At 49.0% G+C, this 57,671-nt stretch carries 44 protein-coding genes and 1 pseudogene (2 of these 45 cut by a window edge); 10 read left to right on the plus strand and 35 right to left on the minus strand.

Features of this window, described 5'->3' with window-relative positions; genetic code table 11:
* The 15 genes from spoIIAB to NYE42_RS12100 all read right to left on the minus strand — a co-directional run.
* Window positions 1–23, minus strand: partial view of an anti-sigma F factor gene (gene spoIIAB, locus NYE42_RS12030; RefSeq protein ID WP_003153347.1) — the start only. The gene continues 418 nt to the left of window position 1, outside the view; 23 of the gene's 441 nt are visible here — the first part of the coding sequence; it begins with the start codon at window positions 21–23; the stop codon falls past the left edge of the window.
* Window positions 20–373, minus strand: a complete 354-nt coding sequence (gene spoIIAA / locus NYE42_RS12035) for an anti-sigma F factor antagonist (protein WP_007409411.1) — start codon at window positions 371–373, stop codon at window positions 20–22. The genes spoIIAB and spoIIAA overlap by 4 nt, the downstream gene beginning before the upstream one ends.
* A gap of 95 nt (window positions 374–468) precedes the next feature.
* A complete protein-coding gene (locus NYE42_RS12040) occupies window positions 469–1,638 on the minus strand; it encodes a D-alanyl-D-alanine carboxypeptidase family protein (protein WP_007409410.1) in 1,170 nt (389 codons plus the stop codon).
* 137 nt (window positions 1,639–1,775) lie between these two features.
* Window positions 1,776–2,594: a purine-nucleoside phosphorylase gene (locus NYE42_RS12045; protein ID WP_007409407.1), complete on the minus strand. Its 819-nt coding sequence runs from the start codon at window positions 2,592–2,594 to the stop codon at window positions 1,776–1,778.
* A 12-nt stretch (window positions 2,595–2,606) separates the two neighbouring features.
* Window positions 2,607–3,791, minus strand: a complete 1,185-nt coding sequence (gene deoB, locus NYE42_RS12050) for a phosphopentomutase (protein WP_015417748.1) — start codon at window positions 3,789–3,791, stop codon at window positions 2,607–2,609.
* 166 nt (window positions 3,792–3,957) lie between these two features.
* Window positions 3,958–4,848 carry a site-specific tyrosine recombinase XerD gene (gene xerD, locus NYE42_RS12055; RefSeq protein ID WP_007612347.1) on the minus strand — a complete coding sequence of 297 codons (891 nt, stop codon included), beginning with the start codon at window positions 4,846–4,848 and terminating at the stop codon, window positions 3,958–3,960.
* 7 nt (window positions 4,849–4,855) lie between these two features.
* Window positions 4,856–5,083 (minus strand): YqzK family protein, encoded by a 228-nt coding sequence (locus NYE42_RS12060; protein ID WP_003153331.1) that lies wholly within the window; start codon window positions 5,081–5,083, stop codon window positions 4,856–4,858.
* A gap of 115 nt (window positions 5,084–5,198) precedes the next feature.
* Window positions 5,199–5,648, minus strand: coding sequence for a ferric iron uptake transcriptional regulator (fur, locus tag NYE42_RS12065; protein ID WP_003153330.1), 450 nt, complete (start codon window positions 5,646–5,648; stop codon window positions 5,199–5,201).
* 112 nt (window positions 5,649–5,760) lie between these two features.
* Window positions 5,761–6,405, minus strand: a complete 645-nt coding sequence (gene spoIIM, locus NYE42_RS12070) for a stage II sporulation protein M (RefSeq protein ID WP_003153328.1) — start codon at window positions 6,403–6,405, stop codon at window positions 5,761–5,763.
* A 33-nt stretch (window positions 6,406–6,438) separates the two neighbouring features.
* Window positions 6,439–6,708 carry a hypothetical protein gene (locus NYE42_RS12075; RefSeq protein WP_032862885.1) on the minus strand — a complete coding sequence of 90 codons (270 nt, stop codon included), beginning with the start codon at window positions 6,706–6,708 and terminating at the stop codon, window positions 6,439–6,441.
* Between the two features lie 56 nt (window positions 6,709–6,764).
* Window positions 6,765–7,055 (minus strand): hypothetical protein, encoded by a 291-nt coding sequence (locus tag NYE42_RS12080; RefSeq protein WP_003153325.1) that lies wholly within the window; start codon window positions 7,053–7,055, stop codon window positions 6,765–6,767.
* Between the two features lie 112 nt (window positions 7,056–7,167).
* Complete coding sequence (locus NYE42_RS12085; RefSeq protein WP_007409402.1) at window positions 7,168–8,481, minus strand: NAD-dependent malic enzyme; 1,314 nt, start codon at window positions 8,479–8,481, stop codon at window positions 7,168–7,170.
* Window positions 8,482–8,493: 12 nt separating this feature from the next.
* Window positions 8,494–9,900 carry a Na+/H+ antiporter NhaC gene (gene nhaC / locus NYE42_RS12090; RefSeq protein ID WP_020956027.1) on the minus strand — a complete coding sequence of 469 codons (1,407 nt, stop codon included), beginning with the start codon at window positions 9,898–9,900 and terminating at the stop codon, window positions 8,494–8,496.
* Between the two features lie 141 nt (window positions 9,901–10,041).
* A complete protein-coding gene (gene aspA / locus NYE42_RS12095; protein ID WP_003153322.1) occupies window positions 10,042–11,469 on the minus strand; it encodes an aspartate ammonia-lyase in 1,428 nt (475 codons plus the stop codon).
* 37 nt (window positions 11,470–11,506) lie between these two features.
* The gene (locus NYE42_RS12100; protein WP_003153321.1) at window positions 11,507–12,496 is read right to left on the minus strand and encodes a type I asparaginase; all 990 of its coding nucleotides are present in this window, start codon (window positions 12,494–12,496) and stop codon (window positions 11,507–11,509) included.
* A gap of 176 nt (window positions 12,497–12,672) precedes the next feature.
* Here NYE42_RS12100 and NYE42_RS12105 point away from each other — a divergent pair, with 176 nt between their 5' ends.
* Window positions 12,673–13,026, plus strand: a complete 354-nt coding sequence (locus NYE42_RS12105; protein WP_007409399.1) for a helix-turn-helix transcriptional regulator — start codon at window positions 12,673–12,675, stop codon at window positions 13,024–13,026.
* 10 nt (window positions 13,027–13,036) lie between these two features.
* Here NYE42_RS12105 and NYE42_RS12110 read toward each other — a convergent pair whose 3' ends face one another.
* Together NYE42_RS12110 and NYE42_RS12115 are read right to left on the minus strand one after the other, a co-directional pair.
* A complete protein-coding gene (locus NYE42_RS12110) occupies window positions 13,037–14,200 on the minus strand; it encodes a TIGR00375 family protein (protein ID WP_042635319.1) in 1,164 nt (387 codons plus the stop codon).
* On the minus strand, window positions 14,200–14,754 hold the full coding sequence (locus NYE42_RS12115; protein WP_038464042.1) for an NUDIX hydrolase: 555 nt from the start codon (window positions 14,752–14,754) through the stop codon (window positions 14,200–14,202). The genes NYE42_RS12110 and NYE42_RS12115 overlap by 1 nt, the downstream gene beginning before the upstream one ends.
* A gap of 78 nt (window positions 14,755–14,832) precedes the next feature.
* Here NYE42_RS12115 and mciZ point away from each other — a divergent pair, with 78 nt between their 5' ends.
* Entirely contained in the window at window positions 14,833–14,955 is a 123-nt protein-coding gene (mciZ, locus tag NYE42_RS12120; protein WP_003153315.1) for a Z-ring formation inhibitor MciZ, read from the plus strand.
* 62 nt (window positions 14,956–15,017) lie between these two features.
* Window positions 15,018–15,938: an aldo/keto reductase gene (locus NYE42_RS12125; RefSeq protein ID WP_032870114.1), complete on the plus strand. Its 921-nt coding sequence runs from the start codon at window positions 15,018–15,020 to the stop codon at window positions 15,936–15,938.
* A 32-nt stretch (window positions 15,939–15,970) separates the two neighbouring features.
* Here NYE42_RS12125 and NYE42_RS12130 read toward each other — a convergent pair whose 3' ends face one another.
* Window positions 15,971–16,195, minus strand: a complete 225-nt coding sequence (locus NYE42_RS12130) for a YqkE family protein (RefSeq protein ID WP_007409396.1) — start codon at window positions 16,193–16,195, stop codon at window positions 15,971–15,973.
* A 122-nt stretch (window positions 16,196–16,317) separates the two neighbouring features.
* Here NYE42_RS12130 and NYE42_RS12135 point away from each other — a divergent pair, with 122 nt between their 5' ends.
* Window positions 16,318–17,232: an alpha/beta hydrolase gene (locus tag NYE42_RS12135; RefSeq protein ID WP_327942256.1), complete on the plus strand. Its 915-nt coding sequence runs from the start codon at window positions 16,318–16,320 to the stop codon at window positions 17,230–17,232.
* Between the two features lie 39 nt (window positions 17,233–17,271).
* On the opposite strand, the gene NYE42_RS12140 is transcribed toward NYE42_RS12135, so the two are convergent.
* From NYE42_RS12140 to NYE42_RS12160, 5 genes and pseudogenes are all read right to left on the minus strand, one after another.
* Window positions 17,272–17,511 (minus strand): DUF2552 family protein, encoded by a 240-nt coding sequence (locus tag NYE42_RS12140; RefSeq protein WP_003153307.1) that lies wholly within the window; start codon window positions 17,509–17,511, stop codon window positions 17,272–17,274.
* Window positions 17,486–17,848 (minus strand): iron-sulfur cluster biosynthesis family protein, encoded by a 363-nt coding sequence (locus tag NYE42_RS12145; RefSeq protein ID WP_014305346.1) that lies wholly within the window; start codon window positions 17,846–17,848, stop codon window positions 17,486–17,488. Before NYE42_RS12145 ends, NYE42_RS12140 begins: the two co-directional genes overlap by 26 nt.
* Window positions 17,849–17,922: 74 nt before the next feature.
* A pseudogene (locus NYE42_RS12150) lies at window positions 17,923–18,888 on the minus strand (GNAT family N-acetyltransferase); the annotation flags it as partial.
* Window positions 18,885–19,229, minus strand: coding sequence for an antibiotic biosynthesis monooxygenase (locus NYE42_RS12155; RefSeq protein ID WP_199022022.1), 345 nt, complete (start codon window positions 19,227–19,229; stop codon window positions 18,885–18,887). The gene NYE42_RS12155 and the pseudogene NYE42_RS12150, both read right to left, overlap by 4 nt.
* A 12-nt stretch (window positions 19,230–19,241) precedes the next feature.
* Window positions 19,242–19,712, minus strand: a complete 471-nt coding sequence (locus NYE42_RS12160; RefSeq protein ID WP_012117908.1) for a GNAT family N-acetyltransferase — start codon at window positions 19,710–19,712, stop codon at window positions 19,242–19,244.
* A gap of 215 nt (window positions 19,713–19,927) precedes the next feature.
* On the opposite strand from NYE42_RS12160, the gene NYE42_RS12165 reads away from it, so the two are divergent.
* From NYE42_RS12165 to NYE42_RS12185, 5 genes are all read left to right on the plus strand, one after another.
* Window positions 19,928–21,154 carry a DNA polymerase IV gene (locus NYE42_RS12165; protein ID WP_042635323.1) on the plus strand — a complete coding sequence of 409 codons (1,227 nt, stop codon included), beginning with the start codon at window positions 19,928–19,930 and terminating at the stop codon, window positions 21,152–21,154.
* Window positions 21,155–21,169: 15 nt separating this feature from the next.
* Window positions 21,170–21,514: a YolD-like family protein gene (locus NYE42_RS12170; RefSeq protein WP_007409390.1), complete on the plus strand. Its 345-nt coding sequence runs from the start codon at window positions 21,170–21,172 to the stop codon at window positions 21,512–21,514.
* Between the two features lie 101 nt (window positions 21,515–21,615).
* On the plus strand, window positions 21,616–21,822 hold the full coding sequence (locus tag NYE42_RS12175) for a YqzH family protein (protein WP_003153294.1): 207 nt from the start codon (window positions 21,616–21,618) through the stop codon (window positions 21,820–21,822).
* Between the two features lie 73 nt (window positions 21,823–21,895).
* On the plus strand, window positions 21,896–22,966 hold the full coding sequence (locus NYE42_RS12180) for an AI-2E family transporter (RefSeq protein WP_335390366.1): 1,071 nt from the start codon (window positions 21,896–21,898) through the stop codon (window positions 22,964–22,966).
* 91 nt (window positions 22,967–23,057) lie between these two features.
* Complete coding sequence (locus NYE42_RS12185; protein ID WP_094032266.1) at window positions 23,058–23,225, plus strand: DUF4083 domain-containing protein; 168 nt, start codon at window positions 23,058–23,060, stop codon at window positions 23,223–23,225.
* A gap of 1 nt (window position 23,226) precedes the next feature.
* On the opposite strand, the gene NYE42_RS12190 is transcribed toward NYE42_RS12185, so the two are convergent.
* The 5 genes from NYE42_RS12190 to NYE42_RS12210 form a co-directional block, all read right to left on the minus strand.
* Window positions 23,227–23,616: a VOC family protein gene (locus NYE42_RS12190; RefSeq protein WP_029973629.1), complete on the minus strand. Its 390-nt coding sequence runs from the start codon at window positions 23,614–23,616 to the stop codon at window positions 23,227–23,229.
* A gap of 24 nt (window positions 23,617–23,640) precedes the next feature.
* Window positions 23,641–24,600 (minus strand): type I pantothenate kinase, encoded by a 960-nt coding sequence (gene coaA, locus NYE42_RS12195; RefSeq protein WP_144664567.1) that lies wholly within the window; start codon window positions 24,598–24,600, stop codon window positions 23,641–23,643.
* A 75-nt stretch (window positions 24,601–24,675) separates the two neighbouring features.
* Window positions 24,676–26,025, minus strand: coding sequence for a D-serine ammonia-lyase (dsdA, locus tag NYE42_RS12200; protein ID WP_039254614.1), 1,350 nt, complete (start codon window positions 26,023–26,025; stop codon window positions 24,676–24,678).
* A gap of 15 nt (window positions 26,026–26,040) precedes the next feature.
* Entirely contained in the window at window positions 26,041–26,817 is a 777-nt protein-coding gene (locus tag NYE42_RS12205; protein WP_031378961.1) for an SDR family oxidoreductase, read from the minus strand.
* A gap of 5 nt (window positions 26,818–26,822) precedes the next feature.
* Window positions 26,823–27,782, minus strand: coding sequence for an MBL fold metallo-hydrolase (locus NYE42_RS12210; RefSeq protein WP_277506540.1), 960 nt, complete (start codon window positions 27,780–27,782; stop codon window positions 26,823–26,825).
* Window positions 27,783–28,178: 396 nt separating this feature from the next.
* On the opposite strand from NYE42_RS12210, the gene proC reads away from it, so the two are divergent.
* Entirely contained in the window at window positions 28,179–29,018 is an 840-nt protein-coding gene (proC, locus tag NYE42_RS12215) for a pyrroline-5-carboxylate reductase (RefSeq protein ID WP_144464508.1), read from the plus strand.
* A 36-nt stretch (window positions 29,019–29,054) separates the two neighbouring features.
* Here the strand turns inward: proC and NYE42_RS12220 are convergent, their stop codons facing one another.
* From NYE42_RS12220 to NYE42_RS12250, 7 genes are all read right to left on the minus strand, one after another.
* Window positions 29,055–29,801 carry a polyketide synthase gene (locus NYE42_RS12220; protein ID WP_015240152.1) on the minus strand — a complete coding sequence of 249 codons (747 nt, stop codon included), beginning with the start codon at window positions 29,799–29,801 and terminating at the stop codon, window positions 29,055–29,057.
* 59 nt (window positions 29,802–29,860) lie between these two features.
* Window positions 29,861–31,108, minus strand: a complete 1,248-nt coding sequence (locus NYE42_RS12225; protein ID WP_352426486.1) for a hydroxymethylglutaryl-CoA synthase family protein — start codon at window positions 31,106–31,108, stop codon at window positions 29,861–29,863.
* 57 nt (window positions 31,109–31,165) lie between these two features.
* The gene (locus NYE42_RS12230; RefSeq protein ID WP_352426487.1) at window positions 31,166–32,320 is read right to left on the minus strand and encodes a cytochrome P450; all 1,155 of its coding nucleotides are present in this window, start codon (window positions 32,318–32,320) and stop codon (window positions 31,166–31,168) included.
* An 81-nt stretch (window positions 32,321–32,401) separates the two neighbouring features.
* Window positions 32,402–38,617, minus strand: coding sequence for a beta-ketoacyl synthase N-terminal-like domain-containing protein (locus NYE42_RS12235; protein WP_352426488.1), 6,216 nt, complete (start codon window positions 38,615–38,617; stop codon window positions 32,402–32,404).
* The gene (locus NYE42_RS12240) at window positions 38,614–44,763 is read right to left on the minus strand and encodes a type I polyketide synthase (RefSeq protein WP_352426489.1); all 6,150 of its coding nucleotides are present in this window, start codon (window positions 44,761–44,763) and stop codon (window positions 38,614–38,616) included. The genes NYE42_RS12235 and NYE42_RS12240 overlap by 4 nt, the downstream gene beginning before the upstream one ends.
* 22 nt (window positions 44,764–44,785) lie before the next feature.
* Entirely contained in the window at window positions 44,786–52,507 is a 7,722-nt protein-coding gene (locus tag NYE42_RS12245; protein ID WP_352426490.1) for an SDR family NAD(P)-dependent oxidoreductase, read from the minus strand.
* 4 nt (window positions 52,508–52,511) lie between these two features.
* Window positions 52,512–57,671, minus strand: the 3' portion of a protein-coding gene (locus NYE42_RS12250; protein WP_352426491.1) for an SDR family NAD(P)-dependent oxidoreductase. It continues 10,455 nt past the right edge of the window; 5,160 of the gene's 15,615 nt are visible here — the last part of the coding sequence; its start codon lies off the right edge, out of view — the gene reads right to left on this strand; it ends in the stop codon at window positions 52,512–52,514.

Genomic DNA, 57,671 nt, shown 5'->3' on the forward strand with positions numbered 1-57,671 from the left:
TCAAGATGCATCTCGTTTTTCATGATGCCACCCCCAACGTTAAAAGCGCTTTTTGTTCTGATTGTTCGAACCTGATGATTTTAAACAGGCCGGACATGTCAAACAGACGTCTCACTGCTGGTGAAATCGCGCACACGACCATTTCTCCGCCGAGCTGTTTAATTTGTTTATAACGCCCTAAAATCACACCGAGGCCGGAGCTGTCCATGAAGGTAAGATCTTCAAGGTTCAGCACAATGTGACGGATGCCGTCAGCCTCCAGCGATTCAGTAACCTTTTGTTTTAATGATTCTGCCGTATGATGGTCGAGTTCACCTGTTAATCGAATACAAAGCACGGATTCTTTGACATGAAAGTCAATTCCAAGGCTCATGCTCATTCCTCCTTGATATGATCGGATAATGAGTGTTTCGATTTTCGGGAAAGCAATTCCTTCACTATGACAAAACTAGTGCCCGTTCGCCACGATTATTTAAATTTAGTCCAATCTCCCATCGTCCGCTTCAGAAAAGTGAGAAAACCCGCTTTTTCCATGTCGTCTTTTGCCGTGACCGGGCTTTCAACGAGCACCTTTCCGTCTTTTTTCAGAACGAGGCTGCCGAGCACCTCTCCTTTTTTAACCGGAGCCGTTACATTGCCGTTGATTTTCACTTCTTTTTTTACTTTGTCCATGTTCTCTCCCTTTTTTGCCAGAAGAGAAATCGGCTCAGATGTGGTCAGCTTGATCAGTTTCTGTTTTCCTTTTTTCACTTTTACCGTTCCGACGATTTGATCCCGTTTGTACAGCGGGTGTGTTTTGAACTGGCTGAAGGCGTAATCAAGCATTTTGGTCACTTGGGCATTTCTTTCTTTCGGAGTGCTGGCTCCGAAAACAACAGCAATGACCCTCATATTTCCTTTTTTAGCGGTGGCGGTTAAACAATACTTCGCTTCGCCTGTAAAGCCCGTCTTCACGCCGTCTACACCCGGATAAAATTTGATCAGCCGGTTTGTATTGACGAGCCAGAACTTTTTGTCTGTATTTTCTCTTAAATAATCCTCATACGTTCCCGTAAATTGAGTGATTTTATCATACTTTAATAATTCCTTCGCCATTTTCGCCATGTCATAAGCAGAGCTGTAATGGTCTTTTTCAGGCAGTCCCGTCGGGTTTTTGAAGGAGGTATCTTTCAATCCCAATTCTTTTGCTTTTTTGTTCATCCGGCTGACGAAATCCTCTTCTGAACCGGCAATATACTCCGCCATTGCGACGGATGCGTCATTTCCGGAAGCTATCGCAATTCCTTTGAGCATTTCTTTTACCGTCATTTCTTCTCCGGGTTCAAGGAAAATCTGTGATCCGCCCATGGACGCGGCATGTTCACTCGTCCTGACTTTATCGCTCATCTTTATTTTCCCTTTGTCAAGCGCTTCCATGATTAAAAGCATGGTCATAATTTTTGTCATGCTTGCCGGCGCCAGACGCTCCCGGCTGTTCTTGTTATAAAGAATGCTTCCCGTATCGCGTTCAATCAGCACGGCGCTTTTGGCTTCATGAGCGAGCTCCGATGTATGTTTTCCGTCCGGCTTTGCAAAAGCGGACGGTGCTGATGCCGTTAATAAAATGCCAATCAACAAAGTGGATATAAGACGTTTCATCTCCAAAGCCCTCCATTTCATAATCCTTTTTATTTTTTCCAAATCCGGTGGTTTTATACGCCTCATCTGGAAAATGTTTCGTGTTGAGGGCACAAAAAAAACAGCTGCTTCCGAAGAAACAGCTGACTGATGCTGACTTATTTTTGAGATCGTGCGACTACGGCTTTTACAAGCTTCAAAAAACCGCCTTTTACTTTTTCCGTCATTTCCATTACTTCTTCATGGGATAACGGCTGGTCAAGAATACCTGCCGCCGCGTTGGAAATGCATGAGATGCCGAGCACGCGCATCCCCGCGTGGTTGGCGACGATGACTTCCGGCACGGTCGACATGCCGACAGCGTCAGAACCCATCGTTCTTAAAAACCGAACCTCAGCAGGCGTTTCGTAAGACGGCCCCGTAACAGCTGTATACACCCCTTTTTGGACAGGAATGCCCAGCTCATCGGCCGTTTTTTCAGCCAAGCCTGACAGCTCTTTGTCATAGGCTTCTGACATGTCCGGGAATCTCGGTCCGAATTCAGCTTCGTTCGGCCCGATTAACGGGTTGGTGCCCGTAAAGTTGATGTGGTCTGTAATAATCATCAGATCGCCGGCCCGGAATTCAGTGTTGATACCGCCGGCTGCGTTCGTCACGACGAGAGATTCAACGCCGAGCGCCTTCATCACGCGGACGGGAAATGTGACCTGATCCATTGAGTAGCCTTCATAGTAATGAAAGCGGCCCTGCATCGCGATGACCTGCACACCTTCAAGCGTTCCCATCACAAGCTGGCCGGCATGGCCTTCTACCGTTGAGACCGGAAAATCAGGGATCGTTTCATATGTAAGCTTGACAGCTCCTTCAATTTCATCGGCCAATACGCCGAGCCCTGACCCTAAAATCAGACCGATCTTTGGTGTTTCTTTCACGTGTTCTTTAATAAATGCAGCAGCACGTTCGATCTTTTGTTTCAAAAAAAGTCCCCCCTACTGTAATCTTGATAAAAAGCTTTTTCCGTATTCCGGCTTTTCCGTTTTGAAATTATCCGCAATGGTTGCGCCGATATCGGCAAATGTATCCGCAAGCGGCAGCTGTTCAGTGTGTTTGTGCTTTTTGCTGTACACAAGAAGCGGCACATACTCCCGCGTGTGATCCGTGCCGTGATGGACAGGATCATTGCCGTGATCCGCAGTGATGATAAGCAGATCGTCTTCTTTCATTTTCTCAAACACTTCCGGAAGCCTTGCGTCGAATTCCTCGAGCGCTTTTCCGTACCCTTCCGGATCGCGGCGGTGTCCGTACAGCGCGTCAAAATCAACGAGATTGGCAAAGCTCAGGCCCGTAAACTCTTCACCGAGCGTTTCAATCACTTTGTCCATGCCGTCCATATTAGATACCGTGCGGCGGGAAGATGTAATGCCTTCTCCGTCATAAATATCAGAAATTTTGCCGATGGAAATGACGTCTAATCCGCTGTCTTTCATTCCGTTCATTACGGTGCGGCCGAACGGTTTGAGCGCATAATCATGACGGTTCGGCGTGCGTTTGAAGCTGCCCGGTTCTCCGACGAACGGTCTTGCGATAATCCGGCCGACCATGTACTTCGGATCAAGCGTCAGTTCTCTGGCCGTTTCACAGATGCTGTACAGTTCGTCCAGCGGAACGACATCTTCGTGAGCCGCAATCTGCAGTACGGAATCTGCTGATGTATAAACGATCAGCGCACCCGTTTCCATATGTTCTTTTCCGAGCTCGTCCAGAATCGCCGTGCCTGAAGCCGGCTTATTTCCGATGATTTTCCGTCCTGAACGCCGCTCAAGTTCCTGAAGAAGTTCATCCGGAAATCCTTCCGGGAACACTTTAAACGGTTTTTCAATGTAGAGGCCCATAATCTCCCAGTGCCCCGTCATCGTATCTTTCCCGTTTGACGCCTCCTGCATTTTTCCGTAGTACGCAAGAGGGTGCTCCGTTTTTTCCACGCCCTTAATGTCTCCGATCAGTCCGAGACCGAGCTGCGCCATATGGGGCATATGTAAGCCGTTCATGTGCTCTGCGATGTGTCCGAGCGTATTTGCGCCTATATCATTAAAATCGGCGGCGTCCGGCGCTTCACCGATTCCGACAGAATCCATTACGATCAAAAATACCCGGTTATATTTGTATTCAGACATCATAAAAACCTCCTTTTCTTCCATCTGTCCATTGTAGCTTACAGAGGTCAGACAACTCAAGTATAAACCGTTTACATTCTTGTTGACAATGCCGATTCAAATAATTAGAACCTTCTCTGTATTCCGCCAATGGCAAAAAAAGCCGCGGCCCCTCTGGCAGCGGCTCCTAAGCGCGCGGATGATACTGTTTGTACACGTCCTTCAGCCTTGTTTTCGTCACATGCGTATAAATTTGCGTCGTGGAAATATCGGCATGTCCGAGCATCTCCTGCACGGCGCGCAGATCCGCCCCGTTTTCGAGCAGGTGCGTTGCAAAGGAGTGCCGGAGCGTGTGCGGTGTCAGCTCTTTTTTAATCCCCGCTTCAAGTGCGATTTTTTTCAGGTTTTTCCAGAATCCCTGACGGCTGATCTGCCTGCCGTGATGATTCAGAAAAAGCGCTTCGGTTACGTTTTTCTTTAATAATTTCCCTCTAGCTTTTTCGATATATGCTTCGATCGCATGGGAGGCGGCTTCACCGATCGGCACAATCCGCTCTTTCCGCCCTTTTCCGAAGCAGCGGACGAATCCCATCGTCAAATGGACGTCGGATAATTTCAGCTCGATCATCTCGCTGACCCTGATGCCGGTTGCGTACAGCAGTTCAAGCATGGCTTTATCCCTGAGGCCGAACGGACTGTCAAGCTTAGGCGTGTCCAATAACCGCTCAACTTCGTGAAGCGCCAATACTTTCGGAAGCGTCCGCTCTGTTTTTTGTGTTTCAATATGTACCGAAGGATCTTTATCCGCGGCTTTTTCCCTTAACAGAAATTGATGAAAAGACCGGATCGACGCTAAATGCCTCGCAGACGTCTTGCCGGATTTCCCGGAGTCCTTTATATGCTTTAAATATTGAATAATATGAAGACGGGTCACATCATTCCATGAAGTGATCTGAAGGCTTTCAGTTAAGAAGAGAGAATAACTTTTCAGATCACGCTCATAGGACATCATCGTATTTTGGGACAGCCCTCTTTCAACCCTCACATAATGGATGAAATCCTTAATTTGATCCTTCACTCTTGATCTACTCCCCGTTTTGGTAAAAAAAGATCAATCGGCCGAACCAGCCGTCTTTCTCCTCATGTTCCGTTTTGGCCACTTTGACGGCGGAGCCTTCCGGTTTATCGTACCGATGATAGTTTTCATACTCTGAATTCACCCATATCATAGCATAATAGAACAGCGCGGTAAAACCTGTGAACAGAATAAACACTTTGATCGTATCCGCGGCTGTTTTTAAGAATCTGCCCATCTTTCGATCGACCCTTTCTTTTGGCGGCTGTTAGTACACCTTATGCCAATTTCAAAGGCTTTTATACATAAAAACAGCAAAAAACCCTTTCCTGGCAGAAAAGGTTCGTAGGCTTTTACTCTGTTTCATCCCCGCGGCAGCGGTGGCAGATTCCGTGAAAAGTCAATCTATGATCTTTAATTTTAAATTTCCAATCACGTTCAATCACTTCTTCAACGTCTTCAAGCAGATCTTCTTCAATTTCATCGACGGCTCCGCACTCCATGCACACCAAATGGTGATGAAAGTGAGCCGCGCCTTCTTTGCGAAGGTCGTAGCGGGATACGCCGTCCCCGAAGTTAATTTTATCAACGACTTTTAATTCTGTTAATAATTCTAATGTACGGTATACTGTAGCGAGACCAATTTCAGGAGATTTCTCTTTTACGAGGAGGTATACATCTTCTGCGCTTAAATGGTCTTCTTCGTTTTCAAGCAGCACTCTTACCGTTGCTTCCCGCTGTGGCGTAAGCTTGTAGCTTGACGAGTGCAGCTGCTTTTTAATTCGATCAATACGGTTTTCCATGTCTTTCCCTCCTACGCCGCATTCCATGACTCATTATAACAAAATACGCGCAGAGTTCCAACTATAATTATTATAAACTGATAAATAAAAGTATTATTTTGTGATAATCATTCTAAAATATGCGTGATGACAGCTTTTCCATAAACAGCGGAGACACGTACGCCTCGAGCAGCGAAGCGATGACCGAGAAGAAAACGATGAGAATCAGCACGAAGGCGTAGCGTCCGAACCATTGGATCGGCGCGTCATGAAGGCTGCGTTTGACAAACAGCTGCCGGATCAGTTTCAGTGAAAAAGCGATAGAGCATGTCCCCATGATAAGATACGCCGGAATGAGAACGACGTTTTGCGGCAGAACCGAAATAAATGACAGGAAAAACCCGTTCATCCCCATTTGATTCACTAAAAAACCGACCGTGAAGCCGACGACGATTCCTTTTAAAAACACCATAATGAAAATAACCGGAAGACCGATCACGGAAATACCGAGGATCCACATCAGCCCCAAATATTTTACATCATGAAAGACGGCCTGCCAAAACATTTCTGAAGCGCCGGCATGTTTTCCGTCAGACAGCTGTCCGAAAAACTTGCTTAAATAGTAATACAAATCTTCTTTCTGCGTGATGGTCATGCTGTTGACGATGATCGCCCCGAAAATGACTCCCATCAAAAACAAGACGAACACAAATATATAAAGTGACAGATGATCCTTTACATGGCGAAAAAACAGTTCTTTGTACGATTGTTTTCTCATACCGCTTTCCTCCCGCTAATCTATTGACTTGATTTAGTAGATTGTATGAAAGAAAAGAGAAAACATGACAGAGAAATCATAGAAAGGCGCGAGATTCGGGCATAAAAAAAGAACCCCGTCATCACTCCGGTGATCATAGGGGTTCCTTTTTTTATGCTTTATTCTTTCAAGCCTGTCTTTTTTGGTTTTCGTCACTCTTTCATGGGTGCTGAAAGACGGCGCCGTCCCCCTTGACAGGACTGCGTCACGCATTCCGTTTCTTTTGAGATGCTCCCGCATTTTTTTCGTTTTGCTCTTCGCCATGTGCCAATCGCTCCTTTTTCCCTTTTCTTTATCATAACAAAAAAATCCAGATGTGTTCATGAATACGGCTCATGTTTCGACCGGTAAGCGCGCAGAGACGTTTTGGCAGATGAATAGCTCCCCATTGCGGCGTATCCGTAAAAAAACCCCATGAAAATCCCCGCATACACGTGTTCATGATGACCGAAAACGATAGACACAACATTTCCGGCAGCAAGGGCAATCGTGGGAACGAATATGCCCGGAACCCGGCAGAACACTTTGATCAGCTGTGTGACGCATAAGACGACCGGCACGCCGATCACAGCATCCCAAATATTTGTATGGATCAGCGGAAAATAATCCACATCGACACCTCTTTATTCCGTCTTTTGCTATCTGTTAGCCTGCCTAAGAATTCCGCTTCCTATTCATGATAAAAAAACAGCACCGGCACATGTCCGGTACTGTAAGAGTTGTTTATTTTCCTGCCGCAGCCCGTTCTACGGCTGCTGATACGGCTTGATGCACGTCCGCATCCAAAGGCTGAGGCACGAGATCGCCGTGTTTCGTGCAAGAGGCGATGGCTTCTGCGGCCGCCACAAGCATTTCATGGTCGATTTTCTTGCTTTTGGCGTTCAGCGCGCCGCGGAAAATCCCCGGGAAGCCGAGAACATTATTGACCGAACGGCCGTCAGCTGCATAAGCGGCTCCGGCTTGTAATGCCTCTTCCGGTTCAATCTCCGGTTTCGGATTAGATAAAGCCAGAATGACGTGTCCTTTTCTGACATCCTCTTTTTTAATGAGACCCGGAACTCCTGTGGTGCTGATCACAATGTCACACGTGTCCATTAATTCTTTGATGCTTCCAAGCGGCTGACCTCCGTACTGAGCGAGGCGGTTCATTGCGTCTTCTGACTTGTCCGTTCCGCAGACCGCTTTGACTCCGTATGCCATAAACATGCGGCAGATGGCGACGCCTGCCGCGCCGAGACCGATCTGACCGACCTTCGCTTCTTTTAAATCAAGACCGGCGCTTTTACAAGCGGAAATGGCGGCGGCGAGCGTGACGACCGCCGTGCCGTGCTGGTCATCGTGCATAACCGGAATGTCCAGTTCTTCTTTCAGGCGGTCTTCAATGTCAAAGCAGTGGGGCGAACCGATATCTTCAAGCAGAATTCCGCTGAACCCCGGAGAAATATGTTTTACCGTGCGAATGATTTCTTCCGGATCAGAGGTATCGAGCAAAATCGGAATTCCGCTGATACCCGCCAGCTGGTCAAAAAGCGCGGCTTTCCCTTCCATTACGGGCATTCCGGCGACAGAGCCGATATTGCCGAGGCCGAGAATCGCCGTTCCGTCGGTGACAATGGCGACAGAATTGCTGATTGTCGTATAGATGGACGCTTTTTCAGGCTCGTTTTCAATCAGTCGGCACACATCGGCGACACCCGGCGTATAAACACGGCCAAGCTCAGCCAATGTCCGGATCGGCATTTTGCTTTTCATCTGAATTTTGCCGCCTTCATGAGCAGAGAGCACTTCATCTGAGACTGTATGAAGCCGGATGCCTTCACCGAGAGCTTCAATGGCTTGAATGATTTCCTGCAGCTGCTCTTCATTTTCGGCCTGCACCGTGATGTTGCGCATTGTGTAGTTCGGGCCGACTTTAACGGTTTCAACTTCCCCGATATCTCCGCCCATCACTCCGATGGCGGTTGCCACTTTTCCGAGATTTCCGGGAACAGTCGGCGTTTCAATCATTAACGTCCGAATCATATGCTTTGTAATCATGAAATGAACCTCCTAACCCAATTTTTGAGATTGCAAGGATTTTTCTTTCGTGTACCAAATGAATTTCCCCGTGTACCCGTACAATATTGCCAGTCCGATAGATACAAAACTGAGCCACATGAACGGCAGATAAGAAAATGTGGATACGCCGAGAATGCCGGCCATATAGATGCCGTTATCAGACCACGGCACCATCCCTGAAGTAAGCGTGCCGCCCACCTCTGCGTTCCGGGATAAAACTCTTCTGTCAAGTTTCAGTTTATCATAACTGTTCTCCATGATTTTCGGCGTCAGGATCAATGACACGTACATCGCACAGCCGAAAATGTTTCCTAAAAGGGCGACGATCAATGTCGAAAGCGTCACATTTCCCGGTGTGGTCAGCTTTTTCTCAAAAGTTGAGACAATCACTTTTAATACGCCGAGCTTCTCGAGAATTCCTCCAAAACCGAGACCGAACAGGATAACGACTAACGTATCCAGCATACCGGTAATGCCTCCGCGGTTTAACAGGCCGTTTAAAAATTCGACGTCCGTTTTAATAGAAAAACCATTATAAGCAGTCGCGATGGCACTGGCAAAATTCATTCCCTGAAAGACGGAAGCCCAGATTGCGCCAAGCAAAGCACCGATGATAATAACGGGCATAGACGGCTTTTTCAAAATCAGAAGGACAACGACGACAACAGCCGGAATGAGCATCCATATATGAATGTCAAATGTTTTCTGCAATGAAGATTTTAAAAATTCCACTTTGTCGAGATCAATATTTTTTCCGCCGTATATAAATCCCGTTACGGTAAACAGAATGGCCGTAATAATATAGGACGGAATTGACAGATACATCATCGCTCTGACGTGTGACAGCACATCCACCTTAGAAAGCGTGGAGGCAAGCACCGTACTGTCAGACAGCGGCGAAAGCTTGTCTCCGAAGTAAGCCCCGGACAAAACGGCTCCCGCTACGATCGGAAGCGGTATACCCATTCCCTCTCCGATGGCAATCATGGCGATCCCTGCGGTTCCCACGGTTCCCCACGACGTTCCGGTCGCAACGGACATAACGGAACAAATAACCAGTGTAGCCAGAAGGAAAATATGAGGATTAATAAACTCTAAACCATAATAAATTAACGTCGGCACAACGCCGCCGGCAATCCATGTCCCGATGAGCGCACCGACCGAAACGAGAATCAATACCGCTTCAAGACCGTTTGATATCCCGGTGACAATCGAAGCCTGCAAGTCTTTATATGAATATCCCAGCCTGACTCCGAGAATAATAGCGAAAAACCAGGATATTAATAGAGCTAGCTGGATCGGCAGGTCTAAAAACACTGTGAACGATAAGACAAGTGCTAAAAACCCGAATAATAAGATAATAATTTCCAATAAATTTGGCAATCTGACCTCTTTCACAAGAAAATCCCCCTAGAAGAAAAAAGCTAAAACGCTTTCATCAAATGATATAACAAATTATACTATACTGCCTCATCCCTTTGTATGGCAACCGCCTATTCACTAAAAAACGTGAAAAGGCGGCTGTTGTTGCTTTAAAATTTATTTTTCTAATAGATCTTTTCCGGCAATCCCCGGTTTTGTCATTTCATACGGATTCAAAATGATATCCAATTCTTCTTCTGTCAGTACATCATTTTGAAGGCAAAGATCTCTTACAGATTGCCCCGTCATGATTGCTTCACGGGCAATTCGCGCAGCCGCTTCATACCCAAGGTGCGGATTGACCGCTGTAATGACGCCGACGCTTTTTTCCACGTATTGCTTCAGACGTTTTTCGTTGGCTTCAATTCCCGCCAGACAATGATCGGTAAATGAACGGAACCCGTTATTCATGATGCTGATGGATTGAAGCAGGTTAAATACGAGTACCGGCTCCATTACGTTAAGCTCCAGCTGGCCCGCTTCTGAAGCGAGGCAGATCGTATTGTCATTCCCGATGACCTGGAAGGCGATTTGGTTGATCAGCTCTGCCATTACAGGGTTGACTTTCCCAGGCATAATAGATGATCCCGGCTGACGGGCGGGCAATGAAATTTCCGCAAGTCCCGCGCGCGGACCTGAAGCCATTAAGCGCAGATCGTTGGCGATTTTAGACATGTTCATCATGCATACTTTCAACGCGGCTGAAACTTCCGTATACGCATCAGTGTTTTGTGTGGCGTCAACCAAATGGCCGGCGCCGACAAGCGGCAGTCCGCTGATGTCAGCCAGGTGCTTCACAACCTGTTCTATGTAGCGCGGATCGGCGTTAAGTCCCGTACCTACGGCCGTTGCCCCCATGTTTACTTCATACAGATGCTGGCGGGATTGTTTAATTCGCTTTATGTCACGCTCAAGCACGCGGCTGTATGCTTCAAATTCCTGTCCGAGACGGATCGGCACAGCGTCCTGAAGGTGTGTGCGCCCCATTTTAATGACAGAATCAAATTGTTTCGCTTTATCTTTAAAGACACTGAGCATATGCGCCATCGTATCAAGGAGCTTATCCAAAAGTTTCAAGGTTGAAATATGGATTGCCGTCGGGAACACGTCGTTCGTCGATTGTGACATGTTGACGTGTGTGTTCGGGCTGAGGTGAATGTATTCACCTTTTTTATGCCCCATGATTTCAAGAGCCCTGTTGCCGATTACTTCGTTGGCATTCATGTTCATGGACGTTCCGGCTCCCCCTTGGATCGGATCGACGATAAATTGGTCATGCCATTTTCCCTCAAGTATTTCATCTGCGGCCTGTACAATCGCATTTCCGATTCCTTCATACAGCCGTTTTACATCCATGTTGGCAAGCGCCGCCGCTTTTTTGACGATGGCGAGCGCATTAATCATTTCTTCATGGATGCGGTATCCGGTAATCGGAAAGTTTTCTTTCGCGCGCAGCGTTTGTATTCCGTAATACACATCAGCTTCAATTTGTTTTTCTCCGAGGAAATCTTTTTCCTGACGATATTCTTTTTGCGCGTTTGTCATGCTAAAACCCTACTTTCTCTTTGTGGTAGTCATGTTTTTACAGTACAACGTCGTCTGCGATCGGTGTCTCCATAATGTTTTTGACTTCAGCCAAGTTGTGAGACTGGCCGAGCGCCCACATTAATTTCGGCACGATGGCTTCCGTGTTCATATTTCTGGAGCGGATAATGAGATCTTGATTGACTCTTCGGCCGACTTCATAGACGCTCATGTCCTCTCCTTCTTCAAGACATTGTGTCGTAATGACGACGACAATGCCGCTTTCAATCATTTCATTGACTTTGGCGAGAATGTCTCTTCCTTCAAACGGCACGCCGCCGCTGCCGTAGCTTTCAATGACGATTCCTTTGTACATGCCCTTTAATGCGTCAAACATTTCCGGTTTCAGCCCCGGGTGTAGCTTGAGCAGGCACACGTCCGTGCAAAGTGAAGTATTGACCGTAAAAGCATCGTCTTTTGGCATGTGCACTTGTTTGTTGTATTCAATTCCGTTTTCGGTAATAAACGCGATATACGGATAGTTAATGCTCTCAAATGCATCATAGCTTTTCGTTCTTAATTTAATGGCGCGTGTGCCTTGAATGACTCTGCCGTCAAATACGACGTATACGCCGCCCACCCCTTCACATGCGAAGCGGATCGCGTCCGTGATATTTTTTTTGGCATCGGTTTTTTGAAATGTAATCGGGATTTGCGAACCCGTAATGACGATCGGTTTATCAGCATGCTGAAGCATATAAGACAGTGCCGCTGATGTATAAGCCATTGTGTCTGTCCCGTGCGTAATGACGAACCCGTCATATGCGTCATATTTTTCTTTGACAGCATTTGCGATTTCGGCCCAGTATTCAGGCTGCATATTTGTGCTGTCGATGTTCATTAACGAATGGGTTTCCATCGTGTAATCGTTATCAAGTTTTGATACGTAGGTTAACAATTCGTCTGCTTTCACCCCGGGTGCAAGCCCGTTTTCTCCTTCGACTGAGGCGATTGTTCCTCCGGTTGTTAACAGCAATAATTTTTTCATACCCTGCACCTCTTCATCCATTTCTCAAGATGTGTTAAGCATTCGCTTTTCGCATACTTTTAATCAAATTATAGACAGACGAATGAAATTAATCAAGTGATTATTATTCAATTCGCGTACACTTTTGCATATCGATATGATATAATTTGCTCAAGTGAAAAGGAGCGGTTTTGAATATGAATTTAGATCGTTTAACTGAACTGAGAAAAAAGAAAAATTGGTCTCTTCAATATACGGCTGACCGTCTCGGCATCGCCAAAAGCACGTACGCCGGGTATGAATCAGGATACCGGCGTCCGTCATTCGAGGCGCTGGGCACGCTTGCCGATCTGTTTGACACGACGTGCGACGATTTACTCGGGCGCACTGAAAAAAAGGCGGAGCCGTTTGCCCAGACCATCGAATTAACAAACGCCGCACAAGGCCGCGGCACACTGACCGTTGACGGACAGCCGCTGAATCAGGATGAAATCATCGAATTGATTGCGTTTGTCCGCACGAAAAAGAAGGTGCAGGAGGAGCTCCGTTAAAAACCGGCTTTTACGGCTTGATTCTGCCGTACGTCCCTCCGCCCCCGGCCTCAAGGACGAGCTGCCCGGTGCGCGCTTTATGAATGACAGCCGCTATTTTAGGCTGGACGACACGCGCCAATTCCTCTTCTTGCGCCTGATGAAGAATCGCCATCTCCGTCCCGAAGGCCCGCTTCAGTTTTTCTAACGTTTTCGGCCCGACCCCGGGAATGAACTGCAGCGGGATTTGATGAATATACGGCGGCCGCGGCATGCGGCTTTTTTTCGGTCCGCTCAGTTCCTCCAGCCGTTCACTGACCCCTTTTGTCATTGTTTTCCCCCCGCACTCCGGACATGCGGAAGCTCCTTTTTCAACCGGGCTGCCGCAGCGGTCGCAAGCCGTCCGGTAATACTTCCCGAGCTTCGGGTTCAGCCCGTAATTCGCCGTGATTTTTCTTCCGTCCTTCCCTTTTAAAGCCAGCGAAAATTCCGTGAAATTCGCTTCTTTAAGAAGCATTTCATTATATTCTCTGCCGATTTTTCCTAAGGAATGCGCATCAGAATTTGTTAAAAATGTATACGGATCAAGTTCTGTTACCCGCGAAGCCATGTCGGTGTCACAGCTTAATCCGAGTTCCGCCGCGTCAATGAGCGCCGGGTCGAAAACTTCTGTCAAAGAAGATATGACTCCTTTTCCGTACAGGCTTTTATGCGGGGTGAACATATGGGCGGGAATAAACAGCCCGCCCAATTCCTTTGTTTTCCTTTGAAGATTCAAACCGGTTTCATAAATGCGCTGGGAACTGAGATGGATATTTTTAAGCCTTTTTGCAAGCCACTCAGAAAACATCTTCATTTCGGCAAGAGACGGCATAAAGACGAGAACGTGAATCGGCCCGCGGCATGTGTGATCATAGATTTCAAGCTCACTGCCCAACAGAAGCGTCGTATTCCGATACCGGATGCCGCCTTCTTTCAGCTCACGGTATCTGCCTTCATCAATTCCGCGCTCGATTTCTTCTATGACTTCCGGGGAATGGCAGTCGATGATGCCCAATAGTTCAATTCCCTTCCCCTCACTGGCTTCTTCTAAAATCCGGTGCAGCGTCAACGTTTTGGCCCCGGTGATTTTGACCGGTTTTCCCGTATAGGTGCGGCCGATATGAATATGCAGATCCGCATAGATGGTTTTCATCATTTTTCCTTCAGCGCTTCTTTCAGCTGGAGATACTGAATCGCGTACGCCGTTTTTGCGTCATACACCCTGCGGGATTCAATCAGCTTCACGGCCTCTTCAAGCGTGACCTGCATGACTTCGACAAATTCATCCTCATCCAGCTCTCGTTTTTCTTCCAGCAGCGAAAGCCCTTCCGCAAGAAAGAGATGCACGATTTCATCAGCAAACCCGGGTGATGTATAAAAAGCGGTGATTTTCGTCAAGGTTTCCGCCGTATATCCCGTTTCTTCCTCGAGCTCTCTTAACGCCGTATGTTCCGGCTCTTCCCCCTTTTCAAGCTTCCCGGCCGGAATTTCAACGATTGTCCGTTCCAGCGGCTTTCTGAACTGGTTCACCAAAATAATTTTTCCTTCCTCGGTCACCGCAAGTACGGCCACCGCTCCCGGATGTTTGACGATTTCCCGCTTGCTTGTTTTTCCGTTCGGGAGCTCTACATCCTCTAAGTAAAGATCTATGACTTTCCCGTCATACAGCTTTTTTTTCGCAAGTGTTTTTTCTTCTAAATGTTTCATCATGTCATCTCCCGTTCTGTCTCTCTATTATGCCTCATATATTTTATCATACATGCATGAGAGGGAGGTGCTTTTCGATTGAAGGTGTACCGGAAGGATAAGAGTATCGTATTGGTCGGAAAGGCGTGGGAAGTGCGGGCTAAACTGAAAGAATACGGACGGACATTCCGCTATGTCGGAGATTGGATCACCGGGCCTTAACAGTTGAAAACTTCGCGCCTTTATATTACGGTCAATAAAAGACTATAAAAAGGAGCGAAACGATGAGAAAACGCACACTGGGACATTCTGATTTAGAAATAAGCGAAATCGGGCTCGGCTGTATGTCGCTGGGCACGGATAAAGCTAAAGCGCTGTCTATTTTGGATGAAGCGATCGAGCTTGGAATCAATTATTTAGATACCGCTGATCTTTATGATTTCGGCAGAAATGAGGAAATTGTCGGGGAGGCCGTCAAAAACCGCAGACACGACATCATTTTAGCTACGAAAGCCGGAAACCGCTGGAATGATGATAAAGACGGTTGGCATTGGGACGCTTCCAAAGGATACATAAAAGAAGCGGTTAAAAACAGCCTGCGCCGGCTGAAAACGGACTATATCGACCTTTATCAGCTGCATGGCGGCACGATGGAAGATCATATTGACGAAACGATCGAAGCATTTGAGGACTTAAAACAGGAAGGTGTCATCCGGTATTACGGCATTTCCTCGATTCGTCCGAATGTTATTAAAGAATATGTGAAAAAATCAAATATCACCAGCGTTATGATGCAATACAGCCTGCTGGACCGGCGTCCCGAGGAGTGGCTTCCCCTTTTAGAGGAGAACGGAATCAGCGTAGTCGCAAGAGGGCCTGTCGCTAAAGGGCTTCTTACGGAAAAACCGCTTGATCAAGCGGCCGCAAGCGTAAAAGAGAACGGCTATTTAACATATTCTTTTGCAGAACTGGCAGAAACCAAAAAAGCGATCAGCGCTGCCGCACCTGACTTGAGCATGACGGAGCTTTCTCTTCAATACTTACTGTCACAGCAGGCCGTCGCTTCTGTCATCACCGGAGCCAGCTCACTTGAGCAGCTGAGAGAAAACTGTTCGGCTGCAGAGGCCCGGCGTTTAAGCAGCCAGGAAATCAAAGCCCTGCAATACCATACAAAACCGGACGTATACGAAGCCCATCGTTCTTAAATCATAAAACCGGCACCTTTTCAGATGCCGGTTTATTTATATTTGTGCCAATCGAGACTGCTTTCATTCAGCAGCTCTTCAAAGCTTTTATGTTTTTCTTTTTCTTTTCGTTTTCTGATTTGTTCCGCCTTTTGCTGCGCCTGTTTTTTCTCGTCTTCTTCCTTCAGCTCACTTTTCATTTGCAAAAGCCTGGCCTTCAGATCTTCCTCCAGATCGTCTTTTAAGCTGTGTTTTTCTTTAGGCAGCTGCTTTTTCATCATTACGCCCCCCGTATCTGAATATGGTGAAGCAAGTGTACCACGGAGCGCCGGAGGCCGGCAACGTTCACGGTCCTGAAAAGCCGGAGGAAGGATTTTTCATATGAAAGGAGGGTGCCTGTGTGAAAAAACGGCTGGCGGTGTTCGGTTCGGCTTGCGCAGTCTTTTTGGCTGCCGGATTCGCTTTTACGAATCTGATTATGTTTATGAAGAAAAAGACGGATGAAGATATCATGAAAAAAGAAACGGCGGACGGGCATGATAGATTTGATTCCTTTCAGGCCATGGAAAAAGAAGAGGCTGTCATCCTGTCACGCCACGGGTATGAGATCAAAGGCTTTTACGTCGCCCCGCATCATACGGCAAACACCATGATTATTTGTCACGGCGTTACCGTAAATTCGTTCAATTCATTGAAATACATGGATTTATTTTTAGATTTAGGATGGAATGTGCTCGTATATGACCACCGCGGGCACGGAAAAAGCGGCGGCAGAACGACGAGCTACGGCTATTTTGAAAAAGATGATTTGGAAGAAGCCGTGAATTGGGTGAGACACAAAACCGGAGACGGCGGTCAAATCGGCATCCACGGGGAATCGATGGGAGCGGTGACGGCCTTATTATACGCTGGCGGGCATCAGGATGAAAACGGCGCTGATTTTTATATTGCGGACTGTCCGTTCGCAAGCTTTCGCGATCAGCTCGCCTACAGGCTGAAGCGGGAGTTCCGGCTGCCTCCGTGGCCGCTTCTGCCTTTGGCTGATTTCTTTTTGCGGATGAGAGAAGGATACCGTATCCGTGATGTATCGCCTTTATCGGTTATCAGCCGAATCCGGCAGCCCGTGCTGTTTATTCACAGTAAGGAAGATGATTATATACCCTCCGCTTGTTCCGAATTGCTGCACCGCAGAAAACACGGCCCTAAGATGCTCTATCTGGCCGAATCGGGCGGGCATGCCATGTCGTACACCAAAAATCCGGAGAGCTACCGTAAAGCCGTTCAAACCTTTTTAGATACCATGACGCAAACGTAAAAAAGCGAAAGAACGTATGCTGGTTCTTTCGCTTTCACGTCATAAAACGTCGGTAATCCCGTCCATATTTTCTCCGATCCAGTCAATGGCGAGGTCGATTGTCGTAAACTCCTGCGCTTTGAAGGTCATCTCATCCTGAAGCAGCCAGACATCCTTCTGAACGGATTCAGCGCCTCCGATGGACCAGTGCAGCAGACTGTACGGGTGGTTGTTGTTCAGAAAGGATACCCACGTTTTATGCTGTGCCGTCTGTTTAATGGCTTTCAGCTTTTGATTCACTTTCCGTTTCTCCCTGCTTTACTAATATGCTCATTCTCGGGCTCAGCATCTCTGCCGGGCTTTTTAAGACGAGCGTTTTTGCCTTTTCATTGTAATCGATTGTCATTTCCTCGTCAAAAAACACTTTTTGTGAGGTCTGGATGTAAAGCGGAAGTCCGTTGGTTTCAATGGCTTCGCATTGTCCCGTTAATTCGTCCGCCAGCCAGATGGTCGGCACGCCGCTCACCGCGCACCCGCAGCCTTCTGCGTCATAGCGGAGCTGCGCTTTTTTCCCCGGGTTGGCGTCCATTGCCTGCTGAAGTGTGTGTTTCGCCGCATCCGTCACATGTATTTGCATAGATGATCCTCCGTTTTTCATTTTCGCCATTGTAGCATACCGAGCCGCTGTATGCATTGTTTCTGCTTTCTTTACAGCAGCCCGCTCTCCCAGACCTTTGCCTCTTGTTCAGCCGCCTTGATCCAGTCATTTTTCCCTTCACTATACTTTGCCATATCGTATGGGTACGTCTTAGCGAGGTGCCGTTTCAGTTCCATGTATTGAGCCGCTTTTTCAGGCTTTGCGGTGAGGTAATCCCGGAACAGCAGATGACGCTTCACGTCCGGATGCCCTGTTTCGTATATGTGAACGTGGTGTGTGCGCCTGTTGCCGCCTTTTTGAAAGAAACGCCGGCCCTCTATCCCGTTTTCCCCTTTCGCCTCATAGCCGAGTGCTTCCAGCTGCGGACTGAATCGGTCAGCGTCCGAAATATCTTTAACCTCCGCCAGTATATCGATGACGGGTTTGGCGGTCATCCCCGGGATGGAGGTACTGCCGATGTGGCTGACAGAATGAAGTGCTGGGCCGAAGATTCGGATCAAGTCCGCCTTCTCTCTTTCAAACATTCCTTTCCATTCCGGCTTGTACGGAACAACTTCCGCTTTCCTCTTCGGATAAAGATGAAAAAACGAGAGGGTCAGCCCTTCCGGCGTCTCTATCTGTCCGGCTTCTGTGAACCCGGTTTTTAAATAGAGAGAGACTGCCGGAACGTTTTGGCTGGCGGTAGCCGCCTCTATTTTTTGGGCGTCCCGGTTCTCGTCTATCACAAATTGAATAAGCGCCCGTCCGATTCCTTTTCGAAAGCCGGACGGGTGCACCGTCAGCCTGCATATGACAAGGTCATATCCCTTTTTTTCATACGAAATGACGCCTGCAAGCTGATCTTTTTCCTTGAAACCGGCAAACGTCTCCCGTGACCGCTGTATATCATCGGGTGTTTCATGCAAGGCGGGGATGCCGAAAAAGCCGATCAGCTCTGCTTCTTTTTGATAAGAGCAGCGCTGAACCGCCGCAATTTCCCGCGCGGTCTGTTCTTGTGTATGCTGTAAAAATGTAATCAATCTTCCGCCCCTTTTGACGCAAACATCCGCTGTGACTCCGTCTTCGTAATGCGGACCGCGTACGCTTCATACCAGGCGGTTTTTCCTTTTTGTTTTGCCGCCTGGTGGTCAGTATGATCTTTCCACCTTTTAATCGCCTCCAGGCTGTCCCAGTAGGAAACCGTGATGCCGCAGCCGTTTTCCTCCCGAACGCTTTCCGTGCCTAAAAAGCCCGGCTGTCCGCCTGCCAAATTCATCATGCGCTCTGCCGTATGTTCATATTCCTCATCATATTTTCCCTTTATTGATGAAAAAATGACCGCATAATAAGGCGGTTTGGGCGTGTCAGCTAAAAAACCCATATTCATCCCCCTCTACATATATTTCACAAACAGAATCCGGTCTTCTCCCGGACCGTCATAATTCGCAAAAACAGGGATTCCGTTTACGGTTTTGGTTCCTTTTTCAGCTTCAAAGCCTAATTTTGTATGATAAGCGATTGATACTTTATTGACAGGCGCCGTCACGCAATTGACTTTTGTGCAGCCCCTTTTTTTCACCGTCTCCATAAATCGATCGTAGAGCTGTTTTCCAATTTGCATTTTTCTGAAATCCGGATGCACACCGGAAAAATGAATGTAGGCTGTCTCAGGGTCTGATTGTGACTGAAAACCGATTAAAAAACCGGTCATTCCCTCCGGCCCGTACGTGATAAAGCTTGTGTCCTGAAAATGTTCAAAAAACAAGCGCGGCAGTTTGTCTTTCATCTGCCTGCCGCCCCACCATTCATTCAAAACAGACGTAACCATTTCATAGTCTTCAGAGGTAATTGTTCGAATATCCATTATCGATTGACTCTCCTTTTCGTCCGGCAAAATGAATGTCAGCTCTTCTCATTGGAATATAAAAAATTATATGTGGGTTGTTTGCAATTGTAAATGATTTCTTTTCAAGCGAACGAATCAGCACGTCTTCCAGCCAGGGAATGATTTACCAGTATAAACGTGATCATTGTTCGGGTACAATGAAAAACAGAACAAATGTTCCCGGAGGTTTTTTTATGGCTGATATTCTTCTTGTAGATATGCAATCGTTTTATGCGTCTGTGGAAAAAGCGGAAGCGCCTCATCTCAAAAGCCGGCCCGTGATTGTCTCGGGAGATCCCGAAAGACGCAGCGGCGTCGTGCTTGCGGCTTGTCCGCTCGCCAAACGATACGGCGTAAAAAATGCCGAACGGCTGTGGGAAGCGCAGGCCAAATGTCCCGATGCCGTTATTGTCCGTCCGCGGATGCAGCGGTATATTGATGTATCCGTCATGATTACCGAACTGTTTGAACGGTATACCGATCTTGTAGAACCCTACTCCATCGATGAGCAGTTTCTCGACGTGACCGGAAGCAGGCGGCTGTTCGGTGATCCTTTTACAATTGCCAAAAGCATTCAGCAAGCGATTATGCGTGAATTCGGCATTTATGCCCGTGTCGGCATCGGGCCGAATAAGGCGCTCGCGAAAATGGCTTGCGACCATTTTGCCAAAAAAAACGCATCCGGCATCCACAGATTGGATATGTCAAATATCAGGCAGGATCTGTGGCCGCTGCCGGTCGGAAAATTATTCGGCATCGGAAAACGGATGGAGCATCATTTAAGACGGATGGGCATCAGCACAATCGGCGGGCTTGCCGGGCACCCCGCCGAATTGCTGAAAAAACGCTGGGGCATTAACGGCGAATTGCTTCAGCGGACAGCCCGCGGCATCGATCCCTCTCCGGTCACCGTCAACACGCACAGCCGGCAAAAAGCGATCGGCCATAACATGACCCTCCCGAGAGACTACAGCCGCTTTGAGGATATCAAAGTCGTGCTGCTGGAGTTAAGCGAAGAAGTGGCCCGCCGCGCCCGTTTCAAACAATACATCGGCCATACGGTTTCGGTCAGCATCAGAGGCGCTGATTTTGAATTCCCTTCAGGTTTTCACAGACAGAGAAAGCTGGTCTCTCCGACTAATTTCGGAATGGATATTTTTAAAGCGGCGGTCAAGCTCTTCAAAGAGCATTGGAACGGTGAGCCCGTCCGCAGCGCCGGCATCTCCCTTTCCCAGCTGGAGCCTTGTGATTATGTTCAGCTGAGCCTGTTCGATGCCCAGGAAAAAAAGATCAGTCTCGGCAAAGTATTGGATGATATTCATGAGCGGTACGGCCCTGCGTCACTCCTCCATGCCGCTTCACTGACAGAGGCCGGCCAAGCCTTTCACCGGGCTGAAAAAATCGGCGGGCATTACAAATAATTTGAGGTGATATACATGAATCCGAACAAATTAACACCCGGGTATAATGTCATGTGGGAATCAAGCCGGATGATGCTGCCCGAACATCGGGAGCAGCTGCTTGCGAAAAAACGAAAAGAACGGGAATTCCGGCCTCCGGAACTGAGCGAAGAGCAACTGAACGACATGAACCGCATCATTGCGGCGTCGATTGAAGAAGACAGGGCCATTTCGGTCACCTACGCTTCCGCACACGGCCCCCGCCGCTTTTGGGGCTGGGTAAAACAAGTGAGGCATGACGAAAAGCGTTTAAAAATCATAAACGATGAAGATGCGTTAACGCTGCCGTTTCATCGTATTCTCTCAGCTGAATTGGAATAAAAATCCTAACCCGGCCCTGACAGAAAATATGATAGAAGAGTGGGAGGATCACATGATATTTAGTAGAATAAAGATGAATGACAAGAATAGGAGAATATATGATGGATCAATTTATAGAAAAAATGCTGGGACAAGCCCTCCGCCAGTATGGACGGAATGTGTCGACAGATCCGCTGAGCCCCTATGAAAAACAGAGTTTAAAAAAAGCTTTAGAAGAAAGAAGGAATGAAGAACCCGATGAGGATCTCCATGCCCATGTAGAAGATATTATCTACGATTACGTCACCAATCAGGGGCAGTTTTCCTGACACGGACGTTTATGCACCGGGCGATAAGGGAAATGTCCGAGAGTAAACCCTTAAAGATTGCGTGGTGCAGGATATGCCTGTCGGGCCTTATTTCAGGATCGGCTATGCCGTTCTTCTGTTATTTCTCATCATTTATCTCGGAACATTAATAGACTTTTTGTTCCAGCCTGTTGTGATTACGGTTAAAACCTTGTTTCCGCCCATTGTATTATCGGGCGTCCTTTACTATTTGTGCCGCCCGCTCGTCAGAGTGCTGCATGCAAAATTAAAGCTGCCCGAAGGAATCGCGATTTTAGCGATTTATGCGGGAACAGCCGGCCTTTTTGTCCTCTTCCTTTATACGGCGGGCCCTGCCGTTCAAAAACAGTTTACAGCCTTCACAGATCATATTCCGGAGCTTTCCGCAAAAGCTGAAAATTGGATCGGGCATCTTCAGGACAGCAAATGGTTTTCCCGGCTTCAGCATGGGGATTCCTTTAAAAAATTAGCGGACAAAGCCGCAAATTATTCCGGTTCAATCGCTGATTCTCTCAGCAGCCTGGCCGGTACGGCTGCCAATGCCGCCATCACCGCAGCCATTATTCCGTTTGCGCTGTATTACATGTTAAAAGAAGGAAACAAAGCCCCCCGGCGACTGCTGCGGCTTCTTCCGGAAAAACATAAAAAAGAAGGAAAACAAATCCTTCAGGACATGGATGAAGCTCTCAGTTCATACATACAAGGACAGCTGCTCGTCAGTTTTTGTGTCGGCGTACTCGTCACAATCGGCTATTTTATAATCGGGCTCGATTATCCGCTCGTTCTGGGCGCGTTCGCCATGGTGACAAACCTGATTCCGTTTATCGGGCCTTGGATCGGCACATTTCCCGGAGTCATTGTCGGATTGTTCGATTCACCGACCGAGGCGGTGCTGGTGATTACGGTCGTCGTCATTGTACAGCAGCTTGAAAGCCAGCTGATTTCCCCGCAAATTATGGGACGGAAGCTGGACATTCACCCGCTGACCATTATTTTTCTTCTGCTTGCCGCCGGCAAATTCTCAGGAATTGCCGGGATGCTTCTGGCCATTCCGGGATATGCGGCCGCAAAAGTGGTCATAAGCCATATGCAGAAACTATTCATTCTCAGAAAAAAACAAAGCTAGGAGAGAAATGATTCATCCCCCATGTCTTCATATCGGTCAAAATGAAAAAACGGCGGGCTGAAGAAGCCCGCCGCACACGGAGGTAAAAAAGATGAACATCGGTGATGTCATTTTTCAATTGATTTCATTTACTGCAGCCGCATTTTTCCTGTTTGCCGTGATATACGTATTCAGAAGCTTGAACAAGCGCCGCATACAATTGGACAGAATCGAAAAGAAACTCGACGCGCTGCGCGAAGAAAAAAACGAAAAGTTATAGTTCATTCAGAAGCAGGAGCAACGAGCTCCACTTTTATCCGATCCGGGTCCTCCGTGTATACGGCGTAATGCGTGCTTCCGCCTGCATATGGATGGCGGTCCCTGTAAAGCACGGGGCATCCTCTGGCAAGCAGCTTTTCTGTCATCTCGTCAACCTGCTCTCTTGATGCAGCATGAAAAGCCAGATGGTTCAGCCCGACCCGGCATCTGTGATACTCCGGTGTTAAAAAACGCTCCTCTGTCTGTACAAGCACAACATAAAATCCTGCGTTTTTCCAGCTGATGCCGGAGTCCCAATTTTGAAATTCCCTATAACCGAGCTCACCTAAAAACCATCCCCAAAACCGGGCGGAGGCTTTCAAGTCAGATACATACAACTCAATATGATGTATCATAATATTCGCTTCCTCCTCACATCACACCCGCCTTACCAGCACCTCTTCAACTTTATGGCCATCACCTTTTCTCAAAATCAAATCCGATCTGAATTTTGTCGGCAGGATATTTTCATACAGATTCGGACGGTTGACGCTCTCCCAAATGGAGGCGGCCATGGTATCCGCTTCTGCATCAGACAAATCCTTAAATTTATGAAAATAAGAAGCCGGATCCTGAAAAGCGGTTTCTCTTAAGAGGCGGAAACGCTCCAAATACCACGTGAAAATCCGGCTTTCTTCGGCATCCACATAGATCGAAAAATCAAAGAAATCCGATACAAAAATCCGCGGATCTTCCCTGTCGTCCTCTAAGGTCGGCGACTGCAGGACATTGATTCCTTCGATAATAACGATATCCGCACCTTCGACAACCTCGACGGCGCCCTCTTCCCTGTCATACGTAAGATGGGAATATACGGGCGCCTCCACTCTCTCTTTCCCCGACTTTATATCGTTCAGAAACTCAAGCAGCGCTTTCACGTCGTAGCTTTCCGGGAATCCCTTTCTGGACAGAAGGTTTTTCCTTTTTAATTCCTCCGTCGGATACAAGAAACCATCGGTTGTCACCAGGCTCACCTTCGGCCTGTCCGGAAGACGGGAAAGAAGCTTTTGCAAAATTCTCGCCGTCGTGCTTTTGCCGACGGCGACGCTGCCCGCGATTCCGATGATAAACGGGATTTTCGCTGAATGCGGATGCTTCAGAAACACATTGACATGCTGATTCCGTCTTGCGGCAGACGTGACATGAAGATGGAGAAGGCGCACAAGCGGAATGTAGATCGTTTCTACTTCTTCCACCGACAGGTAGTCATTCAGCCCCTCTACCGCCTTGGCTTCTTCCTCTGAAACGGCAATGGAAAGATGGCCGCCGAATCCGGCCCACGACTCGCGGCTGTGCTGCGTATACAATGTATGTAAGTTCAATTCTTTACTTTTCACAATTCACACCAATCTCTCTGTATGGCTTTCCGATAAAAAAACAAACGCTTACAAAGATTGTAACGGAAAACCGCTTCACTGTCTGCCCATTTTTTTCAAAAATGAGGAACCGATCCGGCTGTACTCTTCCATTTCCTCCTCCGGAACCATGCTTCCGCCGGTGCTCCACACAAGGTGCACGGCATTTTCCATCTCAAGCCCCCGCTCTTTTATATAACGGTTTCCGGCTTCGGTCTGAACGACCTTGACGGCCCCGGCCAGTCCGGCGAGTGCAGAGGGTTCAAGGCTCTTATTCTCGGCCGCCCTTAATTGATAAAGCAGCGAAAAAAGCGTGCCGTCATCGGCGGTATAACAGCCGCTGATTATAGGCTCCATCAGAGGGCCGGCCAGTCCGGACGGCCTTCCCACCGCGAGTCCGTCGGCGGCCGTTTGATTATCAAGACCGATATCCTGCACGCTGATTCCGTCATGCAAGCCGGAAAACAGTCCTAACAGCATACACGGTGAATGCGTCGGCTCACCGAAAAAAATATGGACATGCTCGCCATAGATCAGCTTTAGCGCAAGCGCGACGCCGCCCGGGCCTCCTCCGACCCCGCACGGCAAATAAACGAAAAGCGGTTCATCTGCATCAGGCTTTATGTTCATTTGATCGAGCTGCTTTTTCACACGGCTTCCCGCAACGGCATACCCCAAAAACAGATCCCGGGAATGCTCATCATCAATAAAATAACAATAAGGGTCCTGCTTCGCCTGCATGCGCCCCTCTTTGACAGCCAGACTGTAGTCTGCTTCATATTCGATGACGCGAACCCCCTTTTCCCGGAGCAGCTCCTTTTTCCACTGCTTTGCGTCACTGGACATATGAACGGTCACACAAAAGCCGAGCTTCGCGCCGATTATGCCGATACTCAGACCTAAATTGCCCGTAGAGCCGACGGCTATAGAGTATTTTGAGAAAAAAGCGGTAAACCGTTCTTCAGTCAATATGCTGTAATCGTCGTCTGCTGAGAGCATTCCCGCTTTTACCGCGAGATCTTCGGCATGCTTCAGCACTTCGTAAATCCCGCCGCGCGCTTTAATGGAACCGGAAATCGGAAGTTCGTCGTCGCATTTCAAAAGCAGACGCCCGGGGAAAGCCTGAGCGGCGCTGTGTTCCAGATGCTTCTTCATTTCATTAATCAAGACAAGCGGAGATTCAATGAGGCCTCCCTCCGCTTCCGTCTCCGGAAAAGCCGACGCGATATAAGGCGCAAACCGGCGCAGCCTTTCTTCCGCTTCGGCAATCTCCTTTTTCCATTCAGCGCCATGCTTTACTGGATCATCGGTTTTATGCGGATTGATCCAAAATACTTCACGCGCCTCCGCCATTTGCCTGACTAGAGGCTCTGCCATCAATGCCTTGTGTATATCCCGGTCGGACATTCCTTTTCCCCCTTGTTACTTTTTCTTTAATGCGCGGCCTGCCAGTTTTTCTGTAAACGATGGGAAAAGCTGATACAGCTTCGTCCCGAGGCTCATCCATCGCGGAAGATTCATTTCCCGTTTATCCGTCAGAATCACGGATGTAATACGCTCTGCCACATGGTCGGCATCAAGCATCCATCTGCCGACGCTTTTCACATAACCGCCCTCTTTATCTGCAATTGTAAAGAAGTCTGTTTTGATCGGACCGGGATTAACCGTTGTCACAGCTACACCCGTACCGTCCAGCTCAAGCCGCAGCGCATTGGAATACCCTAACACGGCGTGCTTCGTTGCGGAATAAAGGCTTGATTTCGGCGTCGCCAATTTGCCGGCCTGTGAGGCGATATTGATAATATGGCCGCTTTTCGCATGAAGCATCACAGGAAGACAGGCCTTCGTACAGGCGATTAATCCGAAGACGTTGACTTCAAACATTGCCTTCATATCATCCAAAGATGAATCAGCGGCCGTTTCAAAAATGCCGAAGCCGGCGTTGTTGATTAATACGTCAACATGACCGATCAAACGCCTTACGTTTTCAGCCTCTTCTGCATGCCGGACGTCAAACGGAACGACATCACACTGTCCGCCGCGCGCGGTAATCGTCTTTTTCACTTCCTGCAAGCGGTCCTCCCGCCTGGCGGATAAAAAAACATGAGCCCCTTCTGCCGCGCAGGAATATGCAAGCCGTTCTCCGAGTCCGCCGGATGCTCCGGTGATCCAAATCCGCTTATCCGTTAATCTGCCCATTTCCTTCACCCCTTCACAGCTTTAAACTTCAGAGTGTTCCCCGACTGAAAGGATACAGCCTTCCCTTCGGCGGCCAGCACGTCAAGATGGCCGATCGTTTCTGACATCGTTAAAAACAATTCATTTTCATACACAGCCGGAAACAGCCGCCGGCATACCTGGAAAGCCGTCAGCGTTTCCTCTGACAACAGGCGCAGCACATATTCCGACCGACTTCTCTGTTTTTCAAGCCGCCTGTCAAAAGCAGGCTTTACGTCTGTCAGCAGATCGCCGTGTCCCGGATATAAAAAGGACGGGTTTACGTCATAAAGCCGCTTCATTGAGTTCAAGTAGTCGAGCATCGGGGCCGCGCGCACGCCCCCCTTTTCCGGAGCTTCCAGAATCGGATTGGTGGAGCTGTTGGATAAAAGCAGATCGCCGCTGAACATTTCACCGCTTTTTTCATGGTAGAGCGCAATGTGAGAAGCGGCATGACCCGGGATTTCGAGCACCGTCCAGCCGTTAAGCCCGTCAATTTTTCCGCCTTCCCTCACTGTTTTCGTTAACGGACGGTTTGCAGAAAATAAGTATGACAGCTTAACTGTTTTATGTATGTCTTCAGGCGTCAGGGGAACGTCCATTTCAGTCATAAGCGACAGAAAAAAGTCCTCCTGCCGGGCGATATACGACTGATCCTGAGTAATGTACCTGTCATTCAGCGGATGCCCTATTACTTCCGCATCATCGGAAAAAAGGTGCAGCAGACCTGAATGATCTGCGTGATGATGAGTGAGCACCACCTGTTCTATATCTGCCGCAGAAACGCCGTGTTCCTTAAGCTGAAATGAGAGCGATTCAGCCGCTTCCTTTGTATTCGGGCCGCAGTCAATAAGGGTTAAGGCTTCATCTTTTACTAAATAAACGATAACGTCGCCGACTGCAAACGGAGTCGGCACACGTATCGGAATGATCTTTCTCGCTGCCATGTTTACGCTCCTTCGTTCTTTTCATTCCTGAATAATCATATTTTAGCGTTTTCTTTTCACTGTGTCATTATTGCCGCATATCGGAAAAAAAGATTGACATCCCGCTCTTGCGCATAGCATAATGAACAACAAACTAGAAAACACGGAACGCGATGACGAGGAACTAGTATATAAACAACGGCAGCAGAGAGCAATGTCCCCGGCTGAAAGACATTGCGGCCCTCTTGTTTACAGAACCTGCCCTCAGAGCGGTTAGGAAAACCTAAACGTATCCCCTCGTTACGGGATTTGAGCTGAGCACGGCTGATTCGTGCTAATGTAAGGTGGTACCGCGAAACCTTTTCGTCCTTTTTGACGGGAAGGTTTTTTTGTGTTTTGAGAAGAAGGAGGATTTATATGAAGAAAATCGGTTTTATCGGGGCCGGAGCAATGGCGGAAGCAATGGTGAACGGACTGCTGCAAAGCGGAATGACAGCCCCCGGACATATATATATGACAAACCGGTCAAATGACAGCCGGCTTGAAGAGCTCCAAAAAACGTACGGAGTAAAACCGTGCCGGGATAAAGAAGAGTTTTTCAGCAATACCGACATTCTCGTTCTCGCCTTTAAACCGAAAGATGCGGCAGAAAGCATTGAGAACATTCGCGAATACGTGAAAGATCAGCTTGTGATTTCTGTCATCGCAGGGCTGACGATTCACACGATTCAGCAATATTTCGGCAGAAAGCTCACCATCATCCGGGCGATGCCGAATACATCCGCGGCCATTCAGCAATCGGCGACCGGTTTTTCCGCAAGCTCCGAGGCGAGTGAAGCTGAAATCCGGACGGCAAAAGAGCTTCTGGAAACAATCGGAGAAGCGACGCGCTTTGAAGAAAAACACCTTGACGCCGTCACAGCCATTGCCGGAAGCGGTCCCGCCTATGTGTACCGGTATGTCGAAGCAATGGAAAAGGCCGCCCTTCAAGCCGGCCTGCCGGAAGAAACGGCAAAAGAGCTGATTTTACAAACCATGGCCGGGGCGACGGAAATGCTCAGAACAAGCAGCAAACGGCCTGAACGCCTGCGCAAGGAAATCACAAGCCCGGGCGGCACGACTGAAGCAGGCCTTCGCGCATTAGAAGAGCGCCGCTTTGAAGAAGCCATCATGCACTGCATCGCAGAAACCGCAGCACGGAGCGCCGAAATTAAAGAACAATTCGCAGGCTCCGTTCTGCAAAAGACGGACCAGTGATAAAGCATGGGGCTTCCCATGCTTTTTTCATTCTGTTTAACTGCCGTATAAGCGGCTGATTCTCTCTTTTACTTCAGGAAGATGGAATGTGGCTTCGTGCATGTTCACCTCTTCCTCAACCGCTTTTGTCAGCTCTCTTTTGATCCGTGCCGTCACATTGGTTTTCAGCGCAACCAGTGAGGCTCTCGGTTTATCCGCCAGCAGCCGGGCTAATTCGCGGCCTCTTTGAAGGACGTCTTTTTTCGGCAGCACTTCAAACGGAACTCCCCGTTTTTCCAGAGCGGCGCCGCTGAAATTCGCGGCCGTAAACAGCATTTCTTCCCCGAGGACAATTCCCAGTTTTTCAGGCACAATATACGTCGCGCCCATTCCCGGTGTAAATCCGTACTTCATATAATTACAAGAATAAAAACTCTCTCTGCTTAAAATCACGAAATCCGAGCTCAGACCGATCGTAAAGCCGGCTCCGATCGCATGCCCCTGCATGGCAGAAATCACGGGAATCCTGCAATCCAATAAAAGACTGTGAAGCTTTAAATCTGTAAATTGGAGCTTTCCGCTCTGAATGGTCAAAAGCCCCTCCTGCGTTCCTCCCGTGCAGAAATAATTTCCGTAACCCGTCAGAAGGACGGTTTTATAGGACGGATGGGCATTGATGTCTTGGAATACCCGGTGCAGCTCTCTGACAAACTCTTCTGACAGCCCGTTTTTCCCTGCCGTATCCTGCATTGTGACCTGCACAATGCCCGGTTCTGTTTCCTGTACATCAATCATTGGATTCATGTTTATTCTCCGTTTCTTTAAAAATACTCAGGCCTTTCCGGCTCTGAGTGTTTCTGATATTAAGTCGTCCATTCATACTTTCTGTGAAACTCTTTTATTTCAGTCAGCACCAATCGCGTTTTTCCTTGATGCGCATTCGGGATGTCTGCTGCGGGCGCGGCATTTCTTGTGCCGAATTTTACGATGCCGCTGTCTTGGAGCAGCCGGTCGTAATCAGCCATCGATAAACGGACGCGTTCATCCAAATGCCGGCTGATCTGAAATTGATTCTGCCGCGTCCGGCTTTGCGGCATAACGACACCGCTGTAAAATTCAGAGCAGCAGCCCGAACCGTATGAAAAACAGCCGACTCGTTTCGGCGTTTCAAAAGAGCCGTTATCAATCGTGCTGGCAAGAGATAAAAATACGGTGGCCCCCATGATGTTGCCGACGCGCTGACAGTATTGAATCCCAGGCAGCACGCGTTGCTGAAAATCCGCCTCAATGTCTTGCGGCTTAGCCTTTGCCAATTTTCTCATCATCGTCCGATGCGCTCCTTTTACCATTCCGCCAAACGGAGTATGAAAAGAAAGGTATTGAAATGTATTCTTATAATCCGCCCCGCTCACACGCTTTCGGTATTCCTGAAATGATTTTTCACAGCAGTCCAAATAAGACATGAGCGACAGATCAGCATCCCCCGCTTCACTATCCGGAATCGGGCGGCACGTATCCATGACTTCATACCCGTAATACCCGCTTGCGCCTTGATCAAGCAAAAAGACATGAGGGGTGCTGCTGACTAAAAGCGCCACAGCTCCCGCCCCCGCACTCGGTTCGGCATAGGACCATTCCTCCGTCAACGCGTCACCGCCTTCAGCCACTAAAAAGCGGGAAATATCCGTTCCGATGATGAGCGCTTTCGATCCCGGCGATGTTTGCGATAAGATGAAATTCACGCCCATTTGAAACCCGGCCGTTAAAGAATAGCAAGCCTGTTTCACCTCAAATAACCGGCAATTCCGCTTCAGCTGCAAATAATCATGGACGTATGTACTGATGGATTTGCCAAAATCAATCCCGGATTCCGTACAGGTGATGACCATTTCAATCTGATTCCGTTCCTCTTCTGACAGAGAGTCGATAATCGGTTTTGCGGCATTTACGGCGAACGTAATCGGATCTTCAAACGGAAGCGCCACCACTTTTTCTTTCATCAGCAGGTTCTCAAACCTTTTTTTATCCAAGTTCCGATGTTCCGCAAGCTCCATGACGTCTACATACGCGGTTCCGCCAAACACGTTCATTGCTTCAATTCCTACATTCATTTCTCCAAGCCCCCAGAGTAAAGAGGCTTCCTGTGGAAGCCTCTTTTATTTTTCCGTTCAAAACTCAACAAGCAGCCTGTCAACGCCGTGAAATACAGGGCTCGGAACCAGATTAGGCTCTTGATCCTCAGTAAAACGCCATGCGGACATCTGTTCAAAAAAGTGGGAAAGCGCGATTTTCGCTTCAAGCCGGGCCAGCGGCGCTCCTAAACAATAATGGCTGCCCTGACCGAATGACAGATGCTGATTCGGCTTTCGTCCCAAGTCAATCTGATCGGCATTTTCAAACTTCTTTTCATCTCTGTTCGCCGATCCAATCCACGCATACACTTTTTCTCCGGCCGGAATCGTTTTTCCGCCAATCTCGCTCTCAACCGCGGTATAGCGGGTTACCCGCTGAATGGAAGGTCTGAGGCGGATGACTTCCTCAATAAAGTCAGGAAGGAGCGCCTTGTTTTCAAGCAGCCGGGGCAGAATGTGCGGGAACTCCTTGAGACTGAGAAATGAATTTCCGATCACATTTTCCGTCGTTACGTGCCCCGCGACGATCAACAAGCCGCAAAAACCGATTAATTGCTTGTCTGACAGCGGCTCTCCGTCTAAATCAGCTGAAATTAAATGGCTGATTAAATCATTTTGCGGCTGTTTTCTCCGCTGTAAAATAAACTGCATGAAATATCCGATCATCTGCTTTTGCACTTCATTCATTTTCTTTTCATCTTTTACATTCTGGCTTTGGTCGACCCAGCTTTTAAAGATATCTCTGTCTTTCGGAGGGAATCCTAAAAGCTCTGCGATCACGATAATCGGAAGCGGAAATGCGTAATCTTCAATAATGTCCATCCTGCCTTTTGAACGGACGGCCTGAAGCAGGTCATCAGCGATAGCGGCTATACGCGGTGTAAGAGACTCAACCGATTTCGGCATGAACGGCTGATTGACCAATTTTCTGAAGACGGTGTGTTCGGGCGGGTCCATTTTCAAAAGGCTGTCTTTGTTAATATGCCGGATCATTTTTTCCTGTTTGTCCGCACTTAAGTATTTATGATCGGAAGAAAAATGACTGTAGTCAGAAATCACCCGCTTCACTTCATCATAGGTGAAGATTTCCCAGCAATCTTCCTTTTCATTGTAATGAACGGGAGAGGTTTCTCTCATCGTTTGGTACCACTTGTACGGCTGCTGCTGTCTGATTTTTGTTAAACTGGTCATTTTCATTCCTCCAAGATGTGATCAAGATTTGAAATGACCCGCCAAAGCTTACGAGTAAACCCGGCGGGCGGATATGTGAAATTACGGTCTTGTTTTGGCGGGCTGCTTCAGCATCTCACCATGCACATTCAGTATCTTTTCCTGCAGCTGCAGAAAGCTGTATTCTGTCATTCCGTCTGCCGAATATAAAACGCCGCAAAATTCAGAAATCGTTTCGGCTGCGCTGTCTTCAGCCAATAACGTCATATGATTGGATACCGCCACATCCATGATGGCGATGTTTGTCATATGCTCTTCCCACTGGCTCCAATAGTTGACGAAATCAGCGGATAAAATATCAGCCCTGATTGTAAAATACGGATCAAGCTCACCCAAGAAAATACCGTTTTTATTTCGGAAATAATAGCATGTCACCCCGTTCGGATCCGGAAGCGGCAGGAGTTCGTAATCAGTGATTTCGTAAGCGTCCTGAACGTTTATATTCTGCCTGATCAGATTTTTCACCAACGCGTCCGTCTTCGTTAATCCCCGCTGTTTGGCTTTTGCGATTAATTGCTCTAAAAATATGTCTTCATGAAGATCGGCATTCAGTTCATCACGATGAATCAACGTTTCAGAAATGCGTTCCGGATGTTGATAGATCGGTGCAAATAAAGCCATGTTCACCGTCTGCAGCATCATATTTTTATCAAATAATTCATCAGGAATGTTTATTTCCCGCGCACCCGCCGCGTCAAAGGAGTCGAGCATGACGATTGACTCAACGGTTTCTCCAGCCAGCTGCAATTGCCGGGTGACTTCATAAGCGAGCATGCCCCCTAATGAATAGCCGCCTACATCGTAAGGACCCCGGGGCTGCACGGTACGTATGAGCTTAACGTAATATTCCGCCATGTTTTTAATGCCGCGGATCGGTTCCCGGTCTGTCATCCACCCTCTTGCCTGAATTCCGTAAAAAGGACGCCCGGTCCGTTCGGCAACAGGCTGGTACAGCTCCACTGCCCCCAGCGCGGAATGAAACCAGAAAATCGGTCTTCCCTTTCCCCCCGGGTTAAGACAGATCAGCTCGGGCGGTTCTTGATCATCTGTCTCTTCTGATATATCGTTTTGTTTCGTATGTTCCCCATGTACTTCCTCGGTGTCTTTTTGGACAGAACCGGTCAGATACCCGGCTAATGTTGCGATTGTCGGGTATTCATAGACCAGATTTGCCGTAATAGACGCTTGATAGGTTTTATTAATGGACTGAACCCATTCCACACCGATAATAGAATCCAGCCCCATCTCAATGAATGCCTCATGCTCATCAATATCTTCCGGCTTCAGAAATAGGATCTCCGCAAGGCTTTCTTTGAGCTCTTTGCGCAAAGTGCCGTCAGAGATGCCGGCAAGGGGAGTTTCTGCTTCCGGGATTTCCGGACGTACCGCGGTTTCCTCCGCTTCAGCATACTCGGGTTTCTTTATTTGTCCCGCTATATATTCCGCAAGCTCTTCAAGCGTCGGGTGTTCATACACCTTATTGGCAGTAATCTCAGTGTGGTACGTTTTATTTACTGTTTGTATCCATTCAACCCCGATAATGGAGTCAAGACCCATATCGATGAAAGGCTCATCAGCATCAATATCTTCCGGTGACAAAAATAAAATATCTGCCAGGCTTGTCCTCAATTCTTCAAGCAATGTTCTATTGTCTTCGGAAACGGCTTTTTCCGGCTGCTGGACAGAAACAGTACAATCCAAAGGCTGTAACACGATTGGCTTTTGCAATGTCTCCGGTTCAAACGCTGTCATTTCGATCTCAGTTAAAGGACTCAGAGAAATCAGCCCTTCATGTTCAGGCTGCGGCGAAGACGGGAGAACGGTTTGCGTTTCAGACTTTTTCATGGCTTGGCCTGGTAAAGAACTGTTTACATCAGCCGCCCAATACCTTTCTTTTAAAAACGGGTAGGCCGGCAGCGGCGTTTTATAATATTGTCCTCCGTCAAAAAGCCGTGTAAAAGGAAGATCATACCCTCTGCAAAAAAGGTCAGCGATATGTGCCAGGTTTTCTCTGTACTGTGCGGGCGAAGCTGCCGAGCGGCACTGTTCAATGCATTCCATTCCGAATGTTTTCATTCCGGCTTCTTCTGCCGGCTTCTGATCCTTCAAATTGGACATAAACACACCCGGAAGCTCTCTTTTTACAAGCCACTCCGATAATACCCGCTTCAGTTCGTCCGCACTGCTTACGATACAGGCAAACCGGTGATGTAAATGCTTTCTGCCGAGCAGGAGCGTATAACTTATATTTCCCAGATCGCTGTCTTTGTTCTTGCTGAGTGAATCCAGCAGGCGTTCTGCCTGAATTTCCAGCTGACGCTCCGTCCGCGCAGATAAAGGAATGAAGCAGACCGGTTTTGCCGGCGACCGGCGCACGGTTTGCGGCGCCTCTTCAATCACAAGATGGGCATTTGTTCCGCTGAATCCGAATGAACTGATGGCGGCTCTGCGCGGTGCATCCGGATTCCGTTCCCACGGTATCAGCTTTTCATTCACAAAAAACGGGCTGTCCGCAAATTGAATATGCTGATTGGCTTGATGAAAATGCAGGGAAGCCGGAATCTGCCGATGCTTCAGCGACAGCAGGATTTTAAACAGTCCGGCCATCCCCGCGGCCGCAGCGGCATGTCCGAGATTGGTTTTCACAGAGCCGATGGCGCAATATCCTTTTTTATCCGTATAGCGGCGGAAAGCGCGCGTTAAGGCGCCGAATTCGATCGGGTCGCCCAGTGCAGTGCCCGTTCCGTGAGCTTCCACCATTTGAATGGTTTCCGGATCAATGTGAAAAGTATCATAGACATGACGTTCCAATCGTTCTTGAGAAAGCGCGCTTGGAGCGGTGATTCCGTTTGTAGCGCCGTCCTGATTCATTGCAGATCCTTTTATGACGCCGTACACATGATCTCCGTCACTAACGGCGTCGCTAAGACGTTTCAGCACCACCGCTCCCACGCCTTCACCCGGCACGAACCCGTCCGCGCTTTGATCAAACGTATGGCAGCGTCCGGTCGGTGACAGCATATTCGCCTTATTTGACGATTGATAAAAAGCGGGAGTGGATTGAATGAAAACCCCGCCCGCCACCGCCATTTCCGTTTCTTTCGTCCAGAGCCCCTGACATGCCAAATGAATGGCTGTCAGCGAACTGGAACATGCTGTATCAACAGTGATCGCCGGCCCTTGTAAATTAAGATGATAGGCGATCCTTGCCGGAGTGACGGAATTGTGATTGCCCCAAAACGCCTGCGCGGGCCCCTGCTGTTTAAAAATGGCCTGGTAATCTCCGCCGCAGGAGCCGGCATACACGCCGCATTCCCGGCCTCTTACCGAGTCTCCCGCATATCCCGCATCTTCAAGCGCTTTCCATGATTCTTCCAAAAACAGCCGCTGCTGAGGGTCCATATAGGTCGCTTCACGTCCCGATATATGAAAGAAAACGGGGTCAAAACATTCAATGTCCTCTATAAAACTGCCATACTGGCATTGGCTGTCAGAGATATCCCATCTGTCTGCTTTTTTAATCAGATCCCGTCCGGCGGCTAAGTGTTCCCAAAACTCATGGAGATTCTCCGATTCAGCAAACCGCCCGCTCATCCCGATAATCGCGATCGGTTCTTTTTCAGGTAACACAGCTGCTGATTTTACTGTATCGGCCGGATCCTTTTGTTCGGGGCGGTACGTCATTTGATACGGCTCAGAAACGCTGATGACGATTTTCCCGATATTTCCGCGGTCATCCAGACAGTGATACGCTTCTTTTATGTCTTCAAAGGAAAAGATTTTTGAGATGACAGGCTGAATGACTCCCTCTTCCGCCAGCCGCTGCAGTTCCAATTGATAGTCCTTGACCTGGTCCGGATTTTGAAGGGACAGCTTCCGCAAATCCACGCTGTGAAACGATTGATTGTTATGAAGGACGGACAAGTCGACTGATTTAGCGGATTTCAGCGCAGTCATGGCAATTTCGATATATCTTCCGCCCGGCGCCAGGCAATTCATTCCTTTTTGCAAGGCATCACCGGCCAGGGTATTAATGACAACATCCACCCCACGGCCGCCGGTCATTCGCATGATTTCCGTTTCAAAATCTTCTTCTAAATAGCAGATGGTATTGCGGACCCCGAGCGAATGCAAATACTCAATTTTTTTCTGTGATCCGGCCGTGGCATATATTTCCGCGCCGATATGCCGGGCCATTTGCACCGCGATCAGCCCCGTTCCTCCCGTCGCGGTCTGAATTAATATTTTTTCGCCTTTTTTAAGTCCGGCTTTCCGGAAGGCGTCTATCATGGTCACCGCCACGGTGGGAAGAGCGCATGCTTCTTCAAAGGTCAGCCGGGCCGGTTTATGATAGACTTGATGTTCTTTACATGTGATGAGATTCGCCTGAGATCCAAATTCCTCTCCCATGCCGACAATCACTTCATCACCTGGAATGACGGATGTTACATGCCTCCCTGCCTTGATCACGACGCCGCTTGCTTCAAATCCCGGAGTGAACGGATAAGGCGGCATCGTCGGGTACAGCCCTCTGACACAAAGCAAGTCTCCGAAGTTTAAAGAAAAGGCGCGGACGGCTATTTGAACTTCGTCATCTTTTGTCTCGGGCACCTCACTGCGGGCAATCGTCAGATCTTCAATGCCGCCCGGACGGTCAATCACAACCCGGAACATTCCCGAGTCATCGGACTTTGCGAAAGAAGGCGGCATACGTTCTTGTTTCGGTTTCTGATAACCGTTTTCCTTTCTTTCCGTCTGCAGAGGTTTTTCAGCAGGCCGTTCTTCCTGAAGCGCCGGGCGGATTTTCGCTCTATCGGTCTTCAGAGACGAGGCTATGATGGTTTCGTATTCTTCCGAGATATAACCGGTCAGCAGTTTCACATGATAGTAATCAAATAAAATCGTTGTCTGCAGTGTAAGATTCAATCGCTTATTAATCTCGTTAATCACATTGACGGCCAGAATGGAATCAATGCCGTATTCAGAGAAGTTCAGTTCTTCCTGAATATCCTCTTCTTTCATTTTTAATACATCGGCAATACTTGTTTTGATGACAGAGCGGACATGGGAAGCGACCGATTCCCCATCAGCCTTAACAGCTTGATGCACCTCTGGCGCGCGGCTGCGGGAAACAGGCTGCGCGGGCTTTCGGAAAACTTCGGCCGGGGCGGCGTATGGCTTTCTGCCGTCTCTGATCCCTTGCATCCGAACGAGTCCGTCACTCTCAGCTGCGATAATCTGCTGGCCTAAATCATGAGCCGTTTCAGCAGGGAAACAAACCGCTCTGTATCCTTCCGAATGCAGCACACGCTCCCACGATTTTGGATATAGGCCGGGACTTCCCGGAATCCGAAGCTCAGCATCCTCATAGGACCACCAGCCGTCAAGCAGCCCGAAGGTTAAATGGGTAAAAACAGAACGATCGCTGATTTCGTTTATCAAAATCATCCCGTTGTATTTCAGGAGCGCTTTCAGACGGCGCAGTGTCAAACCGATATTTTTTGTGGCGTGAAGCACATTGGCGGCGATGACAATATCGTAAACACCCGTTTTGATATTTTGTGATTCGCAAGGCTCCTCTGCATTAAACAAGGCTGTTGTCAAATACGGCACATCAGGTCCGTATTCCTGTTCGGCATGCATTAAAAAAGCTTTAGAAACGTCCGTATAACAATATTCCGCAATCTGTTTTGCAAATGGTTTCAGTTTTGTAAACAGCATGGCGCTCGTTCCGCCCGTCCCGGCCCCTACTTCTATCAGCCTGATACGGGCATCGGGGTGTTCTGTAAGATAGGCTTTCAGGTAAGCGGCCGCGGAATCTGCTAACACTTCATTAAAATAATCCGCGACAGGATTATGCTTATAAACACCTTCAACGAGCCGCATTGATGAATCGGGAAATACGATATCCGTAGCCGGACGTTCTCCTTTTAAAATGGAAGGCATCGCTTTTATCGTCGCCTCGGCCAATTCAGCTTGCGCAAGCTCCCCATTGGGAAGCAGGCGTTTATGGGCATTCCACTCATTCCAGACTGTGCGGCCGTCCGGGCGCTGATCCGTGAGAAGAGTGACCGTGTATCCGTCATACGCGATATATCCGTTTTCTTTTAATAGATTCAGGCTTTCTTCCAGCCATCTGCCGTATGTGCCGATCACGCCGGCGCTCCGCATGGATGCTGCAGGTGTAGTGACAGGCTCGCTGAAAAAACCGATTGACTGTAATTGGTAAAAGAGCAGTTTGCAAAGAAGGCTGTTCATATGCGCAACTCCATTTCTCGTTTTAAAGTCTCAAGCCGTTCATTCCGATCCGGATTTTGCCGCTTGACGCTTTCCATAAATGAAGGCTTCGGGCCGGATACAACCGATATTGCATCTTGATCCGTCAGCGCGGCTAAGCCGTGCGGAGCAGCTTTGATGAATGCCGCTTGGCTGAACGGTTCTGATAGTAAGACTTCCAGCGCCTCCATTGCTTCATCGGGTTCAATAGAACCGATCCCTGACGCCTCCATCCGTTTTCTGTAAGACGGGTCTGATACAACACCCAGACTGCCCCAATATCCCCAATTCATGACTTTCACTTCACAATCAAGCAAGGAAGCGATATGGCGGGCAAAGGCGTCTTGAAATGTACACCCTGCCGCATAGTTGCTTTGCCCGGCATTTTTTGTGAAAGAATTAACGGATGAGAAAAACAGCACAAAATCAAACGGTTCTTCCTTAAAAGCTTCGATCATTCGGACGCTCGTATTCACCTTAGCTGAATAAGCGTTTCTGAAAGAAGCTTCATCCATATTCGCCATACTTTTGTCGGCAAGCGTTATCGCGGAATGGATGACTCCCGTTATATTGCCGTATTGCTCTCTTACGGAACGGACGGCCGCTTTAAGCGCTGCGGCATCTTGAGCATCAGCCTGTATATAATGCGGCGCGGGGCCTGATAGCGCCAGCCTGTCTATTTTGCTCTGAATCTCCTGATCCTTCGGCCGCCTGCCGATCCATATCATCCGTGCCTTGTAACGGGTGATCATGTATTTGCTCCATGCTTCTCCGATGCCGCCCGCTCCGCCGATGACAGCATAAACGCCGCCTTCTCTGTACGACATACGCGGAGCGGAACTTGTCAGCACCCGGACTGTTTTTTGCTTGTGCCAAGCTCCGTTACGGTACGCGGCAGCATTTCCGTCCGGATCTGGAGGAAGGCGCCAGATGTTTTTCATCTCAGACGAATCACTGCCTTCTTCTGCATCAATCAGCCTGATGTCCCAGTTCGGATATTCTTTTGCCAATGAACCGATCAAACCGTGTACGCCTGCATGCTCAGGCTGCGGCAGATCACCCGGATACACGGACTGTGTCTGCCGGGTCACCGCCGTAAAGCTGATGTTTCGGTTTCCATACCCGAGTGACAGCAGCGCTTTGATGAAACGGAAACATTGAATCACCCCATTCTCCTGCTCATCAAGCATTTCCTGACTGACGGATGCGGGTGCGAAACGATCCGGCGCAATCCATAAGAAATGGCGGATATCCTGATACCCGGCTGTCAATTCACGTAATGTTTGCTCGCTTGAATGATCCGGCGTCTCCGCCAGATGGGCGCGGGGCCACATTTTTGCCGCAGCCTTTATGGTATTTCCCGGCTTTCCGATGATCAGCAATTGTTCCTCAACCGCTCGATTTTCTTCCAGAGAAAAGAAAGTTTTGTCCCAAACAGGGGCAAGCATCGCCGTCTGAACTTCCTGCCGTTTGCTTTCGGTTTGGTTTGTCTGCTGGACAGCCCGGCAGGAGAAGCCTGTTAATCTCATACAAACAGCGCCGTTTTCATCACATAAATCAATATCCAGCGTCAGCGCTCCGTTATCTGACCGATCGCTCTGTTTGCGGACAAGCGCCCACATCGTTTTCTGAGTCGGCTGAAATATTTCTGCCTGCCGCAGGGAAAACGGCAGCATCGGAGTGTCTCCGGCAGTATCTGAACCGGCACCCAGTGACGCCTGAAACGCGGCATCTAAAAGACTCGGATGGATGACAAACTGATCGGCGGTACTGTCTGCCGATTCCGGCAGCGACAGCCGGGCTGCAGCTCCCCTCTCTCCGATCATCAGCTGATCAATTCCTTGATGGCTCGGCCCGTATATCATACCCGCATGCCGGAAAGCCTGATAAACCTCATCAGACGTCATAACCGATTGGCTGCAGCCGGACAGCCAGCCCTCTAAGTGAACTGACGGAACCGCTGCTATCTCTCCTGATACCGCGGTGCCTTTACTGTATATAATCCGTTCTCCCCCGGGTTCTTCCGATAGGCTGTAAATCGTAAATTCAATGTCTTCATTTCCCTTAAGGATAAGGCTGATATGGACTTCTACATCCGTCCCCTTATGAACGACAGGCCTCATCCATATGAGATCTTTCAAATACATTCCTTTACGTCCGTCCGGCACAGCGTATGCGGCACGCTCAACGGCCGCCCTGGCCATTTCGATCACGGCGGCTCCCGGGAGCACCTTCTCCCCATTGACTGTGTGGTCAGTGAAAAAGAATTCCCGTCCGGTAAAAACGGATGTGAATTTCAGCTCCCACAGATCGGATGTGTTTTCATGAAGCAGCGGATGGATCACCGTTTTGCCGCCATCCCTTTTTGAAACCGCCTCTGCTTCATCTTGAATCCAGCATCTGACCTTTGCAAACGGATAGGCGGGAAGACTGATTCTCCGGGGTTTTTGTCCCGAATATAACAAGTTCCAGTCCACATCGACTCCCTGCACCCACATGTTCAGCAAATGACCGTACTTTCTCTTTTTCAGCCATTTAACCATGGCTTCCTGCAAATCTTCATCAGATTCAAACACAGCCACTGTCTCATGATTTCGCTTCGCCCGCCCCCTGTAAAGATGCGGTGCGTTTTCATTTTCCAAGTACGATCTGAGCTTGTCCTCCAGCTCCTTAAGAGAGTCCGCAATGAAAGCCAGCCGCTCATCCATCGCTTCCCGCCCCGCTTGTAAAGTGTATGCGACATCAAATAAGTCCGGCTTATCCGTATGCTTCTTTTGAAGAAAAGCAAGAAGGCGCTCCGCGTATTCTGTCAGACGCTCCCCATTTTTCGCAGACAGCAGAATGACAGCCGGCTCTTGGCTGCTGATTGCTTGTTTGACAGGAGCCTCATATTCTTCAATAATGATATGCGCGTTAGAACCGCCCGCACCAAAGCTGCTGATCCCCGCCCTGAGCGGCTGTTCTGCTCCGTCTGCGGCAATCCGTTTCCAATCTGTTAATTCCCGGCAGACGGAAAACGGTCCTTCGTCAAATTGGATATTCGGATTTAAAACATCTGCATGCAAAGATGGGGCGATTTGTTTGTGCTTCATCTGCAGCAGCACTTTTGTGACAGCGGCGATGCCTGCTGCCGATTCCCCATGTCCGATATTTGATTTGACAGACCCGATGAGACATGTTTCAGGAACATCACCGAATGCATCGGTTAAAGCCCGGATTTCAATCGGATCGCCTAATTTCGTCCCTGTCCCGTGCGCTTCCACATAGCTGATCTGGCCCGGAGAAACCCCCGCCTCCTGTAAAGCTTGAGAAATGACTTCGCTTTGCGCCTTGGGGTTCGGTACGGTGTAACCGCTCGCTCTTCCGCCGTGATTAATGGCAGCTCCCTTAATGACGCCGTAAATCCGATCTCCGTCTTGTACGGCGTCTTCTAAACGTTTAAGAAGCAGCACCCCGACCCCTTCTGCCGGAATATAGCCGTCACCCCCGGCGCCGAAACTCCCGCAGTGTCCTTTAGATGAGATGAACTGCCCCTGGCTCAGCATGAAGTACTTGTTAGGATGAACGGTGAGATTCACTCCGCCGGCAAGCGCCGCGCGAATCCGATGATCCCGCAGATCCCGGCACGCCATGTACAATGAAGTCAGCGAACCCGAACACATCGTATCGACCGAAATGCTCGGCCCTTGAAAATCACAAAAATAGGAGACACGGTTAGCAATGGATGAAATCCCACCGGGGAGCCCGATATGCCGTCCTTTCACTCCCGCTTCAGCGGCGAATAGCGGGTATTCCTGATACATGACACCGGCATACACACCTACCTGACGGCCCAGTTCAGGTGATGTCCTCGTATATCCCGCATCCTCCATGGCCATCCACGCATGCATTAAAAACAGCCGTTCCTGAGGATCAAGGTGTTCCGCTTCACGGGGGGAAATCTTAAAGAACTCAGGATCAAAATCGGCGATCCCGTCAATGAATCCGCCCCATTTGCTGTAGATCGCTCCCGGCGCCGTCCGGTCCTCGGAAAAGTAATGTTCCCATTTCCAGCGGTCTTTCGGAATTTCGGTAATACAATCCTTTCCTTGTTTGAGATTTTCCCAAAACGCATTGATATCATCGGCCTGCGGATACTTGCCGGAAATCCCGACAATGGCAATATCCAGCGGTTTTCCTTTCGTTTTCTGACGGCTTTGATTCCCGGACGGGGCAAAAGACGCATTTTCAAGCCGATTTGGCTGAAGCACTTCTTTCACAGACGCGTTTTTCAATTCCGCCAGCTGTTCCCCGGTATGACTGAGGACTGCGGCATCAAATGAGAGAAACCCGTCTTTTTTATGTTTGATTGTATTCACCACATAGGCGGTATCAGACATGACAGGTCCGTAAAGCGTCAGCCTCTCAATCATGAGCGGGACGTGAATCCGCTTTTTCAGCTGCAATTCTTCTTCACCGAGCGACATATAACAAGAATTCAATATAAGCGGGTCAAATGCAAAGTGACGCAGATCGCCTTTTTCTTTTTTTCCTGATAAGTCCAGCTGCAATAAAAAGGAGCTCTCACTCATTTTGTATCCCGCCGTTACCGTTTTCAGCATCGGGCCTATCGTGAAGTCGGCAACCGAATCGTACAGACGGGAAATAACATCCGGCGCCACCTTTTGTGCATGCGCCTTCATTTGTTCAACGTCATACGATTTTTTTACGGGTGCCTCTGTATATCTGCTTATTTCTCCTTCGGCACACGTCTTCCGGCTTTCTTTACCGGAGACAGTGCAGCTTGCGGTAAAGCGTTCGGCACTCTTTTCTGCCGCAAATGAAATGTCAATCTGTGCGGCCTCTCCCGGCTCCAGCGTGACGGGCCCGCCCGTAAAGCGGATATCTTTCAGCTCGGCGGGATACGTGCCGGAATGAGACGCTCCGGATGCTTCAAGCACCAGACACGGATACACTACACCCATCAGTGCCGGTTTGCCGAAAACCAGATGATCCTGAAGGAATGCTTCATGTTCATAGAAAGTAAATGTCTGACTGACTGATTGCGTTTCAGAGACCGGTGCTGCATCCGCGACAAGGCCGGAAGATTCTTCTGTTCCTTTTGTTTTTATGTCTTCAAGCAGTTCGGATATGCTGCTGCACTCAAATAAAAGAGTCGGATTCAGCCGCAGATCAAACGCCCCTTCGATGTCTTTAATAATGGCCAGAAGCTGTGACGATTCAAGGCCTAATTCAAAAAATACGGTGTGCGCATCATTTCTTGTGACAGGACGGCCTACGTATGTTGAAAAAATGCGGTATAAGGTTTCCTCCATCTGCTGAACGCCTGGTATCAGCTGCCGGTCTGTCCGCACCTTTTTGGCTGTCAGGCCGAGCAGTGAAGCAATATGCGCACCGCTGGGGTTGTAAAAGTCAATATCCATTTTCACCATTTCAGAAGGCGTGCCGAATTTTTTCGAAATCACCGCGTAACAGCGCTCCGTAACGGTTTCAGCGGCAATAAACGAATCATAATAAATCGGTAAAAACAAACCGGCGCCTGCAGCTGTCTGCAATACGCCGGAGGCCATGGCGGCACCGTCCATCAGCGCGGGATGAAAGAGAGCGCCGGGGAGATTTTCCTGGCATGAATCAGACTGCCGAATATCAAGGAAACATTCCTCTTCATTTGCATAGATCTCTCCCTCCGGCTTCATCAGCCCGTCATGCGACAGTCCGCGGCTTCTCGCGTCTTCGTAAACCGTATGCAAGGAGACTGATGGAAGCGCAACTTGTTTTTTCTCTTCCGCGTCAAGGCGCTTATCTGATGAGAAAACCCCTTCATGCACCTCCGCTGATAAGAAAACCGTCCCGGAATCCGCCCCGCAAATCGAGGCAGTCCAGAACTCCTTTTCTTTACTGAATATGACACTCACATCAAGCCGCTCTGACCGTTTCACTGATAAAGGATGATAAATGGTCACCCGTTTCAGACAGATGGAACGGAATGAAAGATCAAGGCTTTGCTTTGCCAGCTGATACAGCATATCAATATAGGCCAGACCGGGCATGACAGATTCTCCGTGAACAAGATGGTGTTTCATAATGGGATGTTCTGCCGTCAGGCGCAGATTCACTGTTTTTTTCATGGTTAGTCCCCTTTTAAAAACGTCACGTTGTCACCTGCCAAAACGAGTCTGCAGGTGCAGTGCTTGTCTCTGCTTTTTTCTCATATTTCTTTAAAAGATCCGCAATGTCTGTTTTTTCATTACTTGTTTTTTCCGCTTCATTCTCCGTGCTGTTCCAGCCGCCCAAAAGCGGGTAGTGTTTTTTTCTGAATTCCGGCGGCTGAGGCGCCCGGTGATGTTCCCGCTGCCTTTCACCTCTGTATTCTTCAACGAGGATATGAGCATTTGTCCCGCCGTCAGGAAATGAACTCTGAGCTGCGACGCGGGGTTTCTTCTCTGAATGCCAATCAACGGGTTCACGATTAAAATGAATACGCGACGCTTCAAAGTCATAATGTTCAAATGGCTCACGCGCTGATAAGAAAGGCGGAATCCGCTTATGATAGACGCTCAGCACACATCGGATGAAGCCCGCAAGACCTGAAGACAGAAGCAAATGCCCCACATTCGGTTTCACCGATCCGATCCGGCAGGGCAGAAGCGTTTTCCGGTTCAGCTGATAGACATCTGAGAGCGCCTTGATTTCCACCGAATCAACGATTGGGGAACCGCCTCCGTTCACTTCTATATATCCAATGTCTTCGGGCGACTTTTCCGCCATGTCAAGCGCAGTTTGAATGGCGTCTCTCTGCGCTCTTATATTCGGTGAACCGGGACCGAGCGTCCGGCCGTCATTGTTTACCGAGACGGCTTTTATGACGCCGTAAATACGGTCTCCGTCCCGCACCGCATCGCTCAATCGTTTAATAAAAACCGCCCCCGCTCCTTCTCCGAGCACTTCTCCCGCTGATTCACGGTCGAATATATGAAACACGCCGTTCTCATTTAAAATATGGCGTGCTCCGAATAACCGGTGCGCGGACGGAGATAAGAGCAGACTCACCGAACCGACTAAGGCCGCGTCAATCCTTCCGGCCAAAAGGGCGTCTTTTGCAAAGGACAGCCCGATCAGCCCTGAGGAACATGCTGTATCCACGACAAGGCTCGGCCCTGTGACATTCAAAAATCGTGAAATGTTGGCCGCTAAATAGTTTTGCCCCGCCCCCAAAATCGGGTTAGGCGCCTGCAGGATATGTTCCATACCGGCTGAAGGCTGCGCCCTGCCGCCGATGTACACGCCGACTTTCCGGCCCGATAAATCCTTTTGGCCGTACCCGGCATCATAAACGGAATGAACCGCTTCTTCTAATATGATCCGCGCCTGCGGGTCCATAATTGCCGCGTCTTTTTCAGAGATGCCGAAAAATCCCGCATCAAACATGTCGATATCATCAATCCACCCCGCATAATCCTTTGCATTTGCTGTTGCAAGCCAGCGCGATGCGGGGACAGGCCGAATGGCGGTGTTTCCTTTCATCAGCAGCTCCCAAAAAGCATCCGTTCCGCCCGCCCCCGGAAAACGGCAGGACATGCCGACGACGGCAATATCGTCTTTGGTATCCGCTTTCGGCTTCGTGGATGTTCTCTCTTCAGCGGCGGCGGTTAAATCAGGCTCTACGTCCCTGTCTTGAACGAAACCATTTTCTTTTGTCACAAAATCGGCTCCATGATGCGCTGCGAAATAGTCAACCATTTCTGTAATCGTTTGATATTGAAGCATTAAGGACGGTGTTAACTTTATGCTGATCCGTTTTTGCAATGATTGAACCAATTCCGCAAAGAGTATTGAGTCAATCCCGTATTCATCAAACGGCATATCATCTTTTATCTGCTCATCCGTCATTTTCAGTTCTTCGCTGAAAACGATGCGCACCCATTGGCGAATCATATCCTTCACCTTTTGGTCACCGGCAGTGCTTTTTTTCACGGGAGCTTCAGATTTCTTCACCTTCAGAAGATCACCAAAATCAGCCTCACTGTCTTCGGGAACACAAGGAATTCCGCAGCTTTGTCCGTTTAAGATGATGTAATCTAAAAACTTCAGTCCGTCTTCGGCAGACAGCCTGGAAAGTCCTGATTTTTGATAAGCAGGTGTTTCCGGCAGGCCTTCAGCCATGCCGGTTTCTTTCCAGACGGGCCATTGAACGGCTTTAACAAACACGTTTCCTTTACCTGCTTGATGATTTGCAAAAGAGTCCATAAATGAATTAGCCATCGCGTAGTCACTTTGCCCCGCAGCAAGCGAAGGGATCAGGCCCGAAACGGATGAGAACAAAATAAAAAACGACAGCGGCTCATTCTGAACAGCTTCATAGAGACCGCGAAGCCCTGTTACTTTCGGCTTGCAAACGCTTTCTATTTCAGTTTCAGTTTTGTTATAAAAAGCGGGGTGTTCTCCCATTGCGCCCGCGCAATGAAAAACGCCGGTAATCGGCCCCATCGTGCCGCGGATGCTGTCCGTCATTTTCCGGATCCCCTTTTGATCCGTAAGAGAAACGCTGTAATAACGGATCTCCGCGCCCCGCTCGGCTAACCTCTGCATCCGCTCGGCTTTTTCCGGGAGAATGCCGTCCTTTTTCATGTCTGCCCACTCTGAGGAATCGGGAAGCGGCTCCCGCCCCATGATGACCAGTTTCCTGCAGCCGCGTGAAACGGCATGCTCCGCCGCAATTGCGCCGATCCCGCGCGATCCGCCCGTTATTAACAGCACATCATCAGACGAATAGGAAAGCTCAGGCGCCGCCGAAACATTCATACCCTGCTTCAGAAACGGCACATAACGGCGATTCAGCCTGTAGCAGCATTCACTGACGCTTTTGGCCCGCGGCTGTAAAAATTCAGTCTCAATCTGTCTGCTTAATTCTTCTGTATGCTCAATCTCACAATCGCTATCTATCGTAAAAGAATGAATGTTGGCATACTCAGCGCCCAGCATCCGGTACAGCCCCGCCGTTTTCGCCCCTTGCATCAGAGGTTTACTTTCCTTGAAAGGCTGGAGGCGGTGTGTCACTTGGCTGAACACAGCGCCGCTATGACGGAGTGATTCCAGAGCCTGCTGTAAAAAGGCAAGCTTTCCGTGTTCTATCTCTTCCTGCCGTTCATATTCCGCGTCATATGCGGTTATGTCGACGACCCCGAGTATCTGTTTGTTTTGAAGAGACTCCCGCACTCTGCCGTAAAGGTTTCGCCCCGATGCGGCGGCGTAATAATCAGCGCCGTCTTTTGCCTGATGGATGAAGCAGATCGTTTCAATATGGCCGTTTCCTTTAAAAAGAGCATCGGCCAATCGGCTCGTCTTATCAGTTGCAAGTATCATTACTGTTCCTGATAATGCTTCAGACTCCGCCGGATCTTGCTGCTTCCAGTCTTTTTGAAGAATGATCTTTTGGTTTTCCGCCGCCGGTTCGTCTGTCTGTTTCCGGATATCCGCAGGCACAGGCACCCAATACCGCTCCTTCGCGAACGGATATACAGGAAGGCTGACCCGTTTCGGCTTCTCTCCTTCGTATAACAGGCTCCAGTCAACGGCGGCTCCTTTTGCCCACTCAGTGAGCAATCTGGAATATTGCTTGTTTTTCAACAGCTCGGCCATTCCACTTGATGAAATATCATCTTGAGCACGTCCGCGGAAACATCCTTCAATTTCTGTTTTCCGTTCAAGCACATCCTTCAGTTTCGCTTGCAGGACGCAAACGGATGTAACGATCAATGCCAGCCGTTCAGGCATCGCTTCTCTGCCAGCTTGAAGCGTGTAGGCCAGGTCTTTAAGGTTGACTTCTTTTTCCCGTAAAAAGCGGTCATACCGTTTGACATATTCTAATAGGCGTTCTTCATTTTTTGCCGAAAGCAGAAACAGAACCGGCTCGTCTTCCCGTATATTTACCGATTTCTTTTCAGCCTGCGGCGGCAGATATTCTTCTATGACAAAATGGGCATTGCTCCCGCTGGCGCCAAAAGAACTTAAACCCGCTCTTCTCGGCTGGTCAGGATGTGACGGCCGTTCCCATTCTTCCAGCCGGTCCGCCACATAAAACGGCGTGTCCGGAAACGGAATATGGGGATTCAGCGTGTCCGCGTGCAATGACGGAAAGATTTCTCCATGCTTCAGCTGCAAAAGCACCTTTGTTAATCCGGCGATCCCGGCTGCTCCTTCTAAATGGCCGATATTTGATTTGGCAGAGCCGATGGCGCAAAACCGCTTCTTGTTTGTCCATTTGCGGAAAGCGCGGCTCAGCCCTTCAATTTCAATCGGATCACCCAGAGACGTGCCTGTTCCGTGGGCTTCAATATAGCTCAGTGTCTCCGGATCAATGCCGGCACTCTGAAAAGAATCTGTAATGACTTCCGCCTGTGATGCCGGATCAGGCACGGTCAAACCGGATGTTTTTCCGACATGGTTTAAAGCGGAGCCTTTTATGACGCCATATATCGGACAGCCCATTCTTTCCGCTTCTTGAACGGTTGTCAGTAACACCGCGCCGACACCTTCTCCCGGCACATAACCGTCACCGCCGTCGGCGAAGCTTTTGCAGACGCCTTCTGAAGACAGAAATCCGGCATTCGCCAAAAACGCATATTTATGCGGGTGTGTGACCGCATTCACACCGCCGGCAAGGGCGAATTCGCACTCCCCTCTTTTAATGCTTTCACATGCCAAATGTATGGATGTGAGCGAAGAAGAGCACATCGTATCAACAGCCATTGACGGTCCCGTAAAGTTCAGGCAGTGAGACACGATATTCGGAACAGAGGCAGGCGTCACGCCCATAGACAGCGGTGTGCCCCGCTGTGTGATTTCAGCCCCGAACAGCTCATAATGGCTCCAAAACACACCTGCGAATACCCCGACGCGTTTTCTCTTTTGCGAAGATGGCCCGCGCGCCGTTCTGTCCTGATAAAAACCGGCATCTTCACAAGCTTCCCAAGCCGTCTCTAAAAACAGCCGTGCTTGCGGGTCCATCATTTCAGCCTGGCGCGGAGTCAGATTGAAAAACAGCGGATCAAAGCTGTCTATGCGATCTAAAAATCCTCCGTAACGGTAGAACTGATCTGCTTCATATGAGAAAGGATAACCTTTCCATCTGTCTTTCGGCATTGTTGTGATGCAATCTTTCCCTGAGCGCAGATTTTGGTAAAATTCATCAATGCTTCCCGCCTGCGGGTATCTTCCCGCCAATCCGATTACCGCAATATCGTGCTCTTCTGTATGTCTCTCTTGTTTTTGGCTCCTTCTCTTTACAGCTGCATGGGATAATGAAGAGCGGTTCTTGTCTGCCATCGGAACCAATCGGGCCATGCTTTCAGTTACAGCCGGCTCCTTCCCGTATAAAATAACAGATTGCAGCTTGCCGAGACGCAGCATATATTCAAGTGAAGCCATCCCTTCCCCGGCCGGAAGCGGGCTGGTGCCCGTTGCATCATTCATGATCTCTTTCATCAAGCTGTCAACCTGCATGCCGCCATCTTCCCAAAGCGGCCAGTTGATCGTCATAGAAGCCCCGGTCCGTTCGCCTTTTTCCGCTCTGCAATCGCGATATTTCATATATTCATCCATAAAAGCGTTCGCTGCGGCATAATCTGTCTGGCCGGCATTTCCGGCCAACGCCGAGAATGAGGAAAAAACGGCGAAAAATTCAAGCGGTTCATTCCGTGAAGCTTCGTCCGCATGAATCAGGCCGCTGATTTTCGGCAGGAACACCCGCTTCAAGTCAGAACTGTCTTTTTGGATGATAAATTGATCTTTTAAAACACCGGCGCAATGAAAAATGCCCGTCAGCCGGCCAAAAGTTTCTGTAATCTGAGCAAATGCCCGCTCTGTTTCGGCTTTGCTGCCGATGTCCGCTTGAACGTAAAGAACTTCTGCGCCCAATGCTTTCAGTCCGCTGATCTTCTCAGACTGTTCCGGCGAACGGCCGATGAGTGCGAGCTTCACCTTTTCTTTTTCTGCAAGGTGACGGGCAAGCAGAAATCCAAGACCGCCGAGACCTCCTGTAATGACATATACGCCGTTTTGTTTCCAAGGAGACTGTGTCTGCCCGTCCAGTTTCTCAATACGTTCGAACAATCTGATCTGCCGCATATTGTCTTTATACCGAATATCTGTGCAGCCTGCATGAGAGCAGTCTGCTTCTGTTCTTATCATTGCCGCCGTATCACTTGGCAATCTCTCATTCTTGTCACAGAAGGTGATCACCTGAGTGCGAAGAGCCGGATTTTCCAGATGTGCCGTTTTCAGCATAGCCCCGAGAGCGGAAGACAATGCCGCTCCATTCTCAACGGCGCATACAAGCTGAATCAATGTATGTTCTTTCGGATGGTCTGTCAGTTCCCGTTTGAGCATACGAAATATGCGCTCAGCATCTGCTCCAAACTGCTCATCTGCAACCTCATGCTCCCTTTTCAGTTCTATCACTTCCGCTTCCGGGCAATATGTGCCGAGTTCACCGGTGAGACGGGGTCCTGCATCGGCAGCGATAATGAGATGACGGGTGTGTTTTTGCCCGTTCTGCACCGCCGTTTCCAGCGGATGATCTTTCCAGGCGGGTTCAAAAAACAGAACCTCATCAGCAATGTCAACGTCTGATGTATGCCGTTCTTCGGCCGAATCTTTCAGCACACAGCCCGCTTCATTGATAAGGTAATCCGCAAGGCGGCGGACAGATGAATATTCAAAAAGCAGTGTCGGATAAAACTGCTGCTGAAAAGTCTGCTCTAATATCTTTACAAGCTTGAGCAAATGCGCCGAGTCAAGCCCCATATCATAAAAGCCTTTCCGCACATCAATATCCTGTGCCGGAAGATTGACCAACCTGGCGATTTCCGACTTTATGTAAGTCACCATGTTTTGTTCCGGCGTTTGCTGTTCAGACACGTCTTCTGCGGCCACAGAATTTTCCGACTCACCACGGCCGCTTCTGTTCTGCTGAGGCGGCTTCTCTTTGTCTATCAGATGGGTAATCATATTCGCTTGTCTGACCCTTTTTACTGTCAGTTTCTCACATTCGGCCAATACGTTCCCTGCCCTGTCGTAAATCGTGAAGTCGGCCGAATAAACATCAGGTTCGCTATCTGATGCGCCGCTTTCAGTGCGGCTGTTTTTCGCAGAATAAGTGTAAATCGTTTTCGGAAACGGCTGATACATGCAAAAACGATTGATCATAAAAGGAATATAAGGTGTGTCATTCTGCTTTTGGGCCGACAATGCAAAGGAAGAGCCGGCAAGGGTGGACGCATCTAAAAAAGCCGGATGCGCCTTAAATTTCTCCCGGAATCCTTCAGCCAAATCACTTAGAGTGAGCTCCATTAATTCTTCTTTATCCTGAAGCTGATAAACGGCCCCTTCATTTTTCATAAACTCGCCATGCTCAATATGGCTTCTTCTTGCAATTCCGTAAATGTCATGCATGTCCCATTTTCGGCTTGCGTTTTTCATGAACGCTTCAATATTCAGTTCTTTTGCCCGCGGCGTGTCTTCTTGCAAATAAAGCTGGCATTCCATATTCTCATCCCGGTTTCCGCCAAGCGGTGTGCCGTTTTTTGCTTTTTCGCTAGTAATCTCAACTTTCCAGCTGTTACGCGCCGGCGTAAAGGTCACATACAGGTGTTTATCAAACTCTTCAGATGTTACAACAGGCTGCTTAAAAATAATCTGTCTTAATTCTATAGGCCTTTCACCGAGATACCCGGCGGCGAGCCGATACAGCATATCTATTAAAGTCACGCCCGGGAGGACGCGGATTTGATGAACGCGATGATCCCGGACGATATAATTCGTATGGCTGATTTTCTGCAGGAACGTTTTGACTTGATCGGTGGCAACTGCCAATCTATCACACCTCGCTTATTTCAAACATTGCTTCTGTGCCCGCCTCATTTTCTTCCGCTTCGGACAACTGTGCTTTTTCAGGCCAATACCGTTGTTTTCGGTATACTGTCTGGCCGCCTTTCGGTTCCATGGCCGCTTTTCGCTCTTTCGGAATTCCTTCGTTGCTGACAATGATATGGGCGTTATTCCCGCCCAAACCGAACGCGCTGACCCCGGCCCTGAGTATCTCTTTTTTTCCGTTCCACCGCTTCAGCTCAAGCACAGGATAAAGCGGAGAATCTTTAAATTGGAAGCGGGGGTTCGGTTTATGGCAATGCAAAGTCGGCGGCAGTTCTTCATTGGCAATCGCCAGCAAAACTTTGATGATTCCCGCCGCGCCCGCCGCACTCAGCAAGTGGCCGATATTGCTTTTGACGCTTCCTACACCGCAAAATTGTTTTTCATCGGAATAAGCAGACAAGACATTGGTTAATCCCTTTAATTCAATCGGGTCGCCAATCAATGTACCGGTTCCGTGCGTCTCTACGTATGTCATGGTGTCCGGCTCGATTTCCGCTGATTGAACCGCCTGCTCAATCAAGTCCTGCTGCGCCCGGGGATTCGGCGTCGTCACGCCCATTGTGCTGCCGTCATTATTAATCGCAGAGCCGTCAATAACGCCGTATATTTTATCTTCGTCTTCTATCGCTTTTTCAAGCGGCTTCAGCATCAGCACTCCGCAGCCCTCTCCGATTCCTGTTCCGTCCGCATCGGCATCGAAAGATTTTGAACGGCCATTTGGCGATAAGATTCTCGCCGCGCTCATTGTGAGAAAAGGTTTTTCATCAAGCAAAATGTCAACCCCGCCCGCAAAGGCCGCTTCCGCTTCTCCATTTTGAATAGCCTGCACGGCCAAATGAATTGCCGTAAGCGAACTGGAGCAGGCCGTATCCACGACCAGGTTGGGCCCTGTAAAGTTATAAATGTGCGCCATGTGTGCGGTAATAAAATTTTGCCCCGCGCCAATAATCGCGTCTTTTTGCAAATATTGAAATTTCTGATGGAACGCACCTGCCCTTGCACCGGCAAAAACGCCGATACGGCGGCCCCAGAGATCCTCTTTTTGATAACCGGCATCGGCCAAAGCTTCCGCGCTCACTTCGAGCCACTGCCTTTGCAGCGGGTCTATCATCGGTGCCAGCGTTTCTGAAATATTGAAATACTCCGGATCAAATTGATCAATATCGTGAATAAAACCGCCCCATTTACTGATGCTTTTTCCTTCTTGATATTCACCCGGCTGATAGTGTTCCCCGGCGTTCCATCTGTCCGGCGGAACTTCAGTGACGGCATCCGTTCCGCTGCGGAGATTCTTCCAAAATTCTCTTATATCCCCCGCTTTCGGAAAATGGCAGGCCATGCCGATGATCGCAACCTTTCCCCGTTTCCCGGGGTTATCTGCCGTTTTTTTGCTCCGTTTCAGCGTCTTCTGCAAAGGGACCTTCTCCGCGGGAACTGCTGCATCTGCCGAAAAAGCTTCCGGACAATGTGCGGCTAAATAATCCGCGAGCTGTTCTATGGTAGGGTGTTCCAGAAGGACAGTCGGATCAATTGAAACGGACGGCAGTTTTTGATCGATCTTTGTCAGCACTTGCGCCAGAAAGATAGAATCCATTCCGTATTCCTGAAAAGGCACATCGATATCCATATGCGTTTCATCGATACTCAGCTCTTTTGCCAAAAGCGACCTCAGCCAAGATTGAATATCAATCCGGTTATGTTCCCGTTTTTTGGTTTCAGGGGGTTTGGAAGCTGCTTTCATTCCTTTATTGGCGGCTGGCTTGGCGTTTTCCAGCGCTTTGATGTCCCAATCATGTTTCACTTGTGCCGGCAGCACGACAGCTCCGGGTCTTTCTCTTAAAATGTAATCAAGCATCTTGAGACCTTCCGCGTCAGAGTGCCGCAGCAATCCCGTTTGCTGATACATCCCGCTTTTTGTATCCCTGCTCATGCCCGTCTCATCCCATGCCGGCCATTGTATGCTAATGATACCGCTCTCATTGTTTTCTGCAAAATAGTCCATGTAAGAATTAGCCATCGCATAATCGCTCTGACCCGTCGCAAGAATCGGGACGGCTGCCGAGACAGATGAAAACAGGACGAAAAATGCCGGCGCACCATCCTTTACACTCTCATACAGACTGTGAAGGCCGTCTGCTTTCGGGGCGAGCACCCGCGCAATACTGTCTTTGGATTTGCGGATAAAAGCAGGGTTTTCACGGTCCGCAATTCCCGCGCAATGCAGAATGCCTCCGACAGGTCCGAGCGTTGAGGTTACCTCTTTTATAAGCCGTCCGACGGCCTGCTTATCCGTCAGATCAACTGCTGAGACGCACACTTTTACGCCTTGTGATTCCAGCTGCCGGATAAGCTGTATTTTTTCCGAAACGACAGGGTCTGTTTGCTCAAGATCCCACTCGGTTTTCGGCGGCAGCTCCTTTCTGCCTGTCAGAAGCAGTTTCTTCACACCGTATGCGGAAACGAAATGCTTGGCGCATAAAGCGCCGAGTCCGCGCGTTCCTCCGGTTATCACCAGGACGGCGTCTTTTGGAAACGCAGTCCGGTCTGTTTGCACGGCTTCTGGTTCAATCTGATCAGTCTGCCGAAGAACATAGCTGAAGCGCATGCCGTCCCTATAGCAAACAGCAGACTCCGTTAAGTCTGATTGAATTTCTTGTTTAATAAAAGCGGCTGTCTGCTCCAGCGGCCCTTCAGGATCAATATCGGCGTGACAGGTGAGAATATGGCTGTATTCATGCCGCAGCATGCGATAAAGCCCCGCTTTTTCAATACCATGCATAACGGCAGCCTTATTTTTGAAGGCTTCAAGCCCTTTTGTAAGATAAAGCATTTTCATGTTTTCTTGTCCGCGGCCGTATTCAATCAACTGCTGCAACGATGCCACCCAGCTGATGTCCTGCCGCTTTTGTCGGGAGCCGCAGCCGGTGAAGTCAATAAACCCGGAATAGATGGCCGCGTTCGGACCCTGTAAGAAAGAGATGAGCTGATTTTCCTGCACAATGTCAGCATCATTCAGCTGTTTTTTCACCTCGGCGGCAAGGTCTTTTGTATCTTCAGAGACGATGAGCGCTATTTTGTTGTTGAACGGCTCGGATGAAGACACTGCCTCGCAAGGCTCCCATGTTTTCTGCAATAATACTGTTTTTTGATTCGAAAGCGGCAGCTGCTCCCGTTTCGGCACCCAATAGCGGTCGGCTCTGAACGGATAGGAGGGCAGGCTGATGCGGCGCGGCTTACTGTCCGTATACAGCTGCTCCCAATCCGTGTCAAATCCGTTTGCCCAGAGCCGCAGCACTTTCCTGTATTTCTTTTTCTCAAGCCAGGCGCTGACGAGGTCAGCAGCGTCTTTATCGTCTGAGAACATGGAGATCGTGTTATTCTCGCGTTTTTTACGGCCGCTGATGATATCTTCGCTGTTTTTTCCCATCAGAAACGCGTTCAGTTTTTCAGTCAGTTCCTCTGCGGAGCCTGCAATGATTCCCAGCCTCGCTTCCATCGCATCCCGTCCGGTCTGCAGTGTGTATGCGGCATCTGCAAAATCGATATGGCGGGATGATCCGTTTTTGATAAAGTCGCGAAGGAGACGCGCTCTTTCTTTCAGCCGTTCTTCATTTTTAGCCGACAAAACAAAAAGAGATGACGCTTTCTCACGGGTTTCCTGCTGTTCCGTCTCACTTCTGCCCATGTATTCTTCAATAACGATATGCGCATTGACACCTCCGAAACCGAATGAGCTTACACCCGCCCGGCGGGGCAGGACCCGGCCGTTTTCATCACGCAGCGCTTCCCACTCCTTTGTTTCTGTCACAATGTAAAACGGGCTGTCCTTCAATTTGATATGGGGATTGATGTTCTCGCAATGCAGACTTTTGGCGAGCGTCCGATGTTTCAGCTGCATCAATACTTTGATAACGCCCGCAATACCTGCTGCGAGCTCCAAATGTCCGATATTTGTCTTCACTGAGCCTATCCCGCAATATCCGCCCGGCGCCCCGTCTGTTTGGAAAGCTTTTTTCAATGCATTGATCTCAATCGGATCTCCGAGTGCCGTTCCGGTTCCGTGCGCTTCTATATAAGTGATCGTTGAAGGGTGAATACCGGCTTTTTGATAAGCGCTTTTCAGCACATCCGTCTGAGCCTGCGGATTCGGCGCGGTAAGTGACGCTGAGCGTCCGCCGTGATTTTCCGCTGTACCGCGGATGAGGCCGTAGATGTGATCCCTGTCATGCTCTGCCTCTGAAAGCTTTTTCAAGACAATCATGCCGGCACCCTCTCCTCTGACATAACCGTCAGCCTGATCGGAAAATGTTTTGCAGCGCCCGTCTTCACTGAGCATGCCTGCTTTTTGAAAACCGATATGCCCTTCAGGCGTGACGATCGTGTTGACGCCCCCTGCGACCGCCATATCACAATCTCCCGTTTCAATGGCTTTTACCGCGCGGTGAATGGCGACTAAAGAGCTTGAACAAGCGGTTTCTACCGGCTCGCTCGGCCCGTGGATATCAAGAAAATAACTCATCCGGTTCGGCCCGACGGACGGCACGATTCCGGTCATCGTATACCCCTCGACAGGAAGACCCGCCTTATTGATTAAAGTTTGATATCCGCTTCCCAGTGTGCCGGTGAAAATGCCGGTTTTTGTTCCGGCAATCCGTTTTGCTGAGTACCCCGCGTCTTCAATGGCTTTCCACACATACATCATTAATAGACGCTGCTGAGGATCCATCATTTCAGCTTCTTTCGGAGATATCCCGAAAAACAGCGGGTCAAACCCGGCGATTCCATCTATGAAACCGCCCCATTTAATTGACGTTTTATTTGCATCCGCTGCCGGATCGCCGTAATATTCGCGCCAATCCCAGCGATCTCGTGGAATTTCTGTGATGCAATGCTCTCCTTTTTGTAAACGTGTCCAGAATTCATCTATGTCTTTCGCTTGCGGAAAAATACCGCTGATTCCGATAATGGCTATCGGTTCGGTTTTTTCTTCTGATTTTCCTTTTACGGATACGGGCGTTTCCCGCTTGACATGAACGGCCGCCGGAGCTTCAGCTTTTCTTATTCCGGCTTTTGGAGCGGTTTTTAAACGCTCTCTTTCTAAGCC

This window comes from Bacillus sp. FSL K6-2865, assembly GCF_040311405.1.
GTDB lineage: Bacteria > Bacillota > Bacilli > Bacillales > Bacillaceae > Bacillus > Bacillus velezensis.

Bases quoted from the DNA above. Each gene is read 5' to 3' on its own strand.
- NYE42_RS12240 (WP_352426489.1), bottom strand. From the start codon at position 44,763: ATGAAAAAAACAGTGAATCTGCGCCTGACGGCAGAACATCCCATTATG.
- NYE42_RS12145 (WP_014305346.1), bottom strand. From the start codon at position 17,848: ATGCAAATACATGTGACGGATGCGGCGAAACACACACTTCAGCAGGCA.
- dsdA (WP_039254614.1), bottom strand. From the start codon at position 26,025: ATGTCCGACCGGGATATACACAAGGCATTGATGGCAGAGCCTCTAGTC.
- NYE42_RS12060 (WP_003153331.1), bottom strand. From the start codon at position 5,083: ATGGGCAGATTCTTAAAAACAGCCGCGGATACGATCAAAGTGTTTATT.
- NYE42_RS12110 (WP_042635319.1), bottom strand. From the start codon at position 14,200: ATGAAAACCATCTATGCGGATCTGCATATTCATATCGGCCGCACCTAT.
- NYE42_RS12235 (WP_352426488.1), bottom strand. From the start codon at position 38,617: ATGAACAGCCTTCTTTGCAAACTGCTCTTTTACCAATTACAGTCAATC.
- NYE42_RS12105 (WP_007409399.1), top strand. From the start codon at position 12,673: ATGAATTTAGATCGTTTAACTGAACTGAGAAAAAAGAAAAATTGGTCT.
- spoIIM (WP_003153328.1), bottom strand. From the start codon at position 6,405: ATGAGAAAACAATCGTACAAAGAACTGTTTTTTCGCCATGTAAAGGAT.
- NYE42_RS12160 (WP_012117908.1), bottom strand. From the start codon at position 19,712: ATGGATATTCGAACAATTACCTCTGAAGACTATGAAATGGTTACGTCT.
- NYE42_RS12220 (WP_015240152.1), bottom strand. From the start codon at position 29,801: ATGAATCCAATGATTGATGTACAGGAAACAGAACCGGGCATTGTGCAG.
- NYE42_RS12185 (WP_094032266.1), top strand. From the start codon at position 23,058: ATGAACATCGGTGATGTCATTTTTCAATTGATTTCATTTACTGCAGCC.
- NYE42_RS12100 (WP_003153321.1), bottom strand. From the start codon at position 12,496: ATGAAAAAATTATTGCTGTTAACAACCGGAGGAACAATCGCCTCAGTC.
- NYE42_RS12210 (WP_277506540.1), bottom strand. From the start codon at position 27,782: ATGGCAGCGAGAAAGATCATTCCGATACGTGTGCCGACTCCGTTTGCA.
- aspA (WP_003153322.1), bottom strand. From the start codon at position 11,469: ATGACAAACGCGCAAAAAGAATATCGTCAGGAAAAAGATTTCCTCGGA.
- spoIIAA (WP_007409411.1), bottom strand. From the start codon at position 373: ATGAGCCTTGGAATTGACTTTCATGTCAAAGAATCCGTGCTTTGTATT.
- NYE42_RS12125 (WP_032870114.1), top strand. From the start codon at position 15,018: ATGAGAAAACGCACACTGGGACATTCTGATTTAGAAATAAGCGAAATC.
- deoB (WP_015417748.1), bottom strand. From the start codon at position 3,791: ATGTCTGAATACAAATATAACCGGGTATTTTTGATCGTAATGGATTCT.
- NYE42_RS12165 (WP_042635323.1), top strand. From the start codon at position 19,928: ATGGCTGATATTCTTCTTGTAGATATGCAATCGTTTTATGCGTCTGTG.
- NYE42_RS12085 (WP_007409402.1), bottom strand. From the start codon at position 8,481: ATGATTACAAAGCATATGATTCGGACGTTAATGATTGAAACGCCGACT.
- NYE42_RS12225 (WP_352426486.1), bottom strand. From the start codon at position 31,108: ATGAATGTAGGAATTGAAGCAATGAACGTGTTTGGCGGAACCGCGTAT.
- NYE42_RS12175 (WP_003153294.1), top strand. From the start codon at position 21,616: ATGGATCAATTTATAGAAAAAATGCTGGGACAAGCCCTCCGCCAGTAT.
- NYE42_RS12075 (WP_032862885.1), bottom strand. From the start codon at position 6,708: ATGGCGAAGAGCAAAACGAAAAAAATGCGGGAGCATCTCAAAAGAAAC.
- fur (WP_003153330.1), bottom strand. From the start codon at position 5,648: ATGGAAAACCGTATTGATCGAATTAAAAAGCAGCTGCACTCGTCAAGC.
- NYE42_RS12040 (WP_007409410.1), bottom strand. From the start codon at position 1,638: ATGAAACGTCTTATATCCACTTTGTTGATTGGCATTTTATTAACGGCA.
- NYE42_RS12230 (WP_352426487.1), bottom strand. From the start codon at position 32,320: ATGACCAGTTTAACAAAAATCAGACAGCAGCAGCCGTACAAGTGGTAC.
- NYE42_RS12180 (WP_335390366.1), top strand. From the start codon at position 21,896: ATGCCTGTCGGGCCTTATTTCAGGATCGGCTATGCCGTTCTTCTGTTA.
- NYE42_RS12115 (WP_038464042.1), bottom strand. From the start codon at position 14,754: ATGAAACATTTAGAAGAAAAAACACTTGCGAAAAAAAAGCTGTATGAC.
- proC (WP_144464508.1), top strand. From the start codon at position 28,179: ATGAAGAAAATCGGTTTTATCGGGGCCGGAGCAATGGCGGAAGCAATG.
- NYE42_RS12170 (WP_007409390.1), top strand. From the start codon at position 21,170: ATGAATCCGAACAAATTAACACCCGGGTATAATGTCATGTGGGAATCA.
- NYE42_RS12155 (WP_199022022.1), bottom strand. From the start codon at position 19,229: ATGGGTTTTTTAGCTGACACGCCCAAACCGCCTTATTATGCGGTCATT.
- NYE42_RS12130 (WP_007409396.1), bottom strand. From the start codon at position 16,195: ATGAAAAAGCAGCTGCCTAAAGAAAAACACAGCTTAAAAGACGATCTG.
- NYE42_RS12205 (WP_031378961.1), bottom strand. From the start codon at position 26,817: ATGGGCAGATTAACGGATAAGCGGATTTGGATCACCGGAGCATCCGGC.